55 protein-coding genes and 1 riboswitch (2 of these 56 cut by a window edge) are annotated in these 55249 nt (G+C 70.0%); of the genes, 30 read left to right on the forward strand and 25 right to left on the reverse strand.

The features are described from left to right. Window positions 1-207, forward strand: partial view of an MFS transporter gene (locus FHG54_RS06965; protein WP_233437895.1) — the 3' portion only. The gene continues 1245 nt to the left of window position 1, outside the view; only the last 207 of its 1452 coding nucleotides appear in the window; its start codon lies beyond the left edge, outside the window; the stop codon is at window positions 205-207. A gap of 144 nt (window positions 208-351) precedes the next feature. On the opposite strand, the gene FHG54_RS06970 is transcribed toward FHG54_RS06965, so the two are convergent. Together FHG54_RS06970 and FHG54_RS06975 are read right to left on the reverse strand one after the other, a co-directional pair. After that, window positions 352-1050 (reverse strand): flavodoxin, encoded by a 699-nt coding sequence (locus FHG54_RS06970; protein ID WP_139416630.1) that lies wholly within the window; start codon window positions 1048-1050, stop codon window positions 352-354. A 51-nt stretch (window positions 1051-1101) separates the two neighbouring features. Further along, the gene (locus tag FHG54_RS06975; RefSeq protein ID WP_139416631.1) at window positions 1102-2007 is read right to left on the reverse strand and encodes an aldo/keto reductase; all 906 of its coding nucleotides are present in this window, start codon (window positions 2005-2007) and stop codon (window positions 1102-1104) included. 145 nt (window positions 2008-2152) lie between these two features. Here FHG54_RS06975 and FHG54_RS06980 point away from each other — a divergent pair, with 145 nt between their 5' ends. The 9 genes from FHG54_RS06980 (at window position 2153) to FHG54_RS07015 (ending at window position 11087) form a co-directional block, all read left to right on the forward strand. Next, the gene (locus FHG54_RS06980; protein WP_139416632.1) at window positions 2153-3043 is read left to right on the forward strand and encodes a helix-turn-helix transcriptional regulator; all 891 of its coding nucleotides are present in this window, start codon (window positions 2153-2155) and stop codon (window positions 3041-3043) included. 49 nt (window positions 3044-3092) lie between these two features. Continuing rightward, the gene (locus tag FHG54_RS06985) at window positions 3093-3458 is read left to right on the forward strand and encodes a DUF2255 family protein (RefSeq protein WP_139416633.1); all 366 of its coding nucleotides are present in this window, start codon (window positions 3093-3095) and stop codon (window positions 3456-3458) included. Between the two features lie 54 nt (window positions 3459-3512). Further along, a complete protein-coding gene (nhaA, locus tag FHG54_RS06990) occupies window positions 3513-6086 on the forward strand; it encodes a Na+/H+ antiporter NhaA (RefSeq protein ID WP_168197135.1) in 2574 nt (857 codons plus the stop codon). 69 nt (window positions 6087-6155) lie between these two features. After that, window positions 6156-6749, forward strand: a complete 594-nt coding sequence (locus FHG54_RS06995) for a hypothetical protein (protein ID WP_139416635.1) — start codon at window positions 6156-6158, stop codon at window positions 6747-6749. 236 nt (window positions 6750-6985) lie between these two features. Next, window positions 6986-7969, forward strand: coding sequence for a Gfo/Idh/MocA family protein (locus FHG54_RS07000; RefSeq protein WP_139416636.1), 984 nt, complete (start codon window positions 6986-6988; stop codon window positions 7967-7969). 57 nt (window positions 7970-8026) lie between these two features. Then, window positions 8027-8449: a hypothetical protein gene (locus tag FHG54_RS16755; RefSeq protein ID WP_233437896.1), complete on the forward strand. Its 423-nt coding sequence runs from the start codon at window positions 8027-8029 to the stop codon at window positions 8447-8449. Next, window positions 8449-9576 (forward strand): D-alanyl-D-alanine carboxypeptidase/D-alanyl-D-alanine-endopeptidase, encoded by a 1128-nt coding sequence (locus FHG54_RS07005; protein ID WP_233437897.1) that lies wholly within the window; start codon window positions 8449-8451, stop codon window positions 9574-9576. Before FHG54_RS16755 ends, FHG54_RS07005 begins: the two co-directional genes overlap by 1 nt. Window positions 9577-9678: 102 nt before the next feature. After that, window positions 9679-10281, forward strand: a complete 603-nt coding sequence (locus FHG54_RS07010) for an isochorismatase family protein (protein WP_139416637.1) — start codon at window positions 9679-9681, stop codon at window positions 10279-10281. Window positions 10282-10295: 14 nt separating this feature from the next. After that, window positions 10296-11087, forward strand: a complete 792-nt coding sequence (locus tag FHG54_RS07015; RefSeq protein WP_139416638.1) for an alpha/beta fold hydrolase — start codon at window positions 10296-10298, stop codon at window positions 11085-11087. 7 nt (window positions 11088-11094) lie between these two features. Here FHG54_RS07015 and FHG54_RS07020 read toward each other — a convergent pair whose 3' ends face one another. The 8 genes from FHG54_RS07020 to FHG54_RS07055 all read right to left on the reverse strand — a co-directional run bounded on the left by FHG54_RS07020 (window position 11095) and on the right by FHG54_RS07055 (window position 19904). Further along, a complete protein-coding gene (locus FHG54_RS07020) occupies window positions 11095-12300 on the reverse strand; it encodes a metallophosphoesterase family protein (protein ID WP_139416639.1) in 1206 nt (401 codons plus the stop codon). A gap of 115 nt (window positions 12301-12415) precedes the next feature. Beyond that, on the reverse strand, window positions 12416-13564 hold the full coding sequence (gene hpaD, locus FHG54_RS07025; RefSeq protein WP_139416640.1) for a 3,4-dihydroxyphenylacetate 2,3-dioxygenase: 1149 nt from the start codon (window positions 13562-13564) through the stop codon (window positions 12416-12418). A 32-nt stretch (window positions 13565-13596) separates the two neighbouring features. Then, window positions 13597-15093, reverse strand: a complete 1497-nt coding sequence (gene hpaE, locus FHG54_RS07030; protein WP_139416641.1) for a 5-carboxymethyl-2-hydroxymuconate semialdehyde dehydrogenase — start codon at window positions 15091-15093, stop codon at window positions 13597-13599. A 54-nt stretch (window positions 15094-15147) separates the two neighbouring features. Continuing rightward, on the reverse strand, window positions 15148-15834 hold the full coding sequence (locus FHG54_RS07035) for a GntR family transcriptional regulator (protein ID WP_233437898.1): 687 nt from the start codon (window positions 15832-15834) through the stop codon (window positions 15148-15150). After that, window positions 15834-17345, reverse strand: a complete 1512-nt coding sequence (locus FHG54_RS07040) for a fumarylacetoacetate hydrolase family protein (RefSeq protein ID WP_139416643.1) — start codon at window positions 17343-17345, stop codon at window positions 15834-15836. The genes FHG54_RS07035 and FHG54_RS07040 overlap by 1 nt, the downstream gene beginning before the upstream one ends. A 76-nt stretch (window positions 17346-17421) precedes the next feature. Beyond that, window positions 17422-18294 (reverse strand): HpcH/HpaI aldolase family protein, encoded by an 873-nt coding sequence (locus FHG54_RS07045; protein ID WP_139416644.1) that lies wholly within the window; start codon window positions 18292-18294, stop codon window positions 17422-17424. Continuing rightward, complete coding sequence (locus tag FHG54_RS07050; protein WP_415858824.1) at window positions 18279-19040, reverse strand: fumarylacetoacetate hydrolase family protein; 762 nt, start codon at window positions 19038-19040, stop codon at window positions 18279-18281. The genes FHG54_RS07045 and FHG54_RS07050 overlap by 16 nt, the downstream gene beginning before the upstream one ends. Before the next feature lie 243 nt (window positions 19041-19283). Further along, window positions 19284-19904 carry a biotin transporter BioY gene (locus FHG54_RS07055; protein ID WP_139416646.1) on the reverse strand — a complete coding sequence of 207 codons (621 nt, stop codon included), beginning with the start codon at window positions 19902-19904 and terminating at the stop codon, window positions 19284-19286. A 141-nt stretch (window positions 19905-20045) separates the two neighbouring features. Between FHG54_RS07055 and FHG54_RS07060 the strand changes: the two genes are divergently transcribed. From FHG54_RS07060 to FHG54_RS07075, 4 genes are all read left to right on the forward strand, one after another. Then, a complete protein-coding gene (locus FHG54_RS07060; RefSeq protein WP_139416647.1) occupies window positions 20046-20342 on the forward strand; it encodes a hypothetical protein in 297 nt (98 codons plus the stop codon). Window positions 20343-20588: 246 nt separating this feature from the next. After that, a complete protein-coding gene (locus FHG54_RS07065; protein WP_420837424.1) occupies window positions 20589-22019 on the forward strand; it encodes a glyceraldehyde-3-phosphate dehydrogenase in 1431 nt (476 codons plus the stop codon). 50 nt (window positions 22020-22069) lie between these two features. Continuing rightward, complete coding sequence (locus FHG54_RS07070) at window positions 22070-23245, forward strand: thiolase family protein (RefSeq protein ID WP_139416649.1); 1176 nt, start codon at window positions 22070-22072, stop codon at window positions 23243-23245. 68 nt (window positions 23246-23313) lie between these two features. Continuing rightward, entirely contained in the window at window positions 23314-24102 is a 789-nt protein-coding gene (locus FHG54_RS07075; protein WP_139416650.1) for an SDR family NAD(P)-dependent oxidoreductase, read from the forward strand. Between the two features lie 65 nt (window positions 24103-24167). On the opposite strand, the gene FHG54_RS07080 is transcribed toward FHG54_RS07075, so the two are convergent. From FHG54_RS07080 to FHG54_RS07090, 3 genes are all read right to left on the reverse strand, one after another. Next, window positions 24168-25178: a hypothetical protein gene (locus FHG54_RS07080; RefSeq protein WP_139416651.1), complete on the reverse strand. Its 1011-nt coding sequence runs from the start codon at window positions 25176-25178 to the stop codon at window positions 24168-24170. Continuing rightward, complete coding sequence (locus tag FHG54_RS07085; RefSeq protein ID WP_139416652.1) at window positions 25175-25510, reverse strand: PadR family transcriptional regulator; 336 nt, start codon at window positions 25508-25510, stop codon at window positions 25175-25177. The genes FHG54_RS07080 and FHG54_RS07085 overlap by 4 nt, the downstream gene beginning before the upstream one ends. A gap of 83 nt (window positions 25511-25593) precedes the next feature. Continuing rightward, a complete protein-coding gene (locus FHG54_RS07090) occupies window positions 25594-27036 on the reverse strand; it encodes a helix-turn-helix domain-containing protein (RefSeq protein WP_139416653.1) in 1443 nt (480 codons plus the stop codon). Window positions 27037-27165: 129 nt separating this feature from the next. On the opposite strand from FHG54_RS07090, the gene FHG54_RS07095 reads away from it, so the two are divergent. Together FHG54_RS07095 and FHG54_RS07100 are read left to right on the forward strand one after the other, a co-directional pair. Further along, window positions 27166-29076: a phosphoenolpyruvate carboxykinase (GTP) gene (locus tag FHG54_RS07095; protein WP_139416654.1), complete on the forward strand. Its 1911-nt coding sequence runs from the start codon at window positions 27166-27168 to the stop codon at window positions 29074-29076. Window positions 29077-29182: 106 nt separating this feature from the next. After that, window positions 29183-29569 (forward strand): DUF1622 domain-containing protein, encoded by a 387-nt coding sequence (locus FHG54_RS07100; RefSeq protein ID WP_139416655.1) that lies wholly within the window; start codon window positions 29183-29185, stop codon window positions 29567-29569. Window positions 29570-29612: 43 nt separating this feature from the next. Here the strand turns inward: FHG54_RS07100 and FHG54_RS07105 are convergent, their stop codons facing one another. The 5 genes from FHG54_RS07105 to FHG54_RS07125 form a co-directional block, all read right to left on the reverse strand. Further along, window positions 29613-30440 (reverse strand): hypothetical protein, encoded by an 828-nt coding sequence (locus tag FHG54_RS07105; RefSeq protein WP_139416656.1) that lies wholly within the window; start codon window positions 30438-30440, stop codon window positions 29613-29615. A 149-nt stretch (window positions 30441-30589) separates the two neighbouring features. Continuing rightward, on the reverse strand, window positions 30590-32467 hold the full coding sequence (locus FHG54_RS07110) for an ABC transporter ATP-binding protein (protein WP_139416657.1): 1878 nt from the start codon (window positions 32465-32467) through the stop codon (window positions 30590-30592). A 93-nt stretch (window positions 32468-32560) separates the two neighbouring features. After that, complete coding sequence (locus FHG54_RS07115) at window positions 32561-32788, reverse strand: hypothetical protein (protein WP_139416658.1); 228 nt, start codon at window positions 32786-32788, stop codon at window positions 32561-32563. 99 nt (window positions 32789-32887) lie between these two features. Next, window positions 32888-33796 carry a carbohydrate kinase family protein gene (locus FHG54_RS07120; protein WP_232331599.1) on the reverse strand — a complete coding sequence of 303 codons (909 nt, stop codon included), beginning with the start codon at window positions 33794-33796 and terminating at the stop codon, window positions 32888-32890. Continuing rightward, window positions 33780-34697 (reverse strand): pseudouridine-5'-phosphate glycosidase, encoded by a 918-nt coding sequence (locus FHG54_RS07125; RefSeq protein ID WP_139416659.1) that lies wholly within the window; start codon window positions 34695-34697, stop codon window positions 33780-33782. Before FHG54_RS07125 ends, FHG54_RS07120 begins: the two co-directional genes overlap by 17 nt. 73 nt (window positions 34698-34770) lie before the next feature. Between FHG54_RS07125 and FHG54_RS07130 the strand changes: the two genes are divergently transcribed. From FHG54_RS07130 to FHG54_RS07185, 12 genes are all read left to right on the forward strand, one after another. Further along, entirely contained in the window at window positions 34771-35556 is a 786-nt protein-coding gene (locus FHG54_RS07130; RefSeq protein ID WP_139416660.1) for a sirohydrochlorin chelatase, read from the forward strand. Between the two features lie 154 nt (window positions 35557-35710). Next, entirely contained in the window at window positions 35711-37456 is a 1746-nt protein-coding gene (locus tag FHG54_RS07135) for a nitrite/sulfite reductase (protein ID WP_139416661.1), read from the forward strand. Next, window positions 37453-38172 (forward strand): phosphoadenylyl-sulfate reductase, encoded by a 720-nt coding sequence (locus FHG54_RS07140; protein ID WP_139416662.1) that lies wholly within the window; start codon window positions 37453-37455, stop codon window positions 38170-38172. The genes FHG54_RS07135 and FHG54_RS07140 overlap by 4 nt, the downstream gene beginning before the upstream one ends. Beyond that, window positions 38154-39101, forward strand: a complete 948-nt coding sequence (gene cysD, locus FHG54_RS07145) for a sulfate adenylyltransferase subunit CysD (RefSeq protein WP_139416663.1) — start codon at window positions 38154-38156, stop codon at window positions 39099-39101. Before FHG54_RS07140 ends, cysD begins: the two co-directional genes overlap by 19 nt. Continuing rightward, window positions 39101-40465: a sulfate adenylyltransferase subunit 1 gene (locus FHG54_RS07150; protein WP_139416664.1), complete on the forward strand. Its 1365-nt coding sequence runs from the start codon at window positions 39101-39103 to the stop codon at window positions 40463-40465. The genes cysD and FHG54_RS07150 overlap by 1 nt, the downstream gene beginning before the upstream one ends. Beyond that, window positions 40462-41574: an ABC transporter substrate-binding protein gene (locus FHG54_RS07155; protein WP_139416665.1), complete on the forward strand. Its 1113-nt coding sequence runs from the start codon at window positions 40462-40464 to the stop codon at window positions 41572-41574. Before FHG54_RS07150 ends, FHG54_RS07155 begins: the two co-directional genes overlap by 4 nt. A 5-nt stretch (window positions 41575-41579) precedes the next feature. Beyond that, entirely contained in the window at window positions 41580-42323 is a 744-nt protein-coding gene (locus FHG54_RS07160) for an ABC transporter ATP-binding protein (RefSeq protein WP_139416666.1), read from the forward strand. After that, window positions 42313-43269, forward strand: a complete 957-nt coding sequence (locus FHG54_RS07165) for an ABC transporter permease (protein ID WP_139416667.1) — start codon at window positions 42313-42315, stop codon at window positions 43267-43269. Before FHG54_RS07160 ends, FHG54_RS07165 begins: the two co-directional genes overlap by 11 nt. Then, entirely contained in the window at window positions 43266-44042 is a 777-nt protein-coding gene (gene cobA, locus FHG54_RS07170) for a uroporphyrinogen-III C-methyltransferase (RefSeq protein ID WP_139416668.1), read from the forward strand. Before FHG54_RS07165 ends, cobA begins: the two co-directional genes overlap by 4 nt. After that, a complete protein-coding gene (locus FHG54_RS07175; RefSeq protein WP_139416669.1) occupies window positions 44039-45472 on the forward strand; it encodes an FAD-dependent oxidoreductase in 1434 nt (477 codons plus the stop codon). Before cobA ends, FHG54_RS07175 begins: the two co-directional genes overlap by 4 nt. Beyond that, on the forward strand, window positions 45469-45816 hold the full coding sequence (gene fdxA / locus FHG54_RS07180) for a ferredoxin (protein ID WP_139416670.1): 348 nt from the start codon (window positions 45469-45471) through the stop codon (window positions 45814-45816). Before FHG54_RS07175 ends, fdxA begins: the two co-directional genes overlap by 4 nt. 84 nt (window positions 45817-45900) lie before the next feature. Next, the gene (locus FHG54_RS07185) at window positions 45901-46254 is read left to right on the forward strand and encodes a hypothetical protein (protein WP_139416671.1); all 354 of its coding nucleotides are present in this window, start codon (window positions 45901-45903) and stop codon (window positions 46252-46254) included. Between the two features lie 26 nt (window positions 46255-46280). Here FHG54_RS07185 and FHG54_RS07190 read toward each other — a convergent pair whose 3' ends face one another. Both FHG54_RS07190 and FHG54_RS07195 read right to left on the reverse strand, forming a co-directional pair. Next, a complete protein-coding gene (locus FHG54_RS07190) occupies window positions 46281-46652 on the reverse strand; it encodes a four-helix bundle copper-binding protein (RefSeq protein ID WP_233437899.1) in 372 nt (123 codons plus the stop codon). 336 nt (window positions 46653-46988) lie between these two features. Then, the gene (locus tag FHG54_RS07195) at window positions 46989-48350 is read right to left on the reverse strand and encodes an MFS transporter (RefSeq protein ID WP_139416672.1); all 1362 of its coding nucleotides are present in this window, start codon (window positions 48348-48350) and stop codon (window positions 46989-46991) included. A 176-nt stretch (window positions 48351-48526) separates the two neighbouring features. Between FHG54_RS07195 and FHG54_RS07200 the strand changes: the two genes are divergently transcribed. Then, on the forward strand, window positions 48527-48976 hold the full coding sequence (locus FHG54_RS07200) for a DUF2269 family protein (protein ID WP_139416673.1): 450 nt from the start codon (window positions 48527-48529) through the stop codon (window positions 48974-48976). A gap of 27 nt (window positions 48977-49003) precedes the next feature. On the opposite strand, the gene FHG54_RS07205 is transcribed toward FHG54_RS07200, so the two are convergent. After that, window positions 49004-50365 carry an MFS transporter gene (locus tag FHG54_RS07205; RefSeq protein ID WP_210415483.1) on the reverse strand — a complete coding sequence of 454 codons (1362 nt, stop codon included), beginning with the start codon at window positions 50363-50365 and terminating at the stop codon, window positions 49004-49006. A gap of 137 nt (window positions 50366-50502) precedes the next feature. On the opposite strand from FHG54_RS07205, the gene FHG54_RS07210 reads away from it, so the two are divergent. Then, window positions 50503-51651, forward strand: coding sequence for an alpha-galactosidase (locus FHG54_RS07210; protein WP_168197136.1), 1149 nt, complete (start codon window positions 50503-50505; stop codon window positions 51649-51651). Between the two features lie 15 nt (window positions 51652-51666). Here FHG54_RS07210 and ribH read toward each other — a convergent pair whose 3' ends face one another. Genes ribH through ribD form a run of 4 tightly spaced genes read right to left on the reverse strand, consistent with a single transcriptional unit; the run spans window position 51667 to window position 55160 of the window. Continuing rightward, on the reverse strand, window positions 51667-52134 hold the full coding sequence (gene ribH / locus FHG54_RS07215; protein WP_139416675.1) for a 6,7-dimethyl-8-ribityllumazine synthase: 468 nt from the start codon (window positions 52132-52134) through the stop codon (window positions 51667-51669). Beyond that, a complete protein-coding gene (gene ribA, locus FHG54_RS07220; RefSeq protein WP_139416676.1) occupies window positions 52131-53426 on the reverse strand; it encodes a GTP cyclohydrolase II in 1296 nt (431 codons plus the stop codon). The genes ribH and ribA overlap by 4 nt, the downstream gene beginning before the upstream one ends. After that, on the reverse strand, window positions 53423-54118 hold the full coding sequence (locus FHG54_RS07225; protein ID WP_139416677.1) for a riboflavin synthase: 696 nt from the start codon (window positions 54116-54118) through the stop codon (window positions 53423-53425). Before FHG54_RS07225 ends, ribA begins: the two co-directional genes overlap by 4 nt. 1 nt (window position 54119) lies before the next feature. Beyond that, window positions 54120-55160: a bifunctional diaminohydroxyphosphoribosylaminopyrimidine deaminase/5-amino-6-(5-phosphoribosylamino)uracil reductase RibD gene (gene ribD / locus FHG54_RS07230; protein ID WP_210415484.1), complete on the reverse strand. Its 1041-nt coding sequence runs from the start codon at window positions 55158-55160 to the stop codon at window positions 54120-54122. 85 nt (window positions 55161-55245) lie between these two features. Then, window positions 55246-55249, reverse strand: a riboswitch (FMN riboswitch) (it continues 139 nt past the right edge of the window).

The raw sequence follows: 55249 nt of genomic DNA on the forward strand, positions 1-55249 counted from the left end.
GGCCTGCTGTACACCTCGTTCCAGTTCGGCGCCGCGATCGGACTGGCCGCGACGAGCGCGGTCATGACTGCGGCCGCGGCGGACGGGGTCGAGCCGATAGAGGCCACCCGGCTCTCGCTCGCGGTGCCCATCGCGGCCTCCGTGCTCGGCATCGCCGCGGCCATCGGTGGGGTGGTGGCGTCGCGCCGGGCAGCACATACCAGATGAGGCACGCGAGAGCCGTTCGCATGCATTCTCTTCACCGGTGGCACTCTTGCTCTTCACCGGTGGCACTCTTGCTCTTCACCGGTGGGCACTCTTGCAGCTGGTCGGCAACCCTGATCCGGACTGGGCGGCCACGCCGCTCGCAGGTCAAGCGAGCAGCCCGATCCGGCCCAGCCAGGCTTCGGCCGCGGCATCCGAATCAGCGACGGTCTCACCTTGCACTGCGAGGGGCTCGCCGAAGGTCGCCGTCGGCAGCAGGTCGCCGTAGGTGTCTTCAGTGCTGCCGAGGCCGCTGACCGCATACGTGACGAACGGGTGGATGAGCTTGCCGGCGAAGTCGAAGTTCTCGGCGAACGTCGACATGATCATCGGGGGCCGAACGTTCCAGATCGGGCTGCCGAGCAGGATCGTCTGGTACTGGTCGATCGACGGGATCAGGTTCGCGATCGCGGGGCGTGCGTCGGCGTCTTGCTCGCGAACATTCCGGTCGACGGTGTCGTCGTAGTTGTCGGAGTAGGGCTCTGCAGCCTCGATCTCGTAGACGTCGCAGTCGATGAGGGCACTGAGCTTGTTCGCGAGCACTTCCGTGTTGCCGACCTCGAGGTCGATCCGATCGCCGTAGGAGTAGTTCTCACCGGCTCGGGAGAAGTACACGACGAGCACGGATGCCCCGACCGGCGCTTCAGCGGGCGCCGGTGTCGTCGGGGCTGCTTCCGGGGTCGGGTTCGTGGCCGGTGGGCGCTCGGATGCCGGCGCGGCGCAACTGCTCAGCAGCACTGCCGCCGTGGCAGCCGAGCCGGTGAGCAGCGTGTGCTGCAGCAGCACCCGCCGGCTGAACCTCGGCATGTTCCGATTCACGGTGCATTTCCTCTCATCAGCCTGGCGGATATCGCGAGCTCAGTCTTCGGGGATGACCCGGCCGAACGTCTCGAGGGTGACGTCCTCGGGTTCGGGGCCGCCCCGAACCCCGGTGTCGAGGCCGTCGACGGCGGCGAGCTGCTCAGGGGTGAGTTCGAAGTCGAAGACGTCGAAGTTCTCGGCGATGCGTTCGGCGCGAACTGACTTCGGGATCGCGGAGCGCCCCTGCTGCAGGTGCCAGCGCAGCATCACCTGTGCGGCGGACTTGCCGTGCTGCTCGGCGATGCCGAGGATCACGGGGTCGGTGAAGGTGCTCCGCTCGCTGTCGCCGCGATAGGAGGTGATGCCGCCGATGGGCGACCATGCCTGAGTGAGGATGCCGCGCGCGGCGTCGAACGCCTGAAGCTCGGGTTGAGCGAAGTACGGGTGCACTTCGACCTGGTTGACGGCGGGCACGATCTCGGTGCGCTCGAGCAGATCCGCGAGGTGTCCGGGCATGAAGTTGCTGACGCCGATGGCACGCACGCGCCCGTCGGCGAGGAGCCGCTCGAGCGCGCGGTACGCCTCGACGGTCGTGTCGAACTCGCCGGGCAGCGCTTGGTGCAGGACGAGCAGGTCGATCGACTCGACGCCGAGCTTGCGGGCGCTCTTGTCGAATGCGTGCAGCGTCTGGTCGTAGCCGTAGTCGCTGATCCACACCTTGGTCTCGATGAAGACCTCGTCGCGGGCGAGCCCCGAGTTGCTGATCGCGTCGCCGACCTGGCGCTCGTTGCCGTATGCCGCCGCGGTGTCGATCAGCCGGTACCCGGTCGCGAGCGCGGTTTCGACGGCCTGAGTCGTGACCTCGGGCGGGGTCTGGAAGACGCCGAAGCCGAGGGCCGGCATGACGACTCCATTGTTCAGGGTCCGCACATCGACGGCCCCGTGTTCGTGTGTTGTTCGCATGGTGTGGTGATTCCTCTCGTGGGGGTGGGCCGCTTCCGGGTCCTGACACCCATCACACGCCCGTAGCAGCATCCGAGCCAGTCACGGTCGTTCCGGGTACTGGCAGTACCTCCCCTCGGCGCCGTCATCGGCCTACTCTCAGAAGATGGACAATCGCAGCGAGGTGCGTGAATTCCTCAGCACGAGGCGCGCTCGCATCACCCCCGATGAGGCCGGCCTGCCCGCCTACGGCGGCAACCGCCGGGTGCCGGGGCTGCGCCGTGAAGAGGTGGCCATGCTGTCGGGCATGAGCGTCGACTACTACACGCGCCTCGAGCGCGGCAATCTCGCCGGGGCATCCGACAGCGTGCTCGACTCGCTCGCGCGAGCGCTGCACCTCGACGACGCAGAGACGGCGCACCTGTTCGACCTGGCGCGCGCGGCGAGTGCGTCGCCAGTCGTACGACGGCCCCGGGCGAAACCCGGTGCGATCCGGCCGAGTGTTCTCCGCGTGCTCGCGGCGATCACCGAGGCGCCGGCGACCATCAGCAACTCCCGCCTCGACTTTGTCGCTGCGAACGCGCTCGGCCGTGCTCTCTACCCAGGTGTCTTCGCCGCGGCTGAGCCGAACGGCGCTCGCTTCACATTCCTCGATCCGGCAGCGAAGCAGTTCTATCCCGACTGGGAGCGCCTGACGCAAGACCTCGTCGCGGCACTGCGCAGTGAAGCCGGTCGCAACCCGTACGACAAGCGACTCACCGACCTCGTCGGCGAGCTCTCGACGCGCAGTGAACGGTTCCGAACGCTCTGGGCCGCGCACAACGTGCGCTACCACCGCACCGGCGTCAAGCGGATGCATCATCCGGTCGTCGGTGACCTCGAGCTGAGCTACGAGGCGCTGGAGCTGCCCGCCGACCCCGGGCTCAGGCTCTCGATCTTCACCGCCGAACCCGGTTCGGCGACCGAGGATGCGTTGAAGGTGCTCGCCAGCTGGGCGGCGACTGCCGGGGCGCCCGACTCGTCGGCGACGCCGACGCATCCGGTGGCTGACCGCTGAGCTCACTGCGGTCTGCAGTCGGGCGCAAGAAAGAGAGAAGGGAACAGATATGGGTGCATGGACGGCTGCAGAACTGAAGGAACTGGATGACGCGTACGAGGTGAAAGTGGCCGGCCGTCGCGCCGACGGATCCTCGCGCACCCTCACGACCGTGTGGCACGTCGTCGTCGACGGCGATCTGTACCTGCGGTCGGTCAAGGGCACCGACGGGCAGTGGTACAAGGGGGTCGTCCGTAACTTCGAGGGGTTCCTGAGCTGGAACTCGACGACCCGCGAAGTGGCCTTCACGCTCGATGCGTCCCACGACGACGCGGTCGACGCGGCGTACGTCGCCAGGTACGGGAACGGTGCGCCCAGTCGATCGATCACCAGCGCGAGTGCCCGCGAGACGACGTTGCGCGTCGACCCCCGCTGACCTATGCGGCGGGCTTCTGGCAGTGCATGATGGTCGCGTGGGTGAGAGCCGATGATGGCAGGGCGCTCGCGGCGTCTGGATGAACTGCGCGCCCGGCTGAGCGGAGGCGTCGGCGCGGCAGCCCTGCTGCTGCTGGCCACCGTCATCGCACTCATCTGGGTCAACTCGCCGTTCGGGGACTCGTATGAGGCGTTCTGGCATACCGAGCTGGGCATGAGCGTCGGGGACATCCAGTTCTCGTTGACGTTGCAGCACTGGGTCAATGACGGCCTGATGACCTTCTTCTTCCTCATCGTGGGGTTCGAGGTCAAGCAGGAACTGGTGCTCGGGGAGCTCGCCGACCCGCGGCGGGCCGCGGTACCCGCGATCGCCGCGCTCGTCGGGCTCGCCGTTCCGGCTCTCGTGTACGTCACCTTCAACCTCTCCGACGGCGAGGTCGGCGCGTGGGGGGTGGTGATCTCCACCGACACCGCGTTCGTGATCGGCATCCTCGCACTGCTGGGCACAGCGGTTCCGCCGCAGTTGCGCATCTTCCTGCTGGCGGTCGCGATCGGCGACGATGTCGGGGCGCTGACCGTGATCGCCGTGTTCTACACGGAGGACTTCAATCTGCTCGCGTTCGCGGTCGCCGGGGCGGGGCTGCTGGCGATGTTCGGCCTGCGCAGGCTGCGCGTGTGGCGGGGCCCGGCGTACCTGGTCGTCGGCACCGTGTCGTGGGTGGCGCTCTACCTCTCGGGCGTGCATCCGACGCTGCTCGGGGTCGCTGTCGCGCTGATCACACCGGCCTACCTGCCTCGCCGCGGTGAGGTGGAGGCTGCCGTCCTCCGCACCCGAATGTACGCGCAATCACCGAATGCGGGCTATGCGCGAGCCGCCCGGCTCTCGATCGAGCGGTCCACGCCGCCGGGTCCGCGCCTGAGCGAGCTGTGGCAGCCCTGGGTGAGCTTCGTCTTCGTTCCGCTGTTCGCGCTGGCCAATGCGGGCGTCCCGCTATCGGGTGAGACGCTGGCCGCATCGCTGACCTCTCCGATCACGCTCGGCGTCGTCGCCGGCCTCGTGGTGGGCAAGCTCGTCGGTATCTCCCTGGGAACCTGGCTGGCCGTCGTCCTTCGACTGGGCACCCTCGCCCCGGGCATCGATCGACTGCACGTGATCGGTGGGGCAGCGCTGTCGGGCATCGGGTTCACCATCTCGCTGTTCATCATCGATCTGGCCTTCACCGACGACCGGCTCGCGAACCAGGCGAGGGTCGGCGTGCTGACGGCATCGGTCATCGCCGGCGTCCTCGGCAGTGTGCTGCTCCGGATCGCGGCGCGTCGCCGCCCGGTGGATGCCGGGCCGCCGCTGCTGGATCCACCGGTCGATGCCGAGCGGGACCACATCCGCGGTCCGGTCGACGCTCCGCTCACTTTGGTCGGGTACGGTGACTTCCAAGCGCCGTACCGGGGATGGGGCGCGATCGACGAGCTGCAGGAACGCCTGGGCGACCGGTTCCGATACGTGTACCGTCATGCCCCGCAGACCACGGTGCATCCGCAGGCGCAGCTGGCGGCGGAAGCTGCCGAGGCCGCTTCCGCGCAGGGGCGCTTCTGGGAGATGCACGACCGCCTCTATGCCCGTCAGGACCAGCTCAACGCACCCGATATGGTCGTCCACGCGGCCGCACTCGGGCTCGACGTGCCGCGCTTCACCCGCGACCTCGGCTCGGGGCGATTCGCGCGACATGTGCGGCACGATATGGAATCCGCTCAGGCCAGCGGCGTGACCGGATTTCCCGCGTTCTACATCGGAGGTCGTCTGCACACCGGCCCGCACGATGCGCGCACCCTCGCCGCCGAGTTGCTGGCGGCCGACGGTGCCACCGAGACGCAACAGCGTGCCATGACGGCATCCTTCCCCGCCGTTGATCCCCGACGATCGGTGGCGGTGGCCGAGTGGAATCTCGCCGACCTGCTGGATGACCTGTCACCCGACCTGCCGGAGACACCTGAATCCGGCGGAGACCAGCCACGGCTCACCGACGATCAACTGGATCGGCTCGCGCGTCTCGGCCGGCAGCGGGCCGTCTCTCGGGGCGACATCCTGTACCGGCCCGGCGATCCCGGCTACGACTTCACCGTGGTGCTCTCGGGCGCCGTCGCGGTCGTCGGCCGGCCCGTGGGTCAAGAGCAGGTCATTCGGGTTCACGGCCCGCGCCGCTTTCTGGGTGCCTTCGACCTGTTCGAACGCACCACCGTCGAGCGGGCGGCCGTCGTCATCCGAGACGGCTCGGTGCTGCAGCTGACCGTCGAGCAGCTGCTCGAGGTCCTCGTCGCAGACGCCGCGTTGAGCGAACTCGTGCAGCGCGCCTTCCTCGTCCGCCAGGCGATCGGCCTCGAACATTTCGCCGATGTGCGCATCGTCGGGCATACCGACGACCCCCACGCCCGCCGCTTGCGGGAGTGGGCCGACGCCAACGGCCTATCCTCCGTGCTCATCGATCTCGACAGCGACGATGCCGCAGAGGCCCACATGACCAAGCTCGGGCTGGTCGGGGCCGACCTGCCGGTGGTGGTGTTCGCACGAGGGGGCGTCGTGCTCCGCAATCCCGACGAGACGCAACTGCGCGGGGCGCTGCAGGTCACCTGACCCCCGCCGTATACTGGCCGCGTCACCAGGAGAGCTCGGGAAGCGCTTCGAGGCCGAGGATGCGTCGACATGGGGGTCACGATGATGCCAGCAGGTGCCGCGGCCGCCGTCGGTGTCGCCGTCGGTCTGACGTGGGCCGCCGGATTCCGCGAGTACATGGCGTCGCTCGTCGGCACGGAGTCGAAGGTCACCTGGTTCGGTACGTTCGGCACGATCCTCATGCCCGCAGCCGCCATCGGGGCGCTCTTCGGCTGGGCCGAGCATCGCCGCGCCAACGGTGAAGACCTCCCGCTCCGTCGCGCGATCGCCGCGGCCCCGATCGCACTCGGGGTCCTCCCGCTCACCCGGCCCGGAGCCGTCGCCACCCTGCGCAAGACCGGCGAGGGCAGTGCTGCCAGTGGCGTAGCGCTCGCGGCCATCGGCGGTGGCTATGCCGTCGCAGGCCGCGGACCGGCGTGGACGCGCGTGGCGACCGGGGTGATCGCCGCGGCGGTCGCGATCGGTGCAGCTGCGAGCGTGCCATCGATCGGCGGGTCACGCCTCGCTCTCTCGAAGCCGCGCGGCGCGCTCACGGCCGCGCTCGGAGCGGGGTCTGTGCTCACTCTCGCGCTCGCAGCATCAGTGCCGTTCCGCGGACGCCCGCGCACAGACTCGTCGCAGTAGCGGCAGGCGCGGGTGAGGCTCCACGCGGGAGCAGCGCGATCTCACCGACGCACAGCGTGCGTTGCTGCGACGGATGTCGCAGCCGCCCCGATGACACACGAACGGCCCGGGGTCGCCGGGCCGGTCGCTCGCGCTGGAGAAACATCGGGCGCTGAGCTCGACGCTAGCCCGCCGAGGGCGGTCGCCGCAGCACCCAGTACAGGGGCCGCCGCCTCGGCGCCGAATAGGCTGTGCGCATGACTGAACGACTGCGCTGGGGAATTCTTGCGACCGGCGGCATCGCGCACGCCTTCACGAGCGATCTGAAGCTGAGCGGGTTCGCGGTGCAGGCGGTCGGCTCCCGTTCGCAGGGCAGCGCCGACGCATTCGCCGCTGAATTCGGCATTCCGACCGCGCACGGCAGTTATGAGGCGCTCGTCGCCGACCCCGACGTCGACGTGATCTACATCGCCACGCCGCACCCCATGCACGCCGCCGGTGCGAGGCTCGCGCTCGAGGCGGGCAAGCACGTGCTCGTCGAGAAGGCCTTCACGGTCAACGCCGGCGAGGCGCGCGCCCTCGCTGAGCTCGCGGCTGCCAAGGGCCTGCTGCTGCTCGAGGCGATGTGGACGAGGTACCTGCCGCACATGGCACGCATCCGCGAGATCATCGCCGCGGGCACGCTCGGCGAGCTGCGCAGCCTCATCGCCGACCACACGCAACTGCTCTCCGATGACCCGGCGCACCGCATCAACGCGCTCGAACTCGGCGGCGGGGCGCTGCTCGACCTCGGCATCTACCCGATCTCGTTCGCATGGGACCTCTTCGGCGCGCCGGTGACGACCTCGGCATCGGCCACCTTCAAGTCCACGGGCGCCGACGCGCAGGTGGCCGTCGTCTTCGGCTACGACGGCGGGCGCATGGCCGTGACCCTGTCGTCAAGTGACGCGAAGGGGCCGAACACCGCGGTCGTACTCGGCACCGAGGCCCGTATCGAGATCGACCACGTGTGGTACACGCCGACGACCTTCCGAGTCATCGCCACCGACGGCGCGCTGCTCGAGGAGTACCGCTCGGAGGTCGTCGGCCGCGGCATGCAATTCCAGGCCGAGGCGGTCGAGCGACTGGTCGCGGCCGGCACACTCTCCGGAGACCTGCTGCCGATCGACGAGACCGTGGCGATCATGGCGTCGCTCGACGAGGTGCGCCGGCAGATCGGCCTGGTCTACCCGGGCGAGTGAGGCCCGATGCAGTGCATGGTCAGCTTGTCTTGAGGATGGCTCGCGTAGGCTTTTCGGGTGATCGACGAGACGGATGCCGCGGGGGAGACCCCCGACGACGGTGACCTCTCGGGCGGAACGTCAGCGACCGACGCCGCCGACGGAACGTCAGCGACCGACGCCGCCGAGCCGGCCGAACCGCCGAAGGCGGGCGTGCTCACCGCGATCGCCGCATTCGCGCGCACGCACCGACTGCCGCTCATGATCGCGGGCGGCGTCGTGGCCCTCGGGCTGCTCGGCACCGGCGCGGTCGTGGCCGGCGTCGCGGGCAGCGGGGCCGAGCGGCATCCGCTGCGCTCTCGACGTCGACGGCTCCGACCCCGACCGTCGATCCGGCACGCCCGGCACCCGCGGCGGTCGCGACGGCGAGTCGCCTGCGCACCTGCTCCGTCGCCGATCGCGCGGCCGACGGGCGACTCGCGAACTTCCAGGCGCAGGTGATGAACGCTGCCACGGGCGAAGTGCTCTACGACCGGGGCGGCACGACGGCCTCGCGCACCGCGAGCGTCATGAAGGTGCTGACGAGTGCTGCCGCCCTCTCGGTGCTCGGCCCCGACTACCGAGCGGCCACGACCGTCGTGAAAGGCTCCGAGCCCGGCTCGGTCGTGCTCGTCGGCGGCGGCGACGTGACCCTCTCGCGCACTTCGACCGGCACCGAGACCGTCTACCCCGGTGCCGCGCACCTCGACGACCTCGCCGCCCAGGTCGAAGCCGCGTGGGCCGCCGACCCGTCGAACCCGCCGCTCACGAAACTGATTCTCGATGCGAGCTACTTCAGCGGCGACGAGTGGGAGCCGAGCTGGGCGCTCAAGGAGCGCGATGACGGGTACATGTCGAACATCACCGCGCTCATGGTCGACGGCGACCGCGACGATCCTGGCGCGAACACGTCGGGGCGCAGCGCCGACCCGGTGGGCCGGGCCGGTGACGCGTTCGCGAGCGAGCTCGGCGGCGTCAGCGTGGTCGAGCGGGGCGTCGCTCCGGCCGGCGCTGCGCAGCTCGGCCAGGTGCAGTCGCCGACCGTCGCGCAACTGGTCGACAAGGCGCTCGTGGTCTCCGACAACACCGTGGCCGAGATGCTCGCCCGGCTGGTCGCGATCGAGACCGGAGCAGGCAACACCTTCGGCGCCATCAACGCCGGCGTGCTGCAGGGCCTCGCCGCCTACGGCATCGACACCACGGGCGTCACCGTGGTCGACGGCTCCGGCCTCTCCGACAACAACGCCGTGCCGCCGTCGTACCTGACCCGCCTGTTCGTGAAGATCAACGCCCGTGAGGGCAATCTCGGCGTGCTCATGGACGGGCTCCCGGTCTCGGGCGTGCGCGGCTCACTCGGCTACGACGACCGCTTCTCGGGCGACAACGCGGTGGCCGACGGGGCGGTGTCGGCGAAGACCGGATGGATCGACACCGGATACACACTGTCGGGCGTCGTACGCGCGCAGGACGGCTCGACGCTGACCTTCGCGATCTACGCCCTCGGCGAGGTCACGGGCGAGGCCAAGCAGGCGATCGACACCCTCGCGACGGGCTTCTACCTCTGCGGCGACAACCTCTCGAACCAGTGAAGGGCTTCGCCGAGCGCTGAACACCGCGCAGCACCCTCGATGACTGGAAGAATGGAGGCAGCGGCCGAGCCGTGCCGCGAATGACGTGCGAAGGAGCGAGCCATGACCCGGGCCCTGTTCATCATCGACGTGCAGAACGACTTCGTCGAGGGCGGTGCGCTCGGCGTCGAGGGCGGGGCCGCCGTCGCCGCCGGCATCACGCGTCTGCTCGAAGCGCACCGCGACGAGTACTCACTCGTCGCGGCATCCCGTGACTGGCATTCGGGCGAGCACGACAACGGCGGCCACTTCGCCGTCGATGCAGAGCCCGACTTCGTCGACACCTGGCCTTCGCATTGCGTCGCGGACACCCCCGGCGCCGAGTACCACCCCGACCTCGACACCACCGGGGTCGACGTGCACATCCGCAAGGGGCAGGGCGTGCCGGCCTATTCGATCTTCGAGGGCACGGATGACGCGGGCGACCGCATGAGCGACGTGCTCGCCGCCCGCGGCATCACCGACATCGACGTCGTCGGCATCGCCACCGATCACTGCGTGCGGGCGAGTGCGCTCGACGCGGTGGAGCACGGGCAGCACGTGCGGATCTTCACCGACCTCGTCGCGGGCGTCGCGGCCGAGTCGTCGGAGGCCGCCCTCGCCGAGCTCGGCCACGCCGGCGTCGTCATCGCCGATTCGACGGTGCTCGCCGGGGCCGCCTCGTGAGGCAGGCGGGGTCGATGCCGACGCCGACGCTCCATGCCGAAGCCCCGGACGGGGTGCTCATCGGGTATCGGGTGCACGCGGCATCCGTCGACCCATCCGTCGAAGCACGCAGCGAGACGGATGCCGCGCTGCCGCCCGTGCTGCTCGTGCACGGCTTCGCCTCCGACGCCGCGATCACGTGGGAGACCACCGGCTGGGTGCGCGCCCTCGACGACGCGGGCCGATCGACGATCACGGTCGATCTGCGCGGGCACGGCTCGAGCGACAAGCCGGTCAACCCCGAGTCGTATGCACCCGAGCTGCTCGGAGCCGATCTCGTCGCCGTGCTCGATTCGGTCGGCGTCGAGGCCGTCGACATCGTCGCCTACTCCATGGGCAATCGCGTCGTCTCGGCGCTCGCGACGAGCGCCGCCGAGCGGGTGCGCCGGGTCGTCGTCGGAGGCGCAGGGCCGAACGAGCTCTTCGCGTCGTGGGCGATCGACGATGCACGAGCGGTGCTGCTGCGCGACGAGGCGCCGCGCGACCCCGTGATCGAGCAGGTACTGCGCCCGGCGATCGAGTCCGGCGCAGATCGTGAGGCGCTGCTCGCGGTCATCGAGGGTGTGTCGGGAGCGCCGCTGTCGATTCCGGGCGGCATCCCCGTGCTCTTCGTCGCGGGTGAGAACGACCCGGTGCCCGCCGGGGTGCAGGAACTCGCTCGCGAGTGGGGCGCGGACTTCGTCTCGGTTCCCGGTCGCGACCACGTCTCAACACTCACATCGCGTGCGTTCAAAGCCGCGGCGATCGCCTTCCTCGCCGAGGCGTGACCGCGCGTCAGATCGCCGCCTGCTTCGGCGCGAGCGGCGTCGGCTCCATCGGCTGGTCGTCGGCCGTCAGATCGATGCCGAGGTCGCGCGCGTAGACCACGCGCGTCGCGATGTCGACCTCCTCGCCCGACTGCGTGAGTTCGAAGACGCGGCCGCCGCGCATGCGGTTGCGCTCATCGCCGGACAGGCCGTACGCGCCGAACCCGGTGCCCGGCGCGTAGCCGAGCAGCACGCGGTAGTAGTTGCCCACGTAGTCGTTGATGTGGTCGTGTCCGACGAAGACGCCCTTGACGTCGCCCCGCTCGAGGATCGCGTTGTACATGCCCGAGTTGAAGGGGCCCGGGCACTCGTCTTCATTGCGCTCGCCGACGATGGCGTGACGGGTGCGCCCGCGCGCGGCATCCGCTTCGGTGCGTGTGTCGACGCCGCCCCACCACATGAATCGGTGTTCCCAGAGCGCGATGTGGATGAACATGAGGCCCGGCACCTTGCGCCGGAACCGCTTCTCGAGCCGCTGCGACTCACCGCGGTACCACGACACCTGGTCCATGCGCAGCCAGTCCCAGGTCGGGTAGCCGGTGAAGTCCTGTCCGTCGATCGCATCGGGCGCGTAGCGTCCCGAATCGAGGAGCCAGAGGGTGAAGGCAGTGCTGTTGCCGCGGCCCGCCGTGCGGATCGGCACGATCGTGTTGCCGGTTCCGGTGACGCCCGCGATGTTCTCGGCATTCATGTTGTAGTCGTAGCTGCGGTAGAAATCGAGCATCATCGCCTCGTCGACTCCCGACTGCGGCAGCGAGTCCTCGTCGTGGTTGCCATACGTGACGGCCCAGGGGATGCCGCGGCTCTCCATCGGCCACACGACGTTGTTGATCGCCTGCTTGACGGCGAGGCGGGTCTCGCAGCCGCCGGTGATCACGTCGCCGTTGATGAGCACGAAGTCGGGGGCCTCGGCGTCGAGGGTCTTCTCGATCAGTTCGACGGTGCGCCGGTCGGTGAGCTCGTCGTCTTGCGTGTCATTGAACTGCACGACCTTGAAGGTGCCGTCGTCGTGGAAGCGCAGCTTCGGCGCCCTGGCCCGCGGACTGCCGGTGGCGCCGCGCTCGGCGTCGCCGGATTCCGCGTGCGCGGCCGTCGGGAGCGCGGCGGCGCCGAGCACGCCGAGTCCTCCGGCGGTGAGGATCGTTCTGCGGCTGACGGGCGACTTCTCTGGCATCGGTCGTTCTCCTGTTCGTCGGGCGGCGCGGCAGGGGCGCCGGAGCAGACGATAGGCACGGCGGATGACCCGTGGGCGACCGGAAGATGAACGGTTCCGTCGATACTGCGTACGGCTACAGCGTGTTGCCGAGCTTGAAGCCCTGTTCCTCGTCGCCCTTGCGGGTGTACGAGAAGCCGTCTGCGCCGATCGTGACCGCCATCTCGGAGTCGTCGGTGCGGGCGACCACGGCCGTCGGGTTGCCGTCGAGGTCGAGCACGAGCGAGGCATCCGTGTACCAGGAGGGCACGACCGGGTTGCCCCACCAGTCGCGACGCTGATTGTCGTGCACGTCCCACGTGACGACGGGATTGTCGGGGTCGCCCGTGTAGTAGTCCTGCGTGTAGATCTCGACGCGGTGCCCGTCGGGGTCGCGCAGGTAGAGGTAGAACGCGTTCGAGACGCCGTGGCGGCCGGGGCCGCGCTCGATCGCGTCCGAGCGGCGAAGCGCCCCGAGCTTGTCGCAGATCGCGATGATGTTGTGCTTCTCGTGCGTCGCGAACGCGACGTGGTGCATGCGCGGGCCGTCGCCGCCGGTCATGGCGGTGTCGTGCACGGTGGGCTTGCGCCGCATCCAAGCAGCGTAGGTGGTGCCCGCCTCGTCTTGGATGTCCTCCGTGACGCGGAAGCCGAGGTCCTCCATGTACGCGACCGCACGGGGTACGTCGGGCGTGACCTGGTTGAAGTGGTCGAGGCGCACGAGCGCTCCGGGCGTGTAGAGGTCGTAGCGCCAGGCGAGCCGCTCGACGTGCTCGACGTCGTAGAAGAACTCGTAGGGGAAGCCCAGGGGGTCTTCGACCCGCACCGAGTCTCCGATGCCCTTCGTCCAGCCCGATGCGCGTCGCTCGACGCGGCATCCGAGTTCGGTGTAGAACGCGACGGCCAGGTCGAGGTCTTCGGGACTGCGCACGCGGTAGCTGAACGCGGCGACCGCGGCGACGGGGCCCTTTCGGAGTACGAGGTTGTGGTGGATGAACTCCTCGAAGGATCGGAGGTAGACGGTGTTCTCGTCCTCCTCCGTGACGACGAGGTCGAGCACCTCGGCATAGAACGTGCGGCTCGCTTCGAGGTCGGTGACGACGAGCTCCATGTACGCGCAGCGCAGGATGTCGGGGGCGGGCGACTTCGGCGTCGGGATGCGGTTCACCGGCGCGGGCACGGGATCGGTGTCGGTCACGACCGGTTCGGGTGCGTCCGGCGTGATGACGGGTTCTGGGAGTTGCATGTCGGCCTCCTGGTCGGGCGGGCAGTCGGTGGTCAGCGAGCGGTGCCGAAGCGCGGCGAGTGCGCCTCGTTCAGCGTGATGTGCACCGCCTGCTGGTCGGTGTAGAAGTCGATCGAGCGATATCCGCCCTCGTGGCCGAGGCCCGACGCCTTGACGCCGCCGAACGGCGTGCGCAGGTCGCGCACGTTGTTCGAGTTCAGCCACACCATGCCGGCCTCGACCGACTGGGCGAAGGTGTGCGCGCGCTTCAGATCGTTCGTCCAGATGTAGGCGGCGAGGCCGTAGCGGGTGTTGTTCGCGAGGGCGAGCGCCTCCTCATCGGTGTCGAACGGCGTGATGGCGACGACGGGCCCGAAGATCTCCTCCTGGAAGATGCGAGCGTCGGGCGAGACATCCGCAAAGACCGTTGGGGCGACGTAATTGCCGGTGTCGAGGCCCTCGGGGCGCCCGCCTCCCGCGACGAGTCGGCCCTCGCTCTTGCCGATCTCGACGTAGCGCATGACCTTCTCGTAGTGCTCGGGGTGCACGAGCGCGCCGACCTCGGTCGCCGGGTCATGCGGGTCGCCGACGACGATGTTCTTCGCACGGGCGGCGTAGCGGGCCACGAAGTCGTCGTAGACCCCGCGCTCGACGAGCACGCGTGAGCCCGCGGTGCAGCGCTCGCCGTTCAGCGAGAAGACGCCGAAGACGGTCGCGTCGAGGGCGGAGTCGAGGTCGGCGTCGGCGAACACGACCGCGGGGGACTTGCCGCCGAGCTCCATCGAGAGGCCCTTCAGGAAGGGCGCTGCGTTGCCGAAGATGATCTGGCCGGTGCGGCTCTCGCCGGTGAACGAGATGAGCGGCACATCCGGATGCTTCACCAGCGCGTCACCCGCTTCTTCACCGAGGCCGTTCACGAGGTTGAAGACGCCGTCGGGTACGCCGGCCTCGCGGAAGATCTCCGCCCAGAGCGATGCAGAGAGCGGCGTGAACTCGGCGGGCTTCAGCACCACGGTGTTGCCCGTCGCGAGCGCAGGGGCGAGCTTCCACGACTCGAGCATGAACGGCGTGTTCCACGGTGTGATCAGGCCGGCGACGCCGATCGGCTTGCGGTTCACGTAGTTCACCTGGCGGCCAGGCACCTTGTAGGCGTCGTCGCGCTGGGCGACGATGAGGTCGGCGAAGAACCTGAAGTTCTCGGCGGCGCGCTGCGCCTGGCCGAGCGCCTGTGTGATCGGCAGTCCCGTGTCGAAGGTCTCGAGCTCGGCGAGCCGGGCGTCACGCGCTTCGACGAGGTCGGCGATCTTGTGCAGCACCCGCGAGCGCTGACGGGGGAGCAAACGAGGCCAGGGCCCATCGTCGAATGCGCGCTTCGCTGCGGCGACGGCGAGGTCGATGTCGGCCTGCCGGCCCGCGGCGGCCTGCACGTAGGTCTCGTTCGAGACGGGGTCGAGCACGTCGAACGTCTCGCCGCCGACCGAGTCGACGAACTCGCCGTCGATGAAGTGTCGGATGCGGTCGGGCAGGCCCTCGGGGATGTAGTGCGTCATGTCATGCTGCTTTCGGTTGTCGGGTGTGCGTCGACGAGGTCAGGGAACGAACGGTCAGGCGGGTGCGGGGTGCGGATGCCTCGCCTGGTACGCGAGCACTGCGTCGAGGGTGGCGGTGCGGTGCCGGCGCGCGGCGAGTTCGATGTCGAGCGGATCGGCGCCCTGCTCGATGAGCTGCAGGATGCGCTCGTGCTCCTCGACCGATTCGTGCGCGCGCCCCGGCACGAAGCTGAACGACGAGTCGCGAAGCGCCCTCATGCGACTCCAGCCGCGCTGCACGAGGTCGAGGATGTGCGGGTTCGGGCACTCCTCGAAGAGCACCGAGTGGAACTCCAGGTTGAGCCCGGTGAAGCGATGCGGGTCGAAATCTTCGAGCGTACGACGCATCCGCTCGTTGATCTCGCGCGCCCGGCCGATCTGCTCGGGAGTGACGAGCGGTGCCGACAGCGCAGTCGCGGAGCCCTCGACGAGCGCAAGCGTCTGCATCGTGTGCAGGTACTCGGTCTCGTTGATGAGGGCGACCTGGGCGCCGACGTTGCGCTCGAACGTGACGAGTCCCTCGGCTTCGAGCAGCCGGATCGCCTCGCGCACCGGCACGACCGAGACGTCGAGTTCGCGCGCGATGGCACCGAGCACGAGCCGGTACCCGGGCACATACCGACCGTCGTCGATGCGCGTGCGAAGGAAGCGGTAGGCCTGCTGGGACTTGCTCTCGGTCGCGCTGGCGGCGTGGGCGGGCATCATGCCTCCTTCGCCGCCCGGTAGCGGGCGAGCCATTCGGCGTTCATGGGGAACAACCCGTCGACGGATGCCCCGGCGGCGACCTGCTCGGCCACGAACGCGTCGCGCTGCTCGTGCTCGAGTGCCTCGTCGAGCACCTCCTGGGCGAGCTGCGGCGGGATCACGATGACGCCGTCGCCGTCGCCCACGATGACGTCGCCCGGCTGCACAGCGGCGCCGCCGCAGGCGATCGTGACATCGATCTGCCACGGCACGTGACGCCGCCCCAGCACCGAGGGATGCGCACCCTGCGAGAACACCGGGATCTCGAACCCGGCGACGGCATCGAAGTCGCGGACGCTTCCGTCGGTGACGATGCCCGCTGCGCCGCGCACCTGCGCGCGAAGGGCCAGCACATCGCCGACGGTGCCGGTGCCGCGCTCGCCGCGGGCCTCGACGACGAGCACCTCGCCCGGCTGCACCGTGTCGAATGCGAGCTTCTGCGCGTTGAAACCGCCGCCGTGGCTCGCGAAGAGATCGGGCCGGAACGGGATGAACCGGAGCGTCTTCGCCAGTCCGATCATGCGATCGCCGGGATGGTTCGAGGAGACGCCCTCGATGAAGATGTCGTGATAGCCGCGCCGTCGCAGTGCCGCCGAGAGGGTCGCGACGGCGACGCGGCCGAAGCTCTCGCGCAGTTCGTCGGTGAGCGTGAAACCGGGTTCGGCGCTCGGTGCCGCCGAAGGCGCGGGCGCCGACGCCGGTGCCGACGCGCGCCCCGCTGCGACCGCGACGGCGAGCGCTTCATCATTGCCCCACGCCTCGACGCGCTGGCGATCGTCGGTCGCCGGCGACGTGCCGAAGTCGCCGAACTCGACGTCGCCCTGCGTGATCGTCGTCACGAGTCGTCCGGTGCTCGGCGCGCCGGGAGCGCCGGGGGCATCGACCTCGACTTCGACGACATCGCCGGGCAGCACGACGGAGGAACCCGCGGGCGTGCCCGTGAGGATCACGTCGCCGGTCTCGAGGGTCATGAGCTGCGAGAGGTCGGCGACGAGCCGGCCGAACGAGAAGAGCAGGGTGTCCGAGGTGTCCTCCTGCACGAGCTGCCCGTTCACCCAGGTGCGCACGCGCCAGTCGCCTTCGCCGATGCCGGCGACCGGGATCGCGACCGGACCGATCGGCGTGAAGCCGTCGCCGCCCTTCGAGCGCACGTTGGAGCCCTTGTCGGCCGCCCGCAGGTCGTAGATGCCGAAGTCGTCGGCTGCGGTGACGGATGCCACGTGCTGCCAGCCCTCGGCAGGCGAGACGCGCCGCGCGGGGTCGCCGATGACGATCGCGATCTCTCCCTCGAAGGCGAGCAGTTCGGTACCCGCCGGGCGTTCGAGCGTGCCCCCGGTGGGAGCGAGCGACGACGCGGGCTTCAGGAAGTAGCTCGGCTGGGCGGGCGTGCGACCACGCTGCGCGGCCCTCGACGGATAGTTGAGGTGCACGGCGATGATCTTGCCGGGGGTGGGGATGCCGAAGGCCATTGACGTCCTCGTCTCTCGATATTTGAAATCATATACGATCAGGAAGGGCGGTGTCGAGCGGTGAACGCGTGGGCGGTCAGTAGTTCGCGCGGGGCTTCGACGGCGTGCCCGCGGGGCCGGGCGCAGGGACATTCGTCGTGACATTCGTCGCGGTATCCGCTGCGTCTTCGCTCCGGATGTAGCGGTCGGCCAGCGCCTCCGAGGCGCGGGCGACGATCGCGACATCCGCCCCGACGGCGACGAAGGCGGCGCCCGCGGCGAGGTAGCGATCGGCATCCGCGGGCGCGAAGGCGTTGACGCCGACGGGCGTGCCTGCGGCGGCGCCGGCGCGGATCGAGCGCAGCACGCCCTCGACGACGTCGGGGTGCGACGGCTGTCCGAGGAGCCCCATCGAGGCGGCGAGGTCGGCGGGGCCGACGAAGAGGGCATCGACGCCGTCGACGGCTGCGATCTCGGGGGCGGCCTCGACGGCGGCGGCGGACTCGATCTGCACGGTGAGGCTGATCGTCGACGAGGCATCCGGCAGGTAGCGGTCGACGCGATTCCAGCGTGACGAGCGTGCGAGCGAAGCCCCGACCCCGCGTACGCCGCCCGTCGGATAGCGAACGGCGCGGGCGAGCTCGGCAGCCTGGGCGGCCGAGTCGACCATCGGCACGAGCAGGTTCTGCACCCCGAGGTCGAGGTACTGCTTGATCACGATGGCGTCGCCGATCGGCGGGCGCACGACGGGTGCGACGGGATACGCCGAGACCGCGTAGAGCTGCGAGAGGATCGATTCGAGTCCGTTGGGGGAGTGCTCGGCGTCGATGAGCACCCAGTCGAGGCCGCTGCCTGCCGCGAGTTCGGCCATGATCGGGCTGCCGGAGCACACCCACATGCCCACGAGCGGGCGATCGGATGCCGCGATGCGGGCCGTGAGCGTCTGGGGGAGGGTCATTCGAATCGGCATGTCACGGTTCCCAGCTGCCCGTAGTCGGCGTGCACGGTGTCGCCGCGCTCGACCCACATCGGTCGGGTGAACGACCCTGCGAGGATGATCTCACCCGCATCCAGGGCCTGGTCGTGCTGGGCGAGCTTGTTCGCGAGCCAGGCGACGCCCATCGCGGGGTGGCCGAGCACCGCGGCGGCGACGCCCGACTCCTCGATCGTCTGATTGCGCGAGAGCAACGCCGAGACCCAGCGAAGGTCGACGGCGTCGACCTTCACGGGCCTGCCGCCGAGCACCATGGCTCCCATCGCCGCGTTGTCGGAGATGGTGTCGACGATCGTGCGTCCCTCCATCTCGATGTGCGAGTTCAAGATCTCCAGCGCCGGCACCACGTAGGCTGTGGCGTCGAGCACGTCGAAGATGGTGGTGTTCGGGCCGGCGAGGGGCTCGGCGAGCACGAAGGCGAGCTCGACCTCGATGCGCACGTTCGAGAAGCGGTCGAACTCGACGGATGCCCCGGAGTCGATGACCATGTCGTCGAAGATCACCCCGTAGTCGGGTTCGGTGATGCCGGTGGCGACCTGCATGACCTTCGAGGTCAGCCCGATCTTGCGCCCGACGGGACGGGCGCCCGCCCCCTTGCGACGCTCGGCCCAGAGGCTCTGCACGGCGTAGGCGTCGTCGACGGTCATCTCGGGGTGCCTGGCGGTCAGGAGCGGCACGGTGGTTCGATCGCGGTCGGCGACGAACAGTTCGTCGGCGATCATGGCGATGCGATGTGGCTCGAGCACACTGCCTCCTCATCATCAAGGGTCCCCTGAATCGTATACGATGTCGCCGCCAAGCTGCAGCTCAGCTGTTCATGCGGAAGGCACCTGCCGGGTCAGCCGGTCGCTGCAGGCGATTCGCGGTCACACGTCGAAATACCGGTGCGTAGCCCGGAATCGCCTGCACGGTGCATGTCGCGCCGCGCGCGTCAGCGCGCCGCTCGCGCCAGCGTGACGCTCGCGTCAGCGCGACGCGCGAGGCGGGAGCCGGTCGGCGGCCTTCCAGGCGAGCGGCAGGAGCACGGCCGCGATCGCCGTCTTGACGACGCCGCCGATGAGGAACGGCGTGAAGCCGGCGGCCAGCACCGACGCGAGGTCGTTCGGTGCGCCGACGGAACCGAGGAACACCGCGAGCCACGGCAGGCCGATCGCGAACGTCGACAGCGTGCCGGCGCCGAAGCAGGCGAGCGCCTTCCACACCGTGCGATCCCACGTGCGCCCGGCGAGCCATCCGGTGAGCGCGGCCGCCACGATGAAGCCGATGATGTAGCCGCCGGTCGGCCCGGCGAGCACGCCCCAACCGCTCGACGCCTCGCTGAACCACGGGATGCCGGCCACGCCGAGCGCTGCGTACGCGGCGAGTGCGAGGCCGCCGCGAACCGCGCCGAGCGCCGAGCCGACGAGGAGGACCGCGAGCGTCTGCCCGGTCACGGGAACCGGCCACAGCGGCACGTACAGCTGCGCGAAGAGGCCGACGAGCGCGGCGCCCGCGACGACGAGCACGACGTCGGTGGCGACACTGCGAGGCAACACCCGGTCGGCGAGCACGAGACGTCGGGGAGCGGGCGGGGCGAGTACGGTCATCGGTGTTTCCTCTTCGATCGGCGGATGTCTCGGCCAACGCTACGGTTCGGCGGCGCGCCGGTTCCGGCCGTGCGATCAAAAGAATCTGCGCGGATCTTGTACGGGCGAGGACGCCGGTCGCCGTCACGGCAGAATGGACGGGTGAAGACCACTCAATTGCGCAGTTACGTGATCGTCGACGGACTCTACGAGGAGTTCATCGCCTGGTGGAGCGACACGATGCCCGCACTGCGCGCCGCGACGGGGTTCACCGTCGAGTTCGCCTACGGCTCGGCCGAGACGAACGAGTTCGCGTGGGCGGTCAGCGTGCCCGGCGACGCCGAAGAATTCGAGCGAGTGGATGTCGCGTACAAGACGTCGCGCGAACGTGCGGCGGTCTTCGAGGGCCTTCCCGACCGCATCGCGTCGATGCGGCTGTCGTTCATCGAGACGTACTGAGGCCGTCGAGCCGTACAGATCGGCGGGTCTGCGCGCGCGAGTTCGACCCGGTGTACAGGGTGCCCCAAGCGGGGCATCCGTAGAATCGAAGCATCCCCGATGACACTGCGGTCGTGGCTGCCCACCGGCGCCCGTCCGCGACGACCCTGGTCGACCTGCCCTGCTCGGCCCAGAAGGACGATCGTGAGCCACGAGTTCGACGCACGCCGTACGGAATGGATCGCCAGAGAAGAGCTCGCCGAGCGGATGATCCCGCTCATCGGCGGCCTCTACCGCAACTACGGGGTGGTCACCTCCATCCACGGCCGGCGGCTCATCAACCGCTCTCCGATCGCGCTGCTGAAGGCCCATCGCTTCGCCCGACAGGCCGGCGACGTCGAACTCGATCTCGCCGACACCATGCGGGTGCTCGAGGTGCTGCGCGAGATCGCGCCCGGCCCCGCCTCGATCGACGTCGCCCGTCTCGTGGCACGCTACGCCGACGCCGTCGGCGAGGGCGACGCCCGCGAGCTCGCCGATTTCGTGCGTGACGAACTCATGCCCGTCATCGCGGCAGAGGGCGAGCCCGAGGCATCCGGCACCGATGTCGTGCTCTACGGCTTCGGGCGCATCGGGCGCCTGCTCGCCCGCATCCTCATCGCGCATTCGGGAAACGGCAGGGGGCTGCGCCTGCGCGCGATCGTCGTGCGCAAGGGCTCCGACAACGACCTCGTCAAGCGAGCAAGCCTGCTGCGGCGCGATTCGGTGCACGGCCCGTTCGCGGGCACGATCGAGGTCGACGAGGAGGCGAACACGATCCTCGCGAACGGCACGCTCATCCAGGTGATCTACTCGAACGACCCCGCTTCGATCGACTACACCGCCTACGGCATCCACGACGCGATCGTCGTCGACAACACCGGTCGCTGGCGCGACGAGGCCGGGCTCTCGCAGCACCTGCAGTCGACGGGTGTCGCGCGGGTGCTGCTCACGGCACCCGGCAAGGGCGCGATCAAGAACATCGTGCACGGCATCAACCACGCTTCGATCGCCGCCGACGACCGGATCCTCTCGGCGGCGTCGTGCACGACGAACGCGATCACGCCCGTGCTGCAGGCGATCGACGATGCGTATGGTGTGGTGCGCGGCCACGTCGAGACCGTGCACTCGTTCACGAACGACCAGAATCTCATCGACAACTTCCACTCGGGCGACCGGCGCGGGCGCTCGGCGGCGCTCAACATGGTCATCACCGAAACCGGTGCGGCCAAGGCCGTCGCGAAGGCGCTGCCCTCGTTCGCCGGCAAGCTCACGGGCAGCGCGATCCGCGTTCCGACGCCCGACGTGTCGCTCGCGATCCTGAATCTGCAGCTCGAGCGGCCCGCGTCGAAGACGCAGCTGAACCGATACCTCCGCCAGGTCTCGCTCACGTCGCCGCTGCGCCAGCAGATCGACTACATCGAGTCGCCCGAAGTGGTCTCCACCGACTTCGTCGGCTCGAACCGTGCCGGCATCGTCGACGGGCTCGCGACGATCGCCGACGGCACCGACGCGATCGTCTACGTCTGGTACGACAACGAGTACGGCTACTCCTGTCAGGTCGTGCGCGTCATCGAGGCGATGGCCGGCACGCACCCCGTCGTGCTGCCCGAGCGGCAGCCGGTCGCGCTCGAGCGCGAGGCCGTGGCAGCGGTCTGAGTCGCTCTGCCGTTGCGGAGTCTCTCCGGCGCCGGCCGTAAGCTGGGCACATGAGCAGAGAAGCCGTGATCGTCGACGTCGTCCGCACCCCGGTGGGGCGCGGCAAGCCCGGGGGACTCCTGTCGGAGATCCACCCCGTCGATCTCCTTGCAGGGGTGCTCGACACCCTCGTGAACCGTCACGACCTCGATCCTGCACTGATCGACGACGTGATCGGCGGCTGCGTCAGCCAGATCGGCGAGCAGAGCTACAACATCACGCGCAACGCGGTGCTCGCGGCGGGCTTTCCGGAGCAGGTGCCCGGCACCACGATCGACCGGCAGTGCGGTTCGAGCCAGCAGGCGGCGACGTTCGCCGCGCAGGCGGTGCTCGCCGGGCACGCCGATATCGTCATCGCCTGCGGCGTCGAGTCGATGAGCCGCGTGCGGCTCGGTTCGAGCACGGCGGGCGCCGACCCCTACGGTTCGCGCATCCGCACCCGGTACCCCGACGGGCTCGTGAACCAGGGCGTCTCGGCCGAGCTCATCGCCGCGAAGTGGGGCTTCGACCGGGGCGAACTCGACGCCTTCGCCGCGCGATCGCACGAGCTCGCCGCTGCCGCACAGGAGTCGGGCGCGTTCGCGAGCGAGGTCGTGCCCGTTCCCGGCGTCGACTCGCTGACCGACGAGACCGTGCGGCCGGGCACTTCCAGCGAATCGCTCGCCGGGCTGAACGCGGCGTTCCGCACCGACGAACTCGCCGAGCGGTTCCCCGAACTCGACTGGCGCATCACCCCCGGCAATTCCTCGCCGCTGACCGACGGCGCTTCTGCGGCCCTCATCATGAGCGCCGAACGTGCCGAACAGCTCGGCTTCACGCCGCGAGCGCGGTTCCGGTCGTTCTCGGTCGTCGGCAGCGACCCGCTCTACATGCTGACGGGCGTGATTCCCGCCACCGAGAAGGTGCTCGCGCGCGCCGGCCTCGGCCACGACGACATCGACGCCTACGAGGTCAACGAGGCGTTCGCGTCGGTGCCGCTGGCGTGGTTGCGAGACACCGGGGCGGATGCCGCGAAGCTCAACCCGCGCGGCGGCGCCATCGCCCTCGGGCACGCACTCGGCTCGAGCGGCACGCGGCTGCTCGCCACGCTCGTCAACCAGCTCGAGGCCACCGGCGGGCGCTACGGGCTGCAGACGATGTGCGAGGGCGGCGGCATGGCCAACGCCACGATCATCGAACGCATCTGACGTACGAACGCATCTGACGTACGAACGCATCTGACGCGCGGGCGAACGCAACGACGTAAGGACTTCACATGGAACTGGGCGGCGCATCGGCGATCGTCACCGGCGGGGCCTCAGGCCTCGGGCGCGCCACGGCGCGGGCACTCATCGACGGCGGGGCATCCGTCGTGCTCGTCGACCTGCCCGGCCCTCGCGGCGAGGAAGCCGCGGCGGAGCTCGGTGATCGAGCACGTTTCGTCGCAGCTGACGTCGCGAACGAGGCCCAGGTGCAGGCGGCGGTCGACGCGGCATCCGCTCTCGCGCCGCTCCGCGTCTGCGTGAACTGCGCCGGCATCGTGACGGCGAACCGCACGGTCGGCCGCGACGGCCCGGCGCCGCTCGAGGCGTTCGAGCGCACGATCAGGGTGAACCTGATCGGCACGTTCAACGTGACGCGCCTCGCCGCTGCGGCGATCGCTGCGACCGAGCCGGTCAGCTCGGCGCTGCCCGGGGGCCCCGGCACCGCCGAGCGCGGCGTCATCGTGAACACCGCATCGGTCGCCGCGTTCGACGGGCAGATCGGGCAGGCGGCCTATTCGGCTTCGAAGGCCGCGGTGGCCGGCATGACGCTGCCGATCGCGCGCGACCTGTCGAAGCTGCTGATCCGCGTCGTGACGATCGCTCCCGGAATCTTCGAGACGCCGATGATGACGGGCATGACCGACGAGGTGCGGGCCTCGCTCGAGGCGCAGGTGCCGCACCCCTCGCGCTTGGGGCACCCGACCGAGTACGCGTCGCTCGTGCGCTCGATCATCGCGAACCCGATGCTGAACGGCGAGACGATCCGCCTCGACGGCGCCATTCGCATGCAGCCGAAGTAGGTCGGCGAGCAGACTGCGGGCGGATGCCGCGGCATCCGCCCGCAGTACGCGGAACTCGGTTCGCGTCAACGAATCGTGCGGCGCGGGCTGCGGTTGCCCGGGAAGTCGAGCGTGCCGCGCCCGCCGCCACGTGCCGCCTTCACGAGGCCGTCGATCGCGTCCCAGGCGCAGAGACCGACCACAATTGCGACGAAGAGCACCGAGAGCGCCCGGTCGGCGTCGGTGTCGAGGTACGGGTCGACCGCCGCGACGAACTCCGGGCTGAGCAGCATGCCGCCGACGAAGAGCCAGATGACCGGCACGGCGAACGCGACGTTGAGCAGCACATTGACGAGCGCGTTCGTCCAATTCCAGTCGCTGCGGTAGATCCAGACCGCGAAGGCGGCCTCGAGCACGAGGAGCACGAGGAGGTAGGGGAGCCAGAAGCTCCACAGGGCTGGATCGAGCACCGGGATCGGCTGCCGCTCGCCGCCCAGCCAGACGATGCCGAAGTGCTGCCACACGAGGAAGACGACGGCAAGCGCGAGGAACGACAGGCTCGCGATGAGGTCGCTGCGCCGATGCGGGCGCCGCACGTCGGGGAGCTGCGGCAGGCGATCCGGCGTCCAGCCGAGGTGCGCCTCCGTGCCGGTTGCGGCGGCGGTCCGTTCGATCACGGCGAAGACGAGTGTGACCCAGAATGCCACGTGCAGGGCCACGGAGATGCCCACGCCGATGGCCGAGCCGATGACCTCCCAGCCGCCGCCTGCGATGACGAGACCGAGAGCGGAAACCGCTGTCGCGGTGGCGGGGACGAACGACTCGAGGAAGATCAGCAGGCGCTTCCAGGTGAGGAAGTAGCGCGGGCCGATCAGCACGAGCGGCCGGTCGCTGTAACTCGCCGTGAGCACCGCGGGGTCGCCGAGCTCGACGAGGGCGTCGTACTCGGCTGTTTCGGGTGTGGATGCCCCGGAATCGACGCGAGCGTCGACGGTGTCGGCGATGCGCTCCGAGAGATCTCGCGAGAACTCGGTGCGCTGCGCTTCGGGCAGCGTGCGGGCGGCGGCCCAGACGTAGCGGTCGGTGAGGGTGGTCATCGTTCGTCTCCAGTGGTGAGTCGTGCGAGGGCGTCGTCGATGCGGCGCCAGTCGGTGGTGAGTGCCTCGGCGAGGAGCTCGCCGGCGGGGCTGGTGCGATAGAACTTGCGGGGCCGGGCCTCTTCGGTGTTCCACTCGCTCGTGAGCAGCCCCTGTTTCTCGAGCCGTCGCAGCAGTGGATACAGCGTGTTCGCATCGACGAGGATGTCGAGCTCGTTCAGGGACTCGAGCAGCGCGTAGCCGTAGTCGGGCGTTCGCAGGCGCATGAGGCACGCCAGCACCACCGTGCCGCGGCGGAGTTCCTGCAGGTGACTCGCGGTCGTTTCGTCCATGCATCACACGATACTGTTTGACACACACTATTGCAACAGAAGCTTCATAGTGCATTGAATGGCGGGCATGCGCCGGCGGCGGTCTACTCCCCGGCGTGCGCCTCGAGGAACCGGTACACCGCGGAGTCGTCGACCCCCGGAAACGTGCCAGACGGCAGCGGCGACAGCACGTGCGCGTGCAGCCGGGCGCTCGGCCATGCCCGGCCGGTCCATCGCTCGGCGAGTTCCGCCGGTGCACGACGGCAGCACGACTCTTCCGGGCACGTCGACATGGCGCGATGCGCGGTCTCGCGGCCGCGGAACCACTTCGCCTGGGCGAACGGCACGCCGACCGAGATCGAGAACTCCGCGGCATCCGTTCGCCCGGTCTGGGTCGCGCACCAGAACGTGCCCGCGGGCGTGTCGGTGTACTGGTAGTTCTCGGTCGTGCGGTTCGTGTGCTCGAACGCGGTGCGCGCGCTCCACTTCTTGCACACCCACTGGCCCTCGATCGAGCCGGTCACGTCGCTCGGCAGCGGCAGCCCGTCGTTCTCATACCCCTTCATCAGGGCTCCATCGCCCGCGACCCGCAGAAAGTGCACGGTCATGTCGAGATGCGAGGTGCCGAGATTCGTGAAGCGCAGCGCCGCGGCCTCGTGCGTGACGCCGAACGCGTCGCGGAAGTCCTCGATCGCGAGCCGCTTCTCCTTCTTCGCAGCCTGCAGGAACGAGACGGATGCCTCGCGCGGCATGAGGCAGGCGGCGGCGAAATAGTTGATCTCGAGCCGCTGCCAGAGGAACTCCGCGTAACTTCCGGGGCGTTCGTGCCCGAGCAGCCGGTGCCCCATCGCCTGCAGCGCCATCGAGCGCAATCCGTGGCCGCCGGGAATCGAGGCCGGCGGGAGGTAGATGCGCCCGTTGGCGATGTCGGTGATCGACCGCGTCGAGTCGGGCAGGTCGTCGACGTAAAAGAGCTGGAATCCGAGGCGTTCGGCCATGACGCTCACCTCACGGTGTGTGACCGCGCCCGAACGATGGCCGGAGGCGTGCACCTGCTCTTCGGCGAGCTGCTCGATGTCGGGGAGGTAGTTGTCGCGTGCGCGCATCCGTGCGCGCAGCTCGGTATTGGCGCGCCGCGCCTCCTCAGGGGTCGCGATGGCTTCGCTCGCGCGCCGCTGCAGCTCCTGGTGGAGGCCGACGATCGCCTCGAGCGACTCGTCGGTGATGCCGCGGCCCGGGCGAATCGCCGGGAGTCCGAGGCTCGCGTAGAGCGGGCTTGACTGCGCCCGACCGAGCTCGAGTTCGAGGGCGGCGCGCCGACTCGGCGCTTCGCGGGAGAGGAGGTCGGCGAGCTCGACGTCGAGCGCCGTCGCGAGGGAGTCGAGCAACGAGAGCTTGGGCTCGCGCTTGCCGTTCTCGATGAGGGAGAGCTGACTCCCGGCCATGCCCACTGCCTCGCCGAGCTGATCGAGGGTGAGCCCTCGCTCGCCGCGAAAATGCCGGATGCGTTGACCGAGGGTCGCGAGATCGGGGGAGCCTGCCTTCATGGCTTAAGAATAGCGAAAGATCGAGCATTCTTAAGCAGCGAATCGAGCGAACGGATGCCCCGACTGCGCGCATTCTTGAAGTACGAACAGAATCCGGCTCCGGTCGGCACCAACTGTGAAGGGACGACGATGACCATCTCCGAGTTCTCGACTGGCGCGGCCTCGACCGGCGCGGCCTCGACCGGCGCGGCCTCGACCGGCGCCGAGGCATCCGATGCTGCCGGTGACGTCGTTCGCGGCACCACCGACACCGCCCTGCGTGCGTGGGTGCACGAGATCGCCGCCCTCACCAAGCCCGACGAGATCGTCTGGTGCGACGGCTCGAAGCACGAGGCGGACCTGCTGACGAAGCAGCTCGTCGCCGAGGGCAAGCTCATCAAGCTGAACCCGGAATGGCGGCCCAACAGCTTCCTCGCGCGCACCGACCCGAAAGACGTCGCCCGCGTCGAGGACCGCACCTTCATCTGCTCGACCTACGAAGAGGATGCCGGCCCCACCAACAACTGGCGCGACCCCCGCGAGATGCGTGAAGAGTTGACCGACGTCTTCGACGGGTCGATGAAGGGCCGCACGATGTATGTCGTGCCGTTCTCGATGGGTCCGCTCGGCGGACCCATCTCGCAGCTCGGCGTCGAGATCACCGACTCGCCGTACGTGGTGCTCTCGATGGGCATCATGACCCGCATGGGCGATGCCGTCTACCGCCTCATCGAAGCCGGGGAACCGTGGGTGCGCACCGTGCACTCGGTCGGCTACCCGCTCATCGACGGCGTCGGCCACCGCCGCGCCGAAGCCGACTGGCCGTGCAACGACACGAAGTACATCGTGCAGTTCCCCGACTCGCGGGAGATCTGGTCGTACGGCTCGGGCTACGGCGGCAACGCGCTGCTCGCGAAGAAGTGCTTCGCGCTGCGCATCGCAAGCGTCATGGCGCGCGACGAGGGCTGGCTCGCCGAGCACATGCTGCTCATCAAGATCACCTCGCCCGAGGGGCGGTCGTACCACGTCGCCGCCGCGTTCCCGTCGGCGTGCGGCAAGACCAATCTCGCGATGATGCGCCCGACGATCCCCGGCTGGAAGGTCGAGACGATCGGCGACGACATCGCCTGGATGCGCCCCGGCGGCGACGGCCGCCTCTACGCGATCAACCCCGAGGCCGGATTCTTCGGCGTCGCACCGGGCACCGGGGAGACCACGAACCCCACGGCAGTGCAGACCCTCTGGGGCAACACGATCTTCACGAACGTGGCACTGCGCCCCGACGGCGACGTCTGGTGGGAGGGGCTCACCGATACGCCGCCGGCCCACCTCATCGACTGGGAGGGCAACGACTGGACGCCGGACTCGGGCCGACCCGCTGCGCACCCGAACTCCCGCTTCACGGTCGCCGCCGCCCAGTGCCCGCAGATCTCCGACGACTGGGACGCCCACGACGGCGTGCCGATCGACGCCATCCTCTTCGGCGGACGCCGCGCCACGAACGTGCCGCTCGTGGCCGAGGCGCGCAGCTGGAAGCACGGCGTGTTCATGGGTGCCACGATCTCGTCGGAGCAGACCGCTGCCGCCGAGGGAACCGTCGGCGAACTCCGCCGCGACCCCTTCGCGATGCTCCCGTTCTGCGGCTACAACATGGCCGACTACTGGGGGCACTGGGTGAAGATGGGCCGCGTCCTCGGCTCGAACGCACCGAAGATCTTCCAGGTCAACTGGTTCCGCAAGGGCGCCGACGGTTCGTTCCTCTGGCCGGGGTTCGGCGAGAACTCCCGCGTGCTCGAGTGGATCGTCGGTCGCATCGAGGGCACGAGCGACATCGTCGAGACGCCGATCGGCCTCGTGCCGGCAACCGGCTCGCTCGACCTCGAGGGCATCGAGATCTCGGATGCCGCGCTGGAGCAGCTCTTCCGTGTCGACCGTGATTCGTGGCTGTCCGAATGCGATCTCACCGACGAGTACTTCGGCCGGTTCGGCGACCGTGTGCCCGCGGCGCTCCGAGCGGAGCTCGCGAGCCTGCGCTACCACCTGGCGCACCAGAGCGACTGACCTGCGGCGAAGCGCTCCGCGATCTCGCGGAGCGCTTCGCCGCGCATGCGGCACGCCTGACCGGACCCCGCGCTCGCTCGCGCTACCGTGTGCGCGAGGAGGCGCCATGGAATTCGGCAGCATCATCGAATCGGTCGGCGAGGTCATCGACGTGCTCGGTGTCGTAGCGATCGTGGTCGGCGTCGTCTATGCGGCCGTCGACGCCGCGGTTCGCGGCCTCCGTCGGGTGAGCCCGGTGTACACACGGTTCCGCCGGGTGCTCGGTCGGGCGATCCTGCTCGGCCTCGAACTGCTCGTCGCCGCCGACATCATCAAGACGGTCGCGGTCACGCCGACACTGGACTCGGTCCTCGTGCTCGCGATCATCGTGCTCATTCGAACGTTCCTCAGCTGGTCGCTCGAGCTCGAGATCTCGGGCCGGTGGCCGTGGCAGAAGCGTGCCGTGTCCGACGACGGCGACGAACCGGCGCTCGCGAAATCCGAGGCGAGCTGACGCGTCGGGCAGGCTTCGCGGTCGTCACGCCGGTCACGCGCGATCAGGCGACGTGCGGCTCGTCGAGACGGCCGAGCAGGCGCAGCATCGCGCCGGGCACGTAGCGGAACTCGATCGTGCCGCTCGCACCGGGTTCGGTCGGGCCGATCCAGGTGCTCGAGCCCTCGTGCACTCGCACCCAGCCGTTCTCGAAGAGCACGTCGGTGCCGATCACGAAGGCCATGGCCGGGGTCTCACCCTGTCGCACCGCGATCGAGCCTTCGAAGGTCTGCGTCGCCGAGGCATCCTGGTCTGGTCGGCACTGCACGCCCATGAGCGGTCGTGCGATCGGCGTGGCGAATCCGGTGACCTCGAACGGGCTCGCCGTGGCGGCATCCGCGACGACGCCGAAGTTCACGCTCGTGGAGACGAGACTGAGCGAGGCCTGGCCGTCGAGCACGAGCCGGCTCGCGACGCGGAAGCGATAGAAGAGGCGGCCCGACTCCCGCGCGGGTGGCAGCACGGCGAGGCTCGCCCAGTTCCGCGACCAGGCGAGGGGCTCGCCCTCGCGGTTCGGCGGGTCGTAGAGGCTCGCGGTGAGCCGTACGGCTCCGTCAGGTTGCGCCGGAGCCGACTGGAGTGCGGAACGCCCCCGGTCGCCGTCGGGCATGACGTCGCGTACCGCCGTGAACGCCGGAAGTCGCAGGGGCTCCCAGTGCCGGAGCCAGCCCTGGATGCCGGACTGCACGCGGTCGAAGGAGTCGCCGAGACCGTTGCGGGTCGTTGCCGTCTCGGTGTCGTCGGTGGCACCGGGCAGTTCGTCGATGAACTCGACGGGCAGCTCGTCGAGCCGGCTGAGATCGCGTTCGCGCGCGACGGTTGCGATGGTCATGATGGTCCTCCGTGGAGCAGGGGCTCGTGGCATCCGGATGGGATGCAGGAGTTCACGCTACGAACGACGGGCCCGTGCGCCATCCGAGCAAGCACTGAGATTCACTCGGGTTCGCCCTGAGGTCGCGCAGAGGCGGGCTGGAGATGGGCTCAGACGAGCAGCTGGTGCGCCGCCAGATCGCGATACAGCGGCACGGCGGCCACGAGCTCGGCGTGCGTTCCCTCGCCGACCACGCGGCCTTCGTCGAGCACGATGATGCGGTCGGAGTCGATGACCGTCGAGAGCCGGTGCGCGATCACGATGAGCGTGCGCCCTTCGGAGACCGCATCGACCGCCTCGCGCATCATGCGCTCGTTGACCCCGTCGAGCGACGAGGTCGACTCGTCGAGCAGCAGGATCGGGGGAGCCGCGAGCAGCGCGCGCGCGATCGCCAGTCGCTGGCGTTCGCCGCCCGAGAGCATGATGCCGTCGTCGCCGACCGCGGCGTCGAGTCCGGCGGGGTCGCGATCGAGCACGCCGCCGAGGTTCACCGCGCGCAGCACGCGCTCGCAGGCCTCATCGCTCGCGTCGGGGCTGCCGAGCTTCAGGTTGTCGCGGAGGCTCCCGGCCAACACCGGAGCGTCTTGCTCGACGTAGCCGATCTGCGCCCGGAGCTCAGCGCGGTCGATGGCGCGCACATCGAGGCCGCCCATGCGGACGGTGCCGACCGAAGGGTCGTAGAACCGCTCGATCAGGGCGAGGATCGTCGACTTGCCGGCGCCCGAGGGGCCGACGAGGGCGATGCGACGGCCGCGGGGCACCTGGAACGAGACCCCTCGCAGCACGGGCTGGCGCTCGGTGACGTCGGGCTCGGGCAGATGCTCGTCGGGAGTGTCGTTCGCCGGATCGGCCGGATCCTGACGCGTCGCCGCGTAGGCGAAGTACACGTCGTCGAACGCGATCGCCGGGGCATCCGGCAGCACGCCTTCGTTCGCGTCGCCGACCATGAGCGCACGCGGCGCGAGGTCGCGGTCGTGCGCGTCTTCGTCGGGCAGGTCGAGGATCTCCTGGATGCGCCCGAGCGCACCGAGCGCCTGGTTCACCGAGGTGATCGCACCGAATGCCTGGCCGAGCGGGAGGATCATCATGAACAGGAAGAGGATGAACGCGACGAGGCTCGCGACCGTGATCGCTCCGGATGCCACGCGGTAGCCGCCGACGCCGAGCACGACGAGGAACGACACCTGCATCGCGATGCCGGCGACCGGAACGATGAGCGCCGAGATCTTCGCGACCTTCACGCCCATGCGCCACGCGCCCGCTGCGTGCTCCTCGACATCGCGGATCTCGCGCTCGGTCGCCCCAGCGGCGCGGATCGTGCGCACCGCCCCGATGGCGCGTTCGACGGATGCCGCGACGTCGCCGACCTTCTCCTGCGCCTGGTGCGAGGCCTCGCGCACGCGGCGCGACAGGAGTGTCACCGTGGTGACGGCGACGGCGATGACGAGCACGGTGAGTCCGAGCAGCACCGGGTCGATGACGAGCATCGCGATGAGGGCGCCGATGAACGTGACCGTGCCGCCGATCGCCTCGACGAGGCCCTGCGTGAGCACGGCGCGCAGCATCGTCGTGTCGCTGCCGACGCGCGAGACGAGGTCGCCCGTGCGGCGGGTGTCGAACTCGGCGATCGGCAGTCGCAGCAGCTTGCCGATGAGTCGTCGGCGGCTCGAGAGCACGACGCCCTCGCCGGTGCGTTGCAGCAGGTAGTGCTGGTAGCCGGTGATGATGCCGCTGACGACGACGAGGGCGATGAGCGCCCACACGATCAAGCCGAGCGAATCGCCGGCGCCCACCACCTCGATGACCTGGGCGACGAGGAGCGGCTGGGCGAGGCTCGCGAGTGCGCCGATGACGGAGAGGATCGCGACCCAGATGAGCACGGGGCGGTGCTCGAAGATGAACGGCAGCAACTGCCGGAACGTCGCGCGCGGTCCGGCGGGGGTCGCCCGTCGACCGAATGGGGAACGTCGGGTCTCGGTGGTGCTCATGTCCTCTTCCTGATTCGCGCGGCGATCGGATGTCGCATCCGCTCGGATGCCGCGCCGTCGCCGCCTTGCAGCTTACGTGGCCCGGCTGATGGGTCAGCCGCGTCCGTACTTCTTGTGGACGGCCTGCTTCGACACCTCGAGCGCGAGGGCGATGAGCTGCCAGCTCGACCCCGCGGTGCGGGCCCGCCGCACGGCGAGCGCTTCGGCGCGGTCGAGTTCGCGGTTGAGGGCGACGCGCGCGCGATGGAGTTCGCGCAACGCTCGGTAGGGGTCGTCGCCGTCGGCCGCCGCGATGGCGGTGCGCAGGGTGCCGTCGTCCATGGCGTCAACGATAGTTGACGACGGTGCGAAGTGTCAACTTCAGTTGACTTCGGCCCGTCGCGGGCTGCCGTACGCAACATCGGCGGAGGCTCGACGGGTTCAGCGAGCGGCGTGCGCACCCGGGCTCGTCAGCACGGACGCGGCACTCGCATGCCCGGCGACACATGCCGCTGCGGCATCCGCCCCACCGAGCGTGGCCGCGAGGAATCCCGCCGCGAAGGCGTCACCCGCTCCCGTGAGGTCGCGGATGCCCGTAACGGGCGGCACGTCGATGCGTGAGATCAGTTCGCCCGCCTCGACGACATCGGTCGGCAGCGACCCGTGCTTGATGACCACGATGGGTGCAACGGATGCCGCGACCTCGCCGCCGCCCGTGAGCCCGAGCAGCGCCGCCTCGTCTTCGTTGGCGAAGAGCACGTCGGGTGCGGCGCTCCGGAGCAGGCCCAGCGCCCGATCGATGCCGAGGCCCGTGAGCAGCCCGGTCGAAGACGCGTCCATCGACACCTGCGCACCGGCCGCATGTGCCACTCCGGCGAGGCGCACGACCTCGCTCCGCATCGGCTCGCGCTCGAACCCGTAGGCAGGAACGTGCAGCCACGCCACTCCGTCGAGCCAGGCGTCGTCCACTCGGTCGAGCCGAGCGGCCGCGGCTCGGTCGGGGAACATCGAGCGCTCGCCGTCCGCATCGACGAGGAGCACGACGGTGCCGGTGCGGCCGTCGCGTTGGACCCGCACGTCGACGCCGCGTTCCGCGAGATCCGCGACGAGCGCGTCGCCCGCGGCATCCGTGCCGATCCTGCCGACGAAGCGGGTCGGCACACGCGAGGCCGCATGGGCGGCGACGTTCGCGCCGCTGCCGCCGCGAGCACGGAACACCTCGGCGGCCGTGTCGGTCGCCGCGCGAACGGGTTCGCTCGTCCACACCACGATGTCCTCGACGAGGTCGCCGACGACGGCGAGCACTCCGACGGGTTCGGCGACCGGTCGGCCGTCAGCCGGCGACGGCACGCGCGATCTCCGCACCGAGTGCGACGTTGCCCCGATACACCTCGAGATTCACCTCGAGGCTCTGCCCGCCGGTCGCGCGCTGCACGTAGTCGAGCAGGAACGGCGTCGTGTCGTGCCCGGTGATGCCCGCCTCGGATGCCGCGGCGATCGCCTCGGCGAGCACACGGTCGTGGAACTCGGGGTCGAGCTGCTTCGCCTCGTCGACCGGGTTGGCCACGAGCACGGCAGACGCCAGCCCGAGTTCGTCGCGGGCGCGCGCGAGCGCCGCGGCATCCGCCGGGCTCTCGATGCGGTAGTCGAGCGGGAATCCGGAATCGGCCACATAGAAGGCCGGGTACTGCTCGGTGCGGTAGCCGACGACCGGGATGTTCAGCGTCTCGAGGCGCTCGAGCGTCGCGCCGATGTCGAGGATCGACTTGACGCCCGCGCTCACGAGCGTGATCGGCGTCGTGGCCAGCGTGCCGAGATCGGCCGATTCGTCGAACGTCTCGCTCGCGCCACGGTGCACGCCGCCGAGCCCGCCGGTCGACATGACCTTGATTCCCGCACGATGCGCGAGCCACGCGGTCGCCGCGACGGTCGTTCCGGCGTGGAGGCGCTTCGCCCGGGCGATCGGAAGGTCGCGCACGCTCGCCTTCACGACGTCCTGGGCGGTGCAGAGTCGCTCGATCTCTTCGGACGAGAGCCCGACGACGGCGACTCCGTCGACCACGCCGATCGTGACCGGCGTCACGCCGAGGTCGCGCACCTGCGCCTCGGACGCGAGCCCGACCTCGAGGTTGCGCGGTGACGGCAGGCCATGGGTGAGGATCGTCGACTCGAGGGCGAGTACCGGACGGCCGGCCTCGAGGGCGGCACGGGTCTCGTCGCCGATGCGGATCGCGGCCGAGGAAGTCTGCATGCCTCCATCGTAGAACCGGTCTCCATCGCCCGTGGGTTGTGCACGGCACAGTCGGCCGGTGCACGATGGAGACATGGACACCACTGCGACCGCACTGGTCGGCATCTCGCACGGCACGGCATCCCCCGCGGGGCAGGCCGCGGTGCAGCGGCTCATCGACGCGGTGACGGCGGCCACCGCGACAGCGGCGGAGACGACAGCGGCGCCGGCCGCACGGCCGGCTCTCGTGCGGCTCGGTCACGTCGACGTGCAGCAGCCGGATGTCGCGGCGAGCCTCGGCGCGCTGCCGACCGGGTTGCCAGCGGTGGTCGTGCCGCTCCTGCTCTCGGCGGGTTACCACGTGCATGTCGACCTGCGACACGAGATCGACGCCGTCGCCGACCGGCAGGTGCGTCTCGCGGCAGCGCTCGGCCCCGACGACCGACTCGTCGACGTGCTGCGCCGGCGCCTCGACGAGGCGGGCGCGACCGGCGACGACGCCGTGGTGCTCGCTGTGGCGGGTTCGAGCGACGTGCGCGCGGTCGACGACTGTCGTGACATGGGGGAGCGGCTCGCCACCGCGCTCGGCGTGCCGGTGACCGTCGGCTTCCTCTCCGCCGCCGAACCCCGGCTCGCCGACGCGATCGCCGCGGTGCGCGGTGCGGATGCCGGCCGGCGACGCGTCGTCGCGGCGAGCTACCTGCTCGCGCCCGGTTACTTCCAGGACCTCGCGGCGGCGGCCGGCGCCGACCTCGTCACCGAGCCCCTGTTGACCCCCGACGACGCTCCGAACGAGCTCGTCGACGTCGTGCTCGACCGTTTCGCCGCCGCGCTCGCCGGTGCGGGCGCGAGCGCCGACTCGGAGGCGCGGGAAGCATAGCGCCGCAGGGCCCGAACGGCGCAGTGTGACGCCGCATTGCCGTGATTGACCTCGTGTTTCCTTCCTTGCCGTGATGTGACGGCGTTCGATCCGGCCTGCTTCCAACCCGCCTAATCTCGGTCGAAACCCGCATTCGCGGCGACCGAGGAGAGACATGACGCAGGAGACGATCGAGGCGCCGGGCCGCCCGGCGGCCCGCCCGGCGGCTCGTTCCGCCGAGCGTCCGCCGCGTCCGGCGAGCCGCCCGCACGGACAGTGGAAGGTCGACGGCCGGGCGCCGCTCAACGCCAACGAGGAGTGGAAGCAGGTCGACGACGGGCTCAGCGTGCGCGAGCGCATCGAGCGCGTCTACTCGAAGGGCGGTTTCAGCTCGATCGACCCGACCGACCTACACGGCCGATTCCGCGTCTGGGGCCTCTACACGCAGCGCAAACCCGGCATCGACGGCGGCAAGACCGCGACGCTCGAGCCGCACGAGCTCGAAGACGAGTACTTCATGCTGCGCGTCCGCATCGACGGCGGTCAGCTGACGACCGAGCAGCTCCGCGTCATCGGCGGCATCTCGACGGAGTTCGGCCGCGACACCGCCGACCTCACCGACCGGCAGAACGTGCAGTTGCACTGGGTGCGCGTCGAGGACGTTCCCGAGATCTGGCGCCGGCTCGAGTCGGTCGGCCTGTCGACCACCGAGGCGTGCGGCGACGTGCCCAGAGTCGTGCTGGGTTCGCCGGTCGCGGGCATCGCCGCCGACGAACTCATCGACCCGACTCCCGCGATCGACGAGATCACCGCCCGCTACCTCGGCGACCCGCAGTTCGCGAACCTGCCGCGCAAGTTCAAGACGGCGATCACCGGCCACCCGAGTCAAGACGTCGTGCACGAGATCAACGACGTCTCGTTCGTCGCCGTCCGGCACCCCGAGCTCGGCATCGGCTACGACCTGTGGGTCGGCGGCGGCCTGTCCACGGCCGCCCACCTCGCCGTGCGACTCGGCGCATGGGTCGCCCCCGAGCAGGTCGCCGACGTCTGGTGCGGCGTCACGTCGATCTTCCGCGACTACGGCTACCGTCGCCTTCGCAACAAGGCCCGGCTCAAGTACCTCGTCGCCGACTGGGGCGCCGAGAGGTTCCGCGAGGTGCTCGAGACCGAATACCTCGGCGCCCCCCTCCCCGACGGCCCTGCCGCGCCGAAACCGCTCACCCAGGGCGACCACGTCGGCGTGCACCCCCAGCACGACGGACGCTGCTACATCGGCGTCACGCCGTTCGTCGGCCGGGTCTCGGGCTCCACGCTCACGGCGGTCGCCGAACTGCTCGAACGGCACGGTTCGGCGCGACTGCGCACGACGCCGCACCAGAAGATCGTGCTGCTCGACATTCCAGCGGCCGAGGTCGATCAGGTCATCGCCGAACTCGACGCACTCGGGCTGCAGGCACGCCCGAGCCTCATTCGCCGTGGCACGATCGCCTGCACCGGCATCGAGTTCTGCAAGCTCGCGATCGTCGAGACGAAGCAGACGGCCACGACCGCGGTCATCGCCCTCGAGGAGCGGCTCGCCGGCATCGACGTGCCGCACCCGATCAGCCTGCACGTGAACGGATGCCCCAACTCCTGCGCCCGCATCCAGACCGCCGACATCGGCCTGAAGGGCCAGCTGCTCGCCGACGGTGAAGGCGGCCAGACCCCCGGCTTCCAGGTGCATCTCGGCGGCGGCCTCGCCTCCGCGACCCGCGAGGAGGCCGGCACCGGCCGCACCGTGCGCGGCCTGAAGGTCACGGCCGACGGGCTCGCCGACTACGTCGAGCGGGTCGTGCTCCGATTCATCGCCGATCGCGACACGACGGCCGACGAGACCTTCGCCGAATGGTCGCACCGCGCCGACGAGGAGGCCCTGCAATGACCGCCCGCCGCACGGCAGACGAACTGCGCGCGCTCGCCGAGGCGGGAAGCGCGCTGCTCTCGCCCGATCACGGGCCGGAGGCATCCGCTGCGGAGGTCGTCGCCTGGGTCGCCGAGAACTTCAGGGTGGATGCCGCAGCGGTCGCCTGCTCGATGGCCGATGCCGTGCTGCCTCACGTGGCGGCGGCGCAACTGCCGGGGGTCGACGTGCTCTTCCTCGACACCGGGTACCACTTCACCGAGACGCGCGTGACGCGCGACGAGGTCGCCCGAGCTCTCGATGTGCGCGTCGTCGACGTGCTGCCCGAGCAGACCGTTGCAGAGCAGAACGCGGAGTTCGGCACCGACCTCTTCGCCCGCGACCCGGCCCTCTGCTGCGCACGGCGCAAGGTGGCACCCCTGCAGAAGGCGCTCGCGGGGTACGAGCTGTGGTTCACGGGCGTGCGCCGTGAAGAGGCCCCCACGCGGGCGAACACGCCGCTCGTGCAGTGGGACGAGCGGAACGGGCTCGTGAAGGTCAACCCGCTCGCAGCGTGGACCTTCGATGAGCTGCTCGACTACGCGGGCGAGCACCAGGTGCCCGTGAACCTCCTGATGTCGCACGGCTATCCCTCGATCGGCTGCGAGCCGTGCACGAAACCCGTCGCCGCGGGAGAAGATCCGAGATCGGGCCGATGGGCCGGTCTCGCCAAGACGGAATGCGGGTTGCACCTGTGAGCCTCATCGACACCATCACGCCCAAGTCGGGCATCGACGCCCTCGATGCCCTGGACACCCTCGAGTCCGAGGCGATCCACATCATCCGCGAGGTCGTCGCCGAGTTCGAACGACCCGTGCTGCTCTTCTCGGGCGGCAAGGACTCCGTGCTCGTGCTCCACCTCGCCGCCAAGGCGTTCTGGCCGGGAAGGGTGCCGTTTCCGGTGCTGCACGTCGACACCGGTCACAACTTCCCCGAGGTGATCGAGTTCCGCGACCGCACGGTCGAGCGACTCGGGCTCCGCCTCGAGGTGGCCTCCGTGCAGGACTACCTCGACGACGGCCGCCTCTCCGAGCGAGCCGACGGCACGCGCAATCCGCTGCAGACGCAGCCGCTGCTCGACGCCATCGCCGGCGGCAGGCATGACGCCGTCTTCGGCGGCGCCCGCCGCGATGAAGACAAGGCGCGCGCGAAGGAGCGGATCCTGAGCCTTCGCGACGAGTTCGGGCAGTGGGACCCGCGCAACCAGCGCCCCGAGCTCTGGGACCTCTACAACGGACGGCACGTCGTGGGCCAGCACGTGCGGGCGTTCCCGATCTCGAACTGGACCGAGCTCGACGTATGGCGCTACATCGAGCGCGAGCAGATCGAGCTGCCGCCGCTGTACTTCGCGCACGAGCGCGAGGTGTACCGCCGCGACGGCATGTGGCGTGCGGTCTCGGAGGTCTCGCCGGCGCGCGCCGATGAGGCCATCGAGCGTCGCACGGTGCGGTACCGCACGGTCGGCGACATGAGCTGCACCGGAGCGGTCGAGTCGGCCGCGGCATCCGTCGCCGATGTCGTCGCCGAGGTCGCGACCTCGACGCTCACCGAGCGCGGCGCCACCCGGGCCGACGACCGCATCTCGGAGGCCGCCATGGAGGACCGCAAGAAGGACGGATACTTCTGATGAGCGACAGCACGCTGTTCCGCTTCGCGACGGCCGGATCGGTCGACGACGGCAAGTCGACCCTCGTGGGCCGGTTGCTGCACGACTCGAAGGCGATCCTCGCCGACCAGCTCGAGGCCGTGACGCGCACCTCCGCCGAACGCGGCTTCGGCGGCGAGCCCGGTGCGATCGACTTCGCACTGCTCACCGACGGCCTCCGCGCCGAGCGTGAGCAGGGCATCACGATCGACGTCGCCTACCGCTACTTCTCGACCGGTCGGCGCTCCTTCATCCTCGCCGACTGCCCCGGGCACGTGCAGTACACGCGCAACATGGTCACCGGCGCGACGACCGCAGACGCCGTCGTCGTGCTCGTCGATGCGCGCAACGGCGTGCTGGAACAGACCCGCCGGCACCTCGCGGTCGTCGCGTTGCTGCGAGTCCCGCATGTGATCATCGCGGTCAACAAGATCGACCTGCTGGGCTACGACCGGGCCGCCTACGACCGAGTGGCAGCGGATGTCGCCGCGCTCGCGCGCGAACTCGGCCTTGCCGACTCGCACGTCATCCCGGTGTCGGCGCTCGCGGGTGACAACATCGTCGACCGCTCGGCGAACACCCCCTGGTACCGCGGCCCGAGCCTGCTCGAACTGCTCGAGACGCTGCCCTCGCTCGACGAGCTCGAGACCGAGCTCGAAGCGCTGCGGATGCCGGTGCAGCTCGTCATCCGCCCGCAGGGCGCCGTCGCGTCAGATGTCGCGGAGCCCGAGCGATTCCGTGACTACCGCGCATTCGCCGGGCGCATCGCCTCGGGTACCGTGCGGGTCGGCGACCGAGTGCAGGTCTTCCCCGGAGGGGCCACGACCACCGTGACCGCCATCGACGCCGGGTCTCGCGAGCTCGACGCGGCATCCGCTCCCCAATCGGTCTCGCTCCGCCTGGCCGACCAGCTCGATGCGGCGCGGGGTTCCGTCGTCGTCGCCGCCGGAGCGCTGCCCGGGCCGCGACGCGAGCTCGACGCGGCAGTCTTCTGGCTCGGCGCAGCGCCGTTGCGCCCCGGCGCCCGCGTGCTCGTGAAGTCGGGCACGACGACTGTGCAGGCACTCGTGCCCGAGATCGTCGGGCGCCGCGACCTCGACTCGCTCGAACTCGAGCCTGCCGACCTGCTCGAGATCAACGACATCGGCCAGGTGCGCGTTCGACTCGCGTCCGAGCTGCCCGTCGAGGAGTACGCCGCGCATCGCCGCGCCGGTGCGTTCCTCGTCATCGACCCGCAGTCGGGCGCCACGCTCGCCGCCGGGATCGTCACCGCTCCGGTGACCTCGAACACCGGCGATGCCGGGACCACCCGCACGACCACTGAGACCGAAGGAGTAGCAGCATGACCGCACCATCGCGCGCACGTTCCCGACTCGGCCTGGTCGCGGGCATGATGCTCGCAGCGGCGATCGTCACGACGGCGGTGCTCGCACTCAGCGGCTGCGCGCCGCAATCGGCAGCGGGGGAGAACGCGGATGCCGCCGGCCCGTCCGGGCCCGCCGAGGAGTTGCGCCTCGGGTACTTCGCGAACGTCACCCACGCGCCCGCGCTCGTGGGGGTGCAGGAGGGGCTGCTGGCCGACGCCCTCGGCGACACGACGCTCACGACACAGGTGTTCAATGCCGGCCCTGCCGCGATCGAGGCGCTCACCGCAGGGGCGATCGACGCGACCTACATCGGGCCGAACCCGTCGATCAACACGTTCATCCAGTCAGGCGGGCTGTCGGCCCGCATCGTCGCCGGTGCGGCGACCGGCGGTGCGGCGCTCGTCGTGCGCGACGGCATCGACTCCGTCGACGACCTCGGGGGCACGACGCTCGCGACGCCGCAGCTCGGCAACACGCAAGACGTCGCGCTGCGCTCCTGGCTCGGGGGCGAGGGCTACGAGACCGACACCACGGGCGGCGGCGACGTGCACATCACGCCGACCGAGAACGCACAGGCGCTCACCCTCTTCCGGCAGGGCGGGCTCGACGGCGCGTGGCTCCCCGAGCCCTGGGTGTCGCGGCTCGTGGTCGACGCCGGCGCGCATGTGCTCGTCGACGAGGCCGACCTCTGGGAGGACGGCGCGTTCCCGACGACCGTGCTGCTCGTGCGGGCCGAGTTCCTCGAAGCCCACCCCGAGACGGTGCGGGCGCTGCTCGAGGGGCACGTGGCATCCGTCACCTGGCTCGGCGAGCACGCGGCCGAGGCGCCGGTCGTGATCAACGAGGCGCTCGAAGCCGAGACCGGCAAGCCGCTCGCCGACGAGGTCATCACCCGGTCGCTCGCGCACGTGAGCTTCGACGTCGACCCGCACGCCGAGACCTTCGAGACCCTCGTCGCGAACGGCCTCGAGGCCGGCACGCAGAAGGACGGATCGATCGACGGGCTCTTCGACCTGCGGCTCCTGAACGGGCTGCTCGAGGCCGACGGCGCCGAACCGGTCTCGGCCGGCGGCCTCGGCGAGGAGTAGGAGCGATGAGCGGGCAGACGGCCATCCGTATCGAGCAGCTCGGCAAGCGCTTCGGCGACGGCCCGCTCGTGCTCGACGACGTGAACCTGTCGATCGGGGCCGGGGAGTTCGTGTGCCTCCTCGGCGCATCGGGCTGCGGCAAGTCGACGCTGCTGAACCTCATCGCCGGCCTCGACCGCCCGACGACGGGAACGCTCGAGGTGCCGGCCGAGGGGGCGGCGGTGATGTTCCAGGAGTCGGCGCTCATGCCGTGGCTCACCGCTCGGCAGAACGTCGAACTCGCGCTGCGCCTCAGGGGAGTCGCGCGGTCGGCTCGCCGCGGCGAGGCGCTGGAACTCCTCGACACGGTCAACCTCGCGGATGCCGCGGAGAAGCGCCCGCACGAGCTGTCGGGCGGCATGCGGCAGCGCGTCGCCCTCGCCCGCGCCCTCGCGCAGGATCGGCCCGTGCTGCTCATGGACGAGCCCTTCGCGGCGCTCGACGCCATCACCCGCGACCTGCTCCACGAGGAGCTCGAGCGCGTCTGGCGCCGCACCGGGCGAACCATCGTCTTCGTCACACACAATGTCCGCGAAGCTGCTCGGCTCGGGCAACGGGTCGTCCTCCTGTCGTCCCGGCCCGGCCGAGTCGCGGGCGAGTGGCGCATCGCCGAGACATCCGGCCGTCGCATCGAGTCGCCCGAGGTCGCGGCGCTCTCGATCGAGATCACGGAACAGCTCCGGAAGGAGATCCGCCGAAATGCCGCATGACACCGCACTCGCACTCGCCGACCCGGTCGACGAGGGCGATCACGGCCCCCGTTCGGCCGTCTCCGGGAACGGGGCATCCGCCCACGACGAGCTGCGCAGCCTCGAGGCGGGTCTCGACCGACTGCAGACCGGCGCCGAACGCACGCCCGGCGCGTGGCGCCGCTTCACCACGAGCGTGCTGCCGCCCATCGTCTTCGTCATCGCGCTCATCGCGGCATGGCAGCTCTACGTCGTGATCGCGCAGCCGCGCCCCGACATCGTGCCCGGCCCGCTCGATGTCATCGCCGCGATCTCCGCCGCATGGGAGTCGGGACGCCTGCAGCTGGCCGTCGTCACGAGCCTCGAACGCGGCGTCGCCGGCTTCCTCATCGCCATCGTCGTCGGCACGCCGCTCGGGCTCCTCCTCGCCGAGGTGAAGCCGCTGCGCCGCGCGATCGGCCCGATCCTCTCGGGTCTGCAGGTGCTGCCGTCGGTCGCCTGGGTGCCCGCCGCGATCATCTGGTTCGGTCTCACCGACGCCACGGTCTACTTCGTCGTGCTCATGGGGGCGGTGCCGTCGATCGCGAACGGGCTCATCGCGGGAGTCGATCAGGTGCCGCCCCAACTGCGTCGGGTCGGCACCGTGCTCGGTGCCGGACCGCTTCGCCGGGCGGCCTTCGTGGTGCTGCCGGCCGCGCTGCCCGGCTACGTCGCCGGTCTCAAGCAGGGCTGGGCATTCTCGTGGCGCTCGCTCATGGCCGCTGAGATCATCGCCGTCGGCGGCAGCATCGGATTCGGCCTCGGCTCGATGCTCGACCAGAGTCGAGAGCTCGCAGACCTCGCGGGCGTGCTCGCGACCATCCTGGTGATCCTCGCGATCGGCATCCTCATCGAGCTCATCGCGTTCGCCCCGCTCGAACGACGGATGCTCCGTCGCCGCGGGCTGCTCCAGGGAGACGCGCGGTGACCGGCGCAGGCCGCGTCGTGCTCGTCGGCGCCGGCCCCGGCGATGCCGGGCTCCTCACGATCCGCGGACTCCGCGCGCTGGAAGCCGCCGACGTCATCGTCGCCGACCGCCTCGGCGCCCGCGGGGTGCTCGACGGGCTCGAGGCCGAGGGCATCGAACTCCGCGCCGAGGTCGTCGACGTCGGCAAGCTGCCCGGGCACCACGCCGTGCCGCAGGACGCCATCAACTCGCTGCTCGTCGCGCTCGCGCTCGACGGCAGGCGCGTCGTGCGGCTGAAGGGCGGCGACCCGTTCATCTTCGGCCGCGGCGGCGAGGAACTCGCATTCTGCCGCGACGCCGGCATCGACGTCGAGGTCGTGCCCGGCATCACGAGCGCCATCTCCGTACCCGCGATCGCCGGAATTCCGCTCACGCACCGCGGACTCGCGACGACCTTCACCGTCGCCACCGGCCACGACCAGATCCGCTCGCTCGGCGGCGGCCGCGATCACACGGTCGTATTGCTCATGGGCATCGGCACCCTCGCGAACTCCGCCATCACCCTTGCCCGCGGCGAACGCGGCGGGCACTGCCCCGTCGCCATCGTCGAAGACGGCTACGGGCCCGGTCAGCGCGTCACCGTCGGCACGCTCGACACGATCGCGCTGCAGGCGGCGCGCCGCGGCGTCCGCTCGCCCGCGGTCGTCGTCGTGGGCGACGTCGTGACACTCAGCCCGTATGCGCAGCCGCTGGTCGAATCCAGCGAAACCCACCGAAAGGCCGCACAGCAATGACCCGTTCCCTCAATGTCGCGATCGTCGGCGCCGGCCCCGCCGGCATCTACGCCGGCAACATCCTCCGCCGCCAGGTCACCGAGGCCGGCGGCGAGGTCGCGATCGACCTGTTCGAGTCGCTGCCCGCGCCCTACGGGCTCATCCGCTACGGCGTCGCGCCCGACCACCCCCGCATCAAGGGCATCGTGAACTCGTTGCACGAGATGCTCGACGCGGGCACGATCCGGCTGATCGGCAACGTCGAGGTCGGCCGCGATGTGAGCGTCGAGGAGCTCCGCGAGCGTTACGACGCCGTCGTCTTCGCGACCGGCGCGCTCCGCGACGCTCCGCTCGACATTCCCGGCATCGAGCTGCCCGGTTCCTACGGGGCCGCCGACGTCGTCGCCTGGTACGACGGGCACCCCGATGTGCCGCGTGAGTGGCCGCTCGAGGCCGAGTCGATCGCCGTCATCGGCAACGGCAACGTCGCCCTCGATGTCGCCCGAGTGCTCGCGAAGCACCCCAGAGACCTGCTGACGACGGACGTGCCGGACAACGTCGTCGCAGGCCTCGAAGCCTCGCCCGTCACCGACGTGCACGTCTTCGGCCGCCGCGGCCCCGGCCACGTGAAGTTCACGCCCATCGAGCTGCGCGAGCTCGGCGAGGTTCCCGATGTCGACGTGATCGTCTACGACGACGACTTCGAGCGGGCCGCGGGCGACCCGCACGCCGAGGCGCTGTTCGCCTCGAACAACCAGGTGAAGGTCATGACCCGCACGCTGAACGGATGGCGGAAGCCTTCCGGCCACGAGTTCACCGCGTCGCGTCGCCTGCACCTCCACTTCCTGCATGCTCCGGTCGAGGTGCTCGGCGACGGGCGCGTCGAGGGCGTGCGGTTCGAGCGCACCCGACCGGTCGGCGACGGCTCGGTCGAGGGCACGGGCGAGTTCGTCGACGTGCCGGTGCAGGCGGTCTACCGAGCCGTCGGCTATGCGAGCTCCCCGGTCGCCGGCCTGCCCTTCGATGAGCACCGGGCCGTGATCCCGAACGACGGCGGCCGGGTGACGGATGCCGCGGGCGCACCGATCCCGGGCGTGTACGCCACCGGCTGGATCAAGCGCGGCCCCGTCGGCCTCATCGGGCACACCAAGGGCGACGCGCTCGAGACCGTCACGAACCTGCTGGCGGATGCCGCGGCGGGCGCGCTGCCCCAGGCACTCGGTGCGGCCGGCCCTGACGGCGATACGGTGCTCGAGCTGCTCGAGGCTCGAGGCATCCGCTTCACGACCTGGGCCGGGTGGCTGGAACTCGACGCGCACGAGCGCAGGCTCGGCGAGGCGTGGGAACCGGCGCAGGTCGCGCACGAGGGCGTCGTGCGCGAGCGCGTGAAGGTCGTGCCGCGTGACGAGCAGGTGGAGATCTCGCGCGACGGCGCCCTGGCGCTCTCGTGACCTACGTCATCGCGCTGCCGTGCGTCGATGTCAAGGATCGCGCCTGCATCGACGAGTGCCCGGTCGACTGCATCTACGAGGGTGAGCGGTCGCTCTACATCCACCCCGACGAATGCGTCGACTGCGGAGCGTGCGAACCGGTCTGCCCGGTCGAGGCGATCTACTACGAAGACGACCTGCCCGACGTGTGGGCCGACTACTACACGGCCAACGTCGAGTTCTTCGAGGTGACGCCCGGCGGTGCCGCGGCGCTCGGCTCGCCGGGGGGCGCGGCGAAGACGGGCGTGCTCGACTTCGACCACCCCTTCGTGGCGGCGTTGCCGCCCCAGACGGCGCCCGCCTGACGGCACATCATGTCCGCGTGTGACGGGTGCCCGAGACATCCGCTCGCCCCGCGCGTATCGTGGCCGCAACGAACAGGAGCCCTCATGTCGCACCGCGAACCGCACACCCGAACCGAGCCGAACCCCGGCACGGTCATGGGCATGCGCGGGTGCCGGGCCGCGGGGGAGTGCCGGAGCGAACGGCCCGGTCATCGTCTGCACGCGATGCAGGAGCGCCTCGCCGGGGCGACGGCGAGCAAGTGGGTCGACGCGATCGTCGTCGAGGTGACCGAAGACGGGTTCGCGACGGTGGCCGAGTTCGCGAGCGACCGAGTGCGTCGGGTCTGGCATCACGACGCCTTCGCCGGAGCGATCGTCCCGGGTGCGCCCGTCGCGGTGCACGACGTCTACGGCGTGCTCGCGCACGGCGACCGCCGCTTCAGTGTCGCGCCCGCCTGAGCGCCGGGCGCCGGGCGTCCGTGCACTCATGCCATCGGCATCGCCTCGCTCATCGAGCCCATCATCTTCTCCATCGCCATGACCGCCTGATCGCACGCCATCGCGCACATGCGGCAGTGCTCGCTCATCTCGGCGTGCGTCATGCACTCCGCCGAGCAGGCACGGGCCATCATGACCGTCGACTGCATCATCGACATCATCACCTGCATGTCCCAGCCGTGCATGCGCAGCATCATGCGCATCATCGTGCTGCACATGTCGGCGCAGTTCGAGCAGAGGCCGGCGCACCGGCCCATCCCCTCCGCAGCGTCGGCATCGGCGCACATCACGCACGCCTGCATGCAGGCCGACAGGGCCTCCATGCACTCCTGCATCATCGCCGGATCCATGCCCTGCATCGGCATCTCCGACGACGACATGGCGCCCTTCATCATGTCCATCGTCATGTTCATCGGCTCGACCCGCCATCCTGGGCGCCGAGCGTCGACGAGACCGACGGATGACTCGGCCGCCCTGTTCGATGCCATGCTACGCCGGGCGGAGCGGGCCGAGAAGGGCGGCGCACACGGCGCGACGATCGTGTGGAGGCCGCTCTCCGGCTGTGCGCCGAGTCGCAGGATGAGCCGTGCGGTGATCCGCGGCGGCCCGGCGTGTCGTGAGCATCCTCCTGCGACTCGGCGAGTGCGACTCGGCGACGGCGACTCGGCGAGTGCGACTCGGCGAGTGCGACGTGATCAGGCGTCGATGTCGACGTCTTTCGTCTCTTTCGAGACGAGCAGCGCGATCAGCGTGAGCACGGCCATCGCCGACAGGTAGATGCCCACCCAGAACGGGCTGCCGTCGCCGGCCTGCCAGAGCGCGACCGCGATGAACGGGGCGACGGCCGCACCGAGGATCGACGACACGTTGTACGAGATGCCCGATCCCGTGTATCGCACGTTCGTCGGGAACAGCTCCGGCAGGAGCGCACCCATGGGCCCGAAGGTCATGCCCATGAGCGAGAAGCCGACGACGAGCCAGAGCATGACGCCCCAGAAGCCGGCGCCGAGGAGGGGCACCCAGAGCAGGCCGAAGGCGATGATGCCGAGCGTCACCCAGATGAGCGTCTTGCGACGGCCCCAGCGGTCGGCCCACGGACCGGAGAGCAGGGTGAAGACGCCGAAGAAGACGACGCCGCCGATGAGCATCAGCACGAAGGTGTTGTACGAGTATCCGAGGCCGGGCTGAGCGTCCCCGGTCGCCTCGACCGGGGCTCGGCCGTACGCCAGCGAGAACGTGGTCATGAGGTAGAAGAGCACGTAGGTCGCGAGCATGAAGAAGGTGCCGAGGATGAGCTGCTTCCAGTGGTTCCTGAAGACCTCGGCGAGCGGCAGCCTCTTGAGCCTGCCCGCCTTCGACGCCTTCGAGAACGCCGTCGATTCGACGAGGCGCAGGCGCACCCAGAGTCCGACGGCCACCATGACGACCGAGAACAGGAACGGGATGCGCCAGCCCCAGTCGAGGAAGGCCTGCGACGGCATCGACGGGTCTTCGGACGGCAGGAGCGCCGCGATGATCAGGAACAGGCCGTTCGCGATGATGAAGCCGATCGGGGCGCCGAGCTGCGGGAACGTGCCGTACCAGGCGCGCTTGCCCTTCGGGGCGTTCTCGGTCGCCACGAGCGCGGCACCCGACCATTCGCCGCCGAGCGCGAAGCCCTGCGCGATGCGCAGCATGACGAGGAGGAGCGGGGCGAACCAGCCGACCATGGCGTAGGTCGGCAGCACGCCGATGAGGAAGGTCGCGATGCCCATCGTGAGCAGCGCGCCGACGAGCGTGGCCTTGCGGCCGTGCTTGTCGCCGAGGTGGCCGAAGATGACGGCGCCGAGCGGGCGGGCGACCATGGCGGCGCCGAAGACGGCGAAGGAGGCGAGCAGCGCGGTGGTCGGGTCGCCGGTCGGGAAGAACAGGTGCGGGAAGACGAGCACGGCCGCGGTCGCGTAGACGTAGAAGTCGTAGAACTCGATCGTCGTGCCGATGAGGCTCGCGAGGACGACGCGGCTGCGCGGGTTCGCGGGGGTTGCGGGTGCGGCCGCGGCCGCGGTTGAGGTGGACATCGCTTGCGAAGACTCCAAATGGTGATCGATGCTCTCGTCTCCGGGAATGTCGGTCTGGCGCCCCGCGGAGTCGGTGGGTGGAATCGTCGCTTGTGGCAACCGCAACAGCCTACGCCTCGATGCGATGGGTCGACGACGGAAGGCCACGGCATCCGCTCGTCGTTAGGCTATGGGCCATGGATACCCTGATCAGCATTCTGCACGTCGCCGGCGCCGTCTTCATCGTCGGGCCGATGGCGATTCTCCCGATGACGGCGATGCGGGCCGTGCGCGCCGGCAACGGAGCGCAGGTCGCGGTGCTTGCGAAGTCCACCACGATCTTCACGTGGCTCTCCCTGCTCGTCTTCGTGCTCGGGTTCGGAGCGATGAGCATGGCGCCCGACGAGTTCGGCCTCTCGATGACGACGCCGTGGATCCTCTGGTCGATCATCCTCTACGTCATCGCGTTCGCGCTGACGCTCTTCCTCGTCGTGCCGTCGATGAAGAAGGCGGCCGAGGCGCTCGGTACCGGCGCTGCGGATGGTGCCGCGGGCCCCAAGGCGAGCTACCCCGCGATCGCCGCGGGCAGCGGCATCGCCTCACTCCTCCTCGTCGCCGTCGTCGTGCTCATGGTCTGGAAGCCGTAACCTCGGTTCTCAGGCACATGCGCTCGTCTACCGCACACCGCGGATCCGGTAGACGAGCAGCCCGCCGGCGAGCGCGAGCGCTCCCGCGAACAGGTACAGGCCGACATAGCCGCCGAGCTGCTGCACCGCGATCGCCGCGATGACGGGTGCGAGCACGTTGGGCAGGCCGATCGCCAGGTTGATGATGCCGACGTCCTTTCCGTTGTCGGCGGCCTCGGGCAGCACTTCGGTGACGAGAGCGAAGTCGACGGCCGTGAACACGCCGGTGCCGAGCCCGAGGATGGCGGCGGCGATGACGGTGAAGGTGAAGTCCGGCACGAAGGCCATGATCAGTGTGGCTGCCGACAGGAACATCGCCGACACCGCGACGAACGGCCGGCGACGGCCGACGCGGTCCGAGACGACCCCCGCGGCGACCACCGTGAGGAACACGGAGGCGGCGTAGACGGCGGTGAGGATGAGCACGCCGTCGCTGACCCGGAGGCCTGCGGTGGCGGAGTCGTCGCGAATCAGGCCGACCCGGTCCTGCAGGTAGTAGTACAGGTAGAACAGCGAGATGGCAGTGCTGAGGGTCACCAGGAAACGGGTGACCCACGCCCATCCGAAATCCCGGTGCACGCGCAGGTCGATCCAGAAGCACGCGACGAGGTCACGCCATCCGAATCGCGGCGCGCGCGGGAGTTCCGCGGTCGATCGCTCCCACCGACTGAGCACGAACGGCGCCGCGGCGACGAGGCAGGCCACTGCGCAGAGCACGTACCCCATGCCGATGCCGAGCATCGACGGCCACACGGCCGTGCTGATCGTTCCGATCGCGGTGCCGGCGACGACGGCCAGGGTGTAGGCGAAGCCGTACCACCCGGAGACGAGACCGCGTTGGGCCGGCGGCACATGGTCTGGAATCGCGGCCGACATCGGAGAGATGACGGCGTTGATCGCCGTCTGCATCGCCACCCAGGTGAGCAGGAGGGCCGGCAGCGACTGTGCGAAGCCCGAGAGCGACATCGTGACCGCGACGACGACGAGTCCGACGGCGATCCACGGGGTTCGGCGGCCCCATCGCGATCGGGTGCGATCCGAGAGCGCACCCCAGAGCGGCGTGCTCACGAGGGCGAAGATTCCCGCAACGAAGCCGATGATCGCGAGGTTCGACTCCTTGGAGTCCGTGAAGAAGCCGATCGGCGCGTTCGTCGTCAGCCACTCCACCTGCGGCGACATGAGCACCTGACCAGGGCCCGCCCACGCGATGTTGATGCCGAGGTACGCCAGGCTGAGCCCCGCGATCCAGGGGCGCGACACTCTGCGGGTCGGCGGGGTGGGCAGACCTGGCGGCATTCCGGAGGACGTGGCGGCGGAGCCGCCCGTATCTGGGCTCGCGGCTCGGGACATGGCAAGCTCCTCGCGCTTCTTCGCTGAAGACCGGCGCGGGCCGCCGGTGCCCCCAATCCTGCTGCTTCAGCGCATGTGGGTCAAGTGTCCCAGATCCAGTACAGTGTCGCGTGGGCAGCACGATGAGGAGGATGTCGATGGCGACAACGGACCGTCCGGCGAAGGCAGGGCTCGCAGTGACGCCGCCGATGGGCTGGAACAGCTGGAACCGGTTCCGATGCTACGAGCTCAACGAGGACGTCGTGGTGCAGACGGCGGATGCGATGGTCGCGTCGGGGATGCGGGACGCCGGGTACGAGTACCTCGTCGTGGACGACTGCTGGCAGGCCCACCGGCGCGACGGCTCCGGCCGGCTCCAGTCGCACCCGCGGCGGTTCGCCAGCGGCATGGCCGCACTCGGCGAGGAGATCCATGCCAGGGGCTTGAAGTTCGGCATGTACCTCGCGCCCGGTCGCAAGACGTGCGCGATGATCTACGACCGATACCACGGCGAAGCACTCGGTTCCTTCGGTCACGAGCAGGAGGACCTCGAGACGCTCGCGGGTTGGGGAGTCGACTACCTCAAGTACGACTGGTGCCGCGCGAACCGGGGCGGCACCGGTCTCTCCGAGGGCGAAGCGTTCCGGCGCATGGCCGAGGCGATCGGGCGCAGCGATCGGCCGATGGTCTACAGCATCTCGGAGTACGGCCGGACGAAGCCGTGGACCTGGGCACCCGAGGTCGCCCATCTCTGGCGTACCACGGGCGATATCGCAGCGAACTGGCGATCGGTGATGCGCATCGCCGACCGCCAGCACGCCCTCGCCCCGTTCGCCGGGCCGGGCGGTTGGAATGACCCCGACATGCTCGAGGTCGGCAACGCGGGCCTCAGCGGCATCGAGTCGCGCAGCCACTTCATGATGTGGGCGATGCTCGCGGCACCGCTCATGGCCGGCAACGACCTGCGAACGATGGATGAGCCGACGCGTCAGGTGTTGACGAACCCCGGTGTGCTCGCGATCTCACAGGACCCGCTGGGGCGGCAGGGCAGCCGGACGGCGCGCCACCGGTCATTCGACGTGTGGCATCGCGACCTCGCCGACGGCACCGCCGTCGGCATCCTCAACCGCACGAACCGTGCCATCACCGCACGGGTGGCCGGCGGTTGGCTGACGACCGCGCGCGGCACCCGCCTGGCCCGGCTCGGCGAGGGCGCCAGGAACGCCTGGACCGGGCGCCCCGCGCCTGACGGTGAGCTGACCTTCTCAGCGCACGAGATGCACCTCTTCCGGGTGCGGGCGGCCTGACCGCGCGTTCGGGGTTCAGCTCAACTCGCGCAGGGCCCGAACGGTTGCGACCGCAGCTTCGGCCGCCTCGCGGCCCTTGTCCTCCTTCGAGCCCGCGAGTCCCGCGCGATCGAGACCCTGTCGCTCGTCGTCGAGGGTGAGCACGCCGAACCCGACCGGCTTGCCGGTGTCGAGCGCGACGCGGGTGAGTCCGTCGGTCGCCGCCGCCGAGACGTACTCGAAGTGCGGCGTGCCGCCGCGGATGATCACGCCGAGCGCGACGACCGCGTCGGCACCCGCGTCGAGCGCGCCCTTCGCGACGACGGGCAGTTCGAAGCTGCCCGGCACTCGAATGAGTGAGAAGTCGGCACCGGATGCCTCGAGGGTGCGCGTCGCCCCGGCGATGAGGCCGTTCGTGATCTCGTCGTGCCAGCTGCCGGCGACGATCGTGATCGTGAGGCCGCGGCCGTCGATGTCGAGTGCGGGGGATCCTGCTCCGCTCATGATGGGTGTCCTTTCAGAAGGGTTTCGGCCGCGCCGTCGGCCAGTTGCCGGTCGTCGATCGTGTGGCCCATGCGGTGACGTTTGGTATCGAGATAGCCGGTGTTGCCGATGCCGACCCCGACCACGAGCGGCAGTCGCTCGCTCACGGCGATGCCGTGGGCTTCGAGCTGGCGCACCTTCTCGGGGTTGTTCGTGAGCAGGCGCACCCGGCTGACGCCGAGGTCGGTCAGGATCGCGGTCGCGGCGCTGTAGTCGCGGGCGTCGATCGGCAGTCCGAGCGCGACGTTCGCGTCGAGGGTGTCGAGGCCGTCCTCCTGCAGCCGGTACGCCCGGAGCTTGTTGATGAGGCCGATGCCGCGCCCCTCGTGGCCGCGCAGGTAGACGACGACGCCGCCCTCGAGCTGGATGGCCTCGAGGGCCGCGTCGAGCTGAGGTCCGCACTCGCACTTGAGCGAGCCGAACGCCTCGCCCGTGAGGCACTCGGAGTGCACTCGCGCGATGGCGCCGCCGGGGGCGGACGCGGGGTCGCCCGCGATGATCGCAACATGGTCGGCCCCGGTGGCCCGGTCGCGATACGCACGCACCCGGAACTCGCCATGCTCGGTCGGCAGGGTGGTCTCGACCTCGAAATCGACCGAGGAGCTCTCGGGCACCGCCGGCGGCGCCGCGAGATCGTGTCCGGCGTGATGCCGCTCGAGCCAATCGACGAGGGCGGCGACGGTCGTGACCGGCAGGCCTTCGCGCTCGCCGAGCTCGATGAGCCCCGGCAGCCGCATCATCTCACCGTCGTCGGCCACGATCTCGCCGATGACGCCGACCGGCGCGAGGCCCGCGAGGCGCATGAGGTCGACGGCCGCCTCGGTGTGCCCGGCGCGTTCGCGCACGCCGCCGTCGACCGCGCGCAGCGGAATCACGTGCCCGGGCCGGATGAGCCGGGCGGGGGTCGCAGCGGGGTCCGCGAGCACGCGAAGGGTGTGGGCGCGATCGGATGCCGAGATGCCCGTCGAGGCGCGATCAGCCGCGTCGACCGAGATCGTGTACGCGGTACCGCGCACATCTTCGCTGTGTTCGGTCATGAGCGGCAGCGCGAGACGGTCGGCGAGCTCGTTGGGCAATGGGGCGCAGAGGTAGCCGCTCGTGTGACGCACCATCCAGGCGATCCACTCCTGCGTCGCGAACTCGGCGGCGAGGATGGCGTCGCCCTCGTTCTCGCGGGACTCGTCGTCGGCGACGATCACCGGCTTTCCCGCGCGGAGCGCATCGAGCACCTCTGGCATCGTGGCGAGGCTCATGACACCCCTCCGGCCGTCGGCCGGGGTTCGGAGAGCGGGGCCGCCTGGAACCCGATGACCGAGCTCGCTCCCGGATCTCCGCCCCATGCGCGGTCGAATCGAAGCATCCGCGCCACCTGGCGGGCGAGGATGTCGGTCTCGATGTTGACCCGTTCGCCGGCGACGCGTTCGCCGAGCGTCGTGGCCGTCAGCGTCTCGGGGATCAGCGAGACCTCGAACCATGAACCAGCGGGTTCGTCGCCCACTGCACTGACCGTGAGCGAGACGCCGTCGACGGCGATCGAGCCCTTGTCGACGACGAGCGGCGCGTGCTCGGGATCGAGCGAGAAGCGGATGACCCGCCACGCCTCGCCCGGGCGGATCTCGAGCACCTCGGCGGTGCCGTCGATGTGGCCCTGCACGATGTGGCCGCCGATGCGGTCGCCGACGAGCGCCGCGCGCTCGAGGTTCACCGTGAGCCCCTCGCCGACCGTGTCGAGCGTCGACATCGCAAGTGTCTGCGCCATGACGTCGGCCGTGAATCGCTCGGCGTCGAAGTCGACGACGGTCAGGCACACGCCCGAGACCGCGATCGAGTCGCCGTGCTTCACGCCCTCGACGGCGAGCGGTCCGCGCACCGTGAGGCGGGCGGCGTCGGCCGTGCGCTCGACGCGTTCGACGGCGCCGAGCTCTTCGATGATTCCGGTGAACATGTCAGTTCCCTTTCGTGGGCTGGGGTCGGGCGACGAGCAGCACGTCGTCGCCGAGCCGTTCGATGACGGTGAAGTCGAAGTGGAGCGCCGCGTCGATCGTCGGCACGCCGAGCTCGCCGACGGCGAGTCGCGGGCCGCCGAGCAGTGCGGGCGCGAGGTAGACGAGGAGTTCGTCGACGAGACCAGCTGCGATGAAGGCGCTCGCGAGTGTCGGGCCGCCTTCGATGAAGAGCGAGCGGATGCCGCGGCTCGCGAGTTCCTCGAGGTCGGCCCGCAGATCGGTGCCGGCGAAGAACAGGGTCTCGTGCGGGTGGCGGGTGATCGCGGCATCCGCGGGCACCCGGCGGCGCCCGAAGACGACCGGCACCGGCTGGATGTCGAAGAGCTCACCGCTGGGTGTCCGTGCGGTGAGCGAGGGATCGTCGGCGAAGACGGTGCCGGTGCCGACGGCGATCGCGTCGGCGGCTGCGCGTCGCCGATGCACGTCGCCGCGCGCCTCGCCGCCGGTGATCCACCGGCTCGTGCCGTCGGCGGCTGCGGCGCGCCCGTCGAGGCTCGACGCCCACTTCACGGTGACGTGCGGCCTCCGCTTGCGGGCGGCGAAGAGCCAGTCGTCGAGCATTGCGCCGACCTCGTCGGCGAGCACCCCCGCGACGACCTCGACGCCGGCGCTGCGCAGCCGTTCGGCGCCGCCCGAGGAGTGGGTGCCCGGGTCCGCCACCGCGTACACGACCCGGCCGACGCCCGCCTCGATCAGGGCCTGCGCGCAGGGGCCGGTGTGCCCGGTGTGGTTGCAGGGCTCGAGTGTGACGACCGCGGTCGCGCCGCGCGCCGATTCAGAGTCGAGCTGCGCGAGCGCGTCGACCTCGGCGTGCGCGGTGCCGACGCCGCGGTGCCAGCCCTCGGCGAGGGTTTCGCCCGCGGGGGAGAGGATGACGCAGCCGACGCGCGGGTTCACGCCTCGTGCCGGGCCCCGAACGGAGAGTTCGAGTGCACGTCGCATCGCCGCGGCATCCGCGGTTCTCTGATCGTCAGCACTCATCCGTGATCCTGTCTCAGGGCTCCGGGGTGCTGGGCGTCGTCGACACTCGTCGACGGCATTCGCCGGCGGCGCACAGCGCTGCCGGCACG

Origin of the sequence: Agromyces laixinhei (genome assembly GCF_006337065.1) — a bacterium.
GTDB lineage: Bacteria > Actinomycetota > Actinomycetes > Actinomycetales > Microbacteriaceae > Agromyces > Agromyces laixinhei.

Excerpts from the sequence above, each read along its gene's own strand:
- FHG54_RS06970 (WP_139416630.1), bottom strand. The coding sequence starts at position 1,050 with ATGCCGAGGTTCAGCCGGCGGGTGCTGCTGCAGCACACGCTGCTCACC.
- FHG54_RS06975 (WP_139416631.1), bottom strand. The coding sequence starts at position 2,007 with ATGCGAACAACACACGAACACGGGGCCGTCGATGTGCGGACCCTGAAC.
- FHG54_RS06980 (WP_139416632.1), top strand. The coding sequence starts at position 2,153 with ATGGACAATCGCAGCGAGGTGCGTGAATTCCTCAGCACGAGGCGCGCT.
- FHG54_RS06985 (WP_139416633.1), top strand. The coding sequence starts at position 3,093 with ATGGGTGCATGGACGGCTGCAGAACTGAAGGAACTGGATGACGCGTAC.
- nhaA (WP_168197135.1), top strand. The coding sequence starts at position 3,513 with ATGGCAGGGCGCTCGCGGCGTCTGGATGAACTGCGCGCCCGGCTGAGC.
- FHG54_RS06995 (WP_139416635.1), top strand. The coding sequence starts at position 6,156 with ATGGGGGTCACGATGATGCCAGCAGGTGCCGCGGCCGCCGTCGGTGTC.
- FHG54_RS07000 (WP_139416636.1), top strand. The coding sequence starts at position 6,986 with ATGACTGAACGACTGCGCTGGGGAATTCTTGCGACCGGCGGCATCGCG.
- FHG54_RS07005 (WP_233437897.1), top strand. The coding sequence starts at position 8,449 with ATGAACGCTGCCACGGGCGAAGTGCTCTACGACCGGGGCGGCACGACG.
- FHG54_RS07010 (WP_139416637.1), top strand. The coding sequence starts at position 9,679 with ATGACCCGGGCCCTGTTCATCATCGACGTGCAGAACGACTTCGTCGAG.
- FHG54_RS07015 (WP_139416638.1), top strand. The coding sequence starts at position 10,296 with ATGCCGACGCCGACGCTCCATGCCGAAGCCCCGGACGGGGTGCTCATC.
- FHG54_RS07020 (WP_139416639.1), bottom strand. The coding sequence starts at position 12,300 with ATGCCAGAGAAGTCGCCCGTCAGCCGCAGAACGATCCTCACCGCCGGA.
- hpaD (WP_139416640.1), bottom strand. The coding sequence starts at position 13,564 with ATGCAACTCCCAGAACCCGTCATCACGCCGGACGCACCCGAACCGGTC.
- hpaE (WP_139416641.1), bottom strand. The coding sequence starts at position 15,093 with ATGACGCACTACATCCCCGAGGGCCTGCCCGACCGCATCCGACACTTC.
- FHG54_RS07035 (WP_233437898.1), bottom strand. The coding sequence starts at position 15,834 with ATGCCCGCCCACGCCGCCAGCGCGACCGAGAGCAAGTCCCAGCAGGCC.
- FHG54_RS07040 (WP_139416643.1), bottom strand. The coding sequence starts at position 17,345 with ATGGCCTTCGGCATCCCCACCCCCGGCAAGATCATCGCCGTGCACCTC.
- FHG54_RS07045 (WP_139416644.1), bottom strand. The coding sequence starts at position 18,294 with ATGCCGATTCGAATGACCCTCCCCCAGACGCTCACGGCCCGCATCGCG.
- FHG54_RS07050 (WP_415858824.1), bottom strand. The coding sequence starts at position 19,040 with ATGATCGCCGACGAACTGTTCGTCGCCGACCGCGATCGAACCACCGTG.
- FHG54_RS07055 (WP_139416646.1), bottom strand. The coding sequence starts at position 19,904 with ATGACCGTACTCGCCCCGCCCGCTCCCCGACGTCTCGTGCTCGCCGAC.
- FHG54_RS07065 (WP_420837424.1), top strand. The coding sequence starts at position 20,589 with ATGATCCCGCTCATCGGCGGCCTCTACCGCAACTACGGGGTGGTCACC.
- FHG54_RS07070 (WP_139416649.1), top strand. The coding sequence starts at position 22,070 with ATGAGCAGAGAAGCCGTGATCGTCGACGTCGTCCGCACCCCGGTGGGG.
- FHG54_RS07075 (WP_139416650.1), top strand. The coding sequence starts at position 23,314 with ATGGAACTGGGCGGCGCATCGGCGATCGTCACCGGCGGGGCCTCAGGC.
- FHG54_RS07080 (WP_139416651.1), bottom strand. The coding sequence starts at position 25,178 with ATGACCACCCTCACCGACCGCTACGTCTGGGCCGCCGCCCGCACGCTG.
- FHG54_RS07085 (WP_139416652.1), bottom strand. The coding sequence starts at position 25,510 with ATGGACGAAACGACCGCGAGTCACCTGCAGGAACTCCGCCGCGGCACG.
- FHG54_RS07090 (WP_139416653.1), bottom strand. The coding sequence starts at position 27,036 with ATGAAGGCAGGCTCCCCCGATCTCGCGACCCTCGGTCAACGCATCCGG.
- FHG54_RS07095 (WP_139416654.1), top strand. The coding sequence starts at position 27,166 with ATGACCATCTCCGAGTTCTCGACTGGCGCGGCCTCGACCGGCGCGGCC.
- FHG54_RS07100 (WP_139416655.1), top strand. The coding sequence starts at position 29,183 with ATGGAATTCGGCAGCATCATCGAATCGGTCGGCGAGGTCATCGACGTG.
- FHG54_RS07105 (WP_139416656.1), bottom strand. The coding sequence starts at position 30,440 with ATGACCATCGCAACCGTCGCGCGCGAACGCGATCTCAGCCGGCTCGAC.
- FHG54_RS07110 (WP_139416657.1), bottom strand. The coding sequence starts at position 32,467 with ATGAGCACCACCGAGACCCGACGTTCCCCATTCGGTCGACGGGCGACC.
- FHG54_RS07115 (WP_139416658.1), bottom strand. The coding sequence starts at position 32,788 with ATGGACGACGGCACCCTGCGCACCGCCATCGCGGCGGCCGACGGCGAC.
- FHG54_RS07125 (WP_139416659.1), bottom strand. The coding sequence starts at position 34,697 with ATGCAGACTTCCTCGGCCGCGATCCGCATCGGCGACGAGACCCGTGCC.
- FHG54_RS07130 (WP_139416660.1), top strand. The coding sequence starts at position 34,771 with ATGGACACCACTGCGACCGCACTGGTCGGCATCTCGCACGGCACGGCA.
- FHG54_RS07135 (WP_139416661.1), top strand. The coding sequence starts at position 35,711 with ATGACGCAGGAGACGATCGAGGCGCCGGGCCGCCCGGCGGCCCGCCCG.
- FHG54_RS07140 (WP_139416662.1), top strand. The coding sequence starts at position 37,453 with ATGACCGCCCGCCGCACGGCAGACGAACTGCGCGCGCTCGCCGAGGCG.
- cysD (WP_139416663.1), top strand. The coding sequence starts at position 38,154 with ATGCGGGTTGCACCTGTGAGCCTCATCGACACCATCACGCCCAAGTCG.
- FHG54_RS07150 (WP_139416664.1), top strand. The coding sequence starts at position 39,101 with ATGAGCGACAGCACGCTGTTCCGCTTCGCGACGGCCGGATCGGTCGAC.
- FHG54_RS07155 (WP_139416665.1), top strand. The coding sequence starts at position 40,462 with ATGACCGCACCATCGCGCGCACGTTCCCGACTCGGCCTGGTCGCGGGC.
- FHG54_RS07160 (WP_139416666.1), top strand. The coding sequence starts at position 41,580 with ATGAGCGGGCAGACGGCCATCCGTATCGAGCAGCTCGGCAAGCGCTTC.
- FHG54_RS07165 (WP_139416667.1), top strand. The coding sequence starts at position 42,313 with ATGCCGCATGACACCGCACTCGCACTCGCCGACCCGGTCGACGAGGGC.
- FHG54_RS07175 (WP_139416669.1), top strand. The coding sequence starts at position 44,039 with ATGACCCGTTCCCTCAATGTCGCGATCGTCGGCGCCGGCCCCGCCGGC.
- FHG54_RS07185 (WP_139416671.1), top strand. The coding sequence starts at position 45,901 with ATGTCGCACCGCGAACCGCACACCCGAACCGAGCCGAACCCCGGCACG.
- FHG54_RS07190 (WP_233437899.1), bottom strand. The coding sequence starts at position 46,652 with ATGCAGGGCATGGATCCGGCGATGATGCAGGAGTGCATGGAGGCCCTG.
- FHG54_RS07195 (WP_139416672.1), bottom strand. The coding sequence starts at position 48,350 with ATGTCCACCTCAACCGCGGCCGCGGCCGCACCCGCAACCCCCGCGAAC.
- FHG54_RS07200 (WP_139416673.1), top strand. The coding sequence starts at position 48,527 with ATGGATACCCTGATCAGCATTCTGCACGTCGCCGGCGCCGTCTTCATC.
- FHG54_RS07205 (WP_210415483.1), bottom strand. The coding sequence starts at position 50,365 with ATGTCCCGAGCCGCGAGCCCAGATACGGGCGGCTCCGCCGCCACGTCC.
- FHG54_RS07210 (WP_168197136.1), top strand. The coding sequence starts at position 50,503 with ATGGCGACAACGGACCGTCCGGCGAAGGCAGGGCTCGCAGTGACGCCG.
- ribH (WP_139416675.1), bottom strand. The coding sequence starts at position 52,134 with ATGAGCGGAGCAGGATCCCCCGCACTCGACATCGACGGCCGCGGCCTC.
- ribA (WP_139416676.1), bottom strand. The coding sequence starts at position 53,426 with ATGAGCCTCGCCACGATGCCAGAGGTGCTCGATGCGCTCCGCGCGGGA.
- FHG54_RS07225 (WP_139416677.1), bottom strand. The coding sequence starts at position 54,118 with ATGTTCACCGGAATCATCGAAGAGCTCGGCGCCGTCGAACGCGTCGAG.
- ribD (WP_210415484.1), bottom strand. The coding sequence starts at position 55,160 with ATGAGTGCTGACGATCAGAGAACCGCGGATGCCGCGGCGATGCGACGT.